Origin of the sequence: Dermabacter sp. HMSC08H10 (assembly GCF_001807585.1) — a bacterium.
In the GTDB taxonomy this organism is placed as follows: domain Bacteria; phylum Actinomycetota; class Actinomycetes; order Actinomycetales; family Dermabacteraceae; genus Dermabacter; species Dermabacter hominis.
On record NZ_KV789413.1, the window covers coordinates 1 to 57,091 of the forward strand.

General features: G+C 64.0%; 51 protein-coding genes, 1 tRNA gene and 1 pseudogene (1 of these 53 cut by a window edge). 17 read left to right on the forward strand and 36 right to left on the reverse strand.

All coding sequences use genetic code 11. The annotated features are described in order from the left end of the window. Nucleotides 1-60: 60 nt before the first annotated feature. The 3 genes from HMPREF3176_RS09920 to HMPREF3176_RS00210 all read right to left on the reverse strand — a co-directional run bounded on the left by HMPREF3176_RS09920 (nt 61) and on the right by HMPREF3176_RS00210 (nt 3,829). A complete protein-coding gene (locus HMPREF3176_RS09920) occupies nt 61-159 on the reverse strand; it encodes a 30S ribosomal protein bS22 (RefSeq protein ID WP_005504750.1) in 99 nt (32 codons plus the stop codon). 197 nt (nt 160-356) lie between these two features. After that, nucleotides 357-2,051, reverse strand: coding sequence for a GTPase family protein (locus HMPREF3176_RS00205; protein ID WP_070457281.1), 1,695 nt, complete (start codon nt 2,049-2,051; stop codon nt 357-359). Beyond that, nucleotides 2,051-3,829 (reverse strand): dynamin family protein, encoded by a 1,779-nt coding sequence (locus HMPREF3176_RS00210; RefSeq protein ID WP_070457283.1) that lies wholly within the window; start codon nt 3,827-3,829, stop codon nt 2,051-2,053. The genes HMPREF3176_RS00205 and HMPREF3176_RS00210 overlap by 1 nt, the downstream gene beginning before the upstream one ends. Before the next feature lie 145 nt (nt 3,830-3,974). On the opposite strand from HMPREF3176_RS00210, the gene HMPREF3176_RS00215 reads away from it, so the two are divergent. Together HMPREF3176_RS00215 and HMPREF3176_RS00220 are read left to right on the forward strand one after the other, a co-directional pair. Next, nucleotides 3,975-5,381 carry a TrkH family potassium uptake protein gene (locus HMPREF3176_RS00215; RefSeq protein ID WP_141742297.1) on the forward strand — a complete coding sequence of 469 codons (1,407 nt, stop codon included), beginning with the start codon at nt 3,975-3,977 and terminating at the stop codon, nt 5,379-5,381. A 19-nt stretch (nt 5,382-5,400) separates the two neighbouring features. Then, nucleotides 5,401-6,069 (forward strand): potassium channel family protein, encoded by a 669-nt coding sequence (locus HMPREF3176_RS00220; RefSeq protein ID WP_016663961.1) that lies wholly within the window; start codon nt 5,401-5,403, stop codon nt 6,067-6,069. 41 nt (nt 6,070-6,110) lie between these two features. Here the strand turns inward: HMPREF3176_RS00220 and proC are convergent, their stop codons facing one another. From proC to HMPREF3176_RS00235, 3 genes are read right to left on the reverse strand one after another with little or no spacing between them, the layout of a single operon-like run. Next, entirely contained in the window at nt 6,111-6,950 is an 840-nt protein-coding gene (proC, locus tag HMPREF3176_RS00225) for a pyrroline-5-carboxylate reductase (protein ID WP_168161924.1), read from the reverse strand. 15 nt (nt 6,951-6,965) lie between these two features. Beyond that, the gene (locus HMPREF3176_RS00230) at nt 6,966-7,145 is read right to left on the reverse strand and encodes a hypothetical protein (RefSeq protein WP_016663959.1); all 180 of its coding nucleotides are present in this window, start codon (nt 7,143-7,145) and stop codon (nt 6,966-6,968) included. Next, nucleotides 7,142-11,626 (reverse strand): hypothetical protein, encoded by a 4,485-nt coding sequence (locus HMPREF3176_RS00235; RefSeq protein ID WP_070457287.1) that lies wholly within the window; start codon nt 11,624-11,626, stop codon nt 7,142-7,144. The genes HMPREF3176_RS00230 and HMPREF3176_RS00235 overlap by 4 nt, the downstream gene beginning before the upstream one ends. Before the next feature lie 194 nt (nt 11,627-11,820). Here HMPREF3176_RS00235 and HMPREF3176_RS00240 point away from each other — a divergent pair, with 194 nt between their 5' ends. After that, nucleotides 11,821-12,036, forward strand: a complete 216-nt coding sequence (locus tag HMPREF3176_RS00240; RefSeq protein ID WP_061211058.1) for an antitoxin — start codon at nt 11,821-11,823, stop codon at nt 12,034-12,036. 306 nt (nt 12,037-12,342) lie between these two features. Here HMPREF3176_RS00240 and galE read toward each other — a convergent pair whose 3' ends face one another. Continuing rightward, nucleotides 12,343-13,356, reverse strand: coding sequence for a UDP-glucose 4-epimerase GalE (gene galE / locus HMPREF3176_RS00245; RefSeq protein WP_070457289.1), 1,014 nt, complete (start codon nt 13,354-13,356; stop codon nt 12,343-12,345). Between the two features lie 679 nt (nt 13,357-14,035). Between galE and HMPREF3176_RS10620 the strand changes: the two genes are divergently transcribed. Next, on the forward strand, nt 14,036-14,173 hold the full coding sequence (locus HMPREF3176_RS10620) for a transposase (protein ID WP_256365625.1): 138 nt from the start codon (nt 14,036-14,038) through the stop codon (nt 14,171-14,173). Nucleotides 14,174-14,298: 125 nt separating this feature from the next. On the opposite strand, the gene HMPREF3176_RS00250 is transcribed toward HMPREF3176_RS10620, so the two are convergent. Continuing rightward, the gene (locus HMPREF3176_RS00250; RefSeq protein ID WP_070457290.1) at nt 14,299-14,985 is read right to left on the reverse strand and encodes a copper resistance CopC family protein; all 687 of its coding nucleotides are present in this window, start codon (nt 14,983-14,985) and stop codon (nt 14,299-14,301) included. A gap of 26 nt (nt 14,986-15,011) precedes the next feature. Continuing rightward, the gene (locus HMPREF3176_RS00255) at nt 15,012-15,698 is read right to left on the reverse strand and encodes a molybdenum cofactor guanylyltransferase (protein WP_070457292.1); all 687 of its coding nucleotides are present in this window, start codon (nt 15,696-15,698) and stop codon (nt 15,012-15,014) included. Nucleotides 15,699-15,826: 128 nt separating this feature from the next. Between HMPREF3176_RS00255 and HMPREF3176_RS00260 the strand changes: the two genes are divergently transcribed. Then, nucleotides 15,827-15,899, forward strand: a tRNA-Arg gene (locus tag HMPREF3176_RS00260). A gap of 97 nt (nt 15,900-15,996) precedes the next feature. Here the strand turns inward: HMPREF3176_RS00260 and HMPREF3176_RS00265 are convergent. The 15 genes from HMPREF3176_RS00265 to sucC form a co-directional block, all read right to left on the reverse strand. Next, a complete protein-coding gene (locus HMPREF3176_RS00265) occupies nt 15,997-17,001 on the reverse strand; it encodes a Gfo/Idh/MocA family protein (protein WP_070457294.1) in 1,005 nt (334 codons plus the stop codon). Continuing rightward, complete coding sequence (locus tag HMPREF3176_RS00270) at nt 16,998-18,002, reverse strand: Gfo/Idh/MocA family protein (RefSeq protein ID WP_070457296.1); 1,005 nt, start codon at nt 18,000-18,002, stop codon at nt 16,998-17,000. Before HMPREF3176_RS00270 ends, HMPREF3176_RS00265 begins: the two co-directional genes overlap by 4 nt. 35 nt (nt 18,003-18,037) lie before the next feature. After that, nucleotides 18,038-18,937: a carbohydrate ABC transporter permease gene (locus tag HMPREF3176_RS00275; protein ID WP_070457297.1), complete on the reverse strand. Its 900-nt coding sequence runs from the start codon at nt 18,935-18,937 to the stop codon at nt 18,038-18,040. After that, complete coding sequence (locus tag HMPREF3176_RS00280; protein WP_141742298.1) at nt 18,930-19,901, reverse strand: carbohydrate ABC transporter permease; 972 nt, start codon at nt 19,899-19,901, stop codon at nt 18,930-18,932. Before HMPREF3176_RS00280 ends, HMPREF3176_RS00275 begins: the two co-directional genes overlap by 8 nt. Further along, the gene (locus HMPREF3176_RS00285) at nt 19,898-21,223 is read right to left on the reverse strand and encodes an ABC transporter substrate-binding protein (RefSeq protein ID WP_070457299.1); all 1,326 of its coding nucleotides are present in this window, start codon (nt 21,221-21,223) and stop codon (nt 19,898-19,900) included. Before HMPREF3176_RS00285 ends, HMPREF3176_RS00280 begins: the two co-directional genes overlap by 4 nt. 36 nt (nt 21,224-21,259) lie before the next feature. Next, the gene (locus HMPREF3176_RS00290; protein WP_070457301.1) at nt 21,260-22,471 is read right to left on the reverse strand and encodes an ROK family transcriptional regulator; all 1,212 of its coding nucleotides are present in this window, start codon (nt 22,469-22,471) and stop codon (nt 21,260-21,262) included. A 217-nt stretch (nt 22,472-22,688) separates the two neighbouring features. Next, the gene (locus HMPREF3176_RS00295; protein ID WP_070457303.1) at nt 22,689-23,570 is read right to left on the reverse strand and encodes a hypothetical protein; all 882 of its coding nucleotides are present in this window, start codon (nt 23,568-23,570) and stop codon (nt 22,689-22,691) included. 84 nt (nt 23,571-23,654) lie between these two features. Further along, a complete protein-coding gene (locus HMPREF3176_RS00300; RefSeq protein ID WP_083286140.1) occupies nt 23,655-24,539 on the reverse strand; it encodes a C40 family peptidase in 885 nt (294 codons plus the stop codon). Nucleotides 24,540-24,723: 184 nt separating this feature from the next. Then, on the reverse strand, nt 24,724-25,452 hold the full coding sequence (locus tag HMPREF3176_RS00305; protein WP_070457305.1) for a metal-dependent transcriptional regulator: 729 nt from the start codon (nt 25,450-25,452) through the stop codon (nt 24,724-24,726). A gap of 189 nt (nt 25,453-25,641) precedes the next feature. Further along, nucleotides 25,642-25,947: a hypothetical protein gene (locus HMPREF3176_RS00310; RefSeq protein WP_070457307.1), complete on the reverse strand. Its 306-nt coding sequence runs from the start codon at nt 25,945-25,947 to the stop codon at nt 25,642-25,644. A 50-nt stretch (nt 25,948-25,997) separates the two neighbouring features. Further along, nucleotides 25,998-26,678 carry a hypothetical protein gene (locus HMPREF3176_RS00315; protein ID WP_141742299.1) on the reverse strand — a complete coding sequence of 227 codons (681 nt, stop codon included), beginning with the start codon at nt 26,676-26,678 and terminating at the stop codon, nt 25,998-26,000. A gap of 132 nt (nt 26,679-26,810) precedes the next feature. Continuing rightward, on the reverse strand, nt 26,811-28,346 hold the full coding sequence (locus HMPREF3176_RS00320; protein ID WP_141742300.1) for a hypothetical protein: 1,536 nt from the start codon (nt 28,344-28,346) through the stop codon (nt 26,811-26,813). Between the two features lie 68 nt (nt 28,347-28,414). Beyond that, nucleotides 28,415-28,834: a hypothetical protein gene (locus HMPREF3176_RS00325; protein WP_141742301.1), complete on the reverse strand. Its 420-nt coding sequence runs from the start codon at nt 28,832-28,834 to the stop codon at nt 28,415-28,417. Nucleotides 28,835-28,967: 133 nt separating this feature from the next. Then, on the reverse strand, nt 28,968-29,843 hold the full coding sequence (gene sucD, locus HMPREF3176_RS00330) for a succinate--CoA ligase subunit alpha (RefSeq protein WP_070457315.1): 876 nt from the start codon (nt 29,841-29,843) through the stop codon (nt 28,968-28,970). Nucleotides 29,844-29,850: 7 nt separating this feature from the next. Further along, on the reverse strand, nt 29,851-31,020 hold the full coding sequence (gene sucC, locus HMPREF3176_RS00335) for an ADP-forming succinate--CoA ligase subunit beta (protein ID WP_070457317.1): 1,170 nt from the start codon (nt 31,018-31,020) through the stop codon (nt 29,851-29,853). Between the two features lie 120 nt (nt 31,021-31,140). On the opposite strand from sucC, the gene HMPREF3176_RS00340 reads away from it, so the two are divergent. From HMPREF3176_RS00340 to HMPREF3176_RS00375, 7 genes and pseudogenes are all read left to right on the forward strand, one after another. Next, nucleotides 31,141-31,428 (forward strand): hypothetical protein, encoded by a 288-nt coding sequence (locus HMPREF3176_RS00340; protein WP_070457319.1) that lies wholly within the window; start codon nt 31,141-31,143, stop codon nt 31,426-31,428. Next, on the forward strand, nt 31,428-31,931 hold the full coding sequence (locus HMPREF3176_RS00345) for a hypothetical protein (RefSeq protein ID WP_070457321.1): 504 nt from the start codon (nt 31,428-31,430) through the stop codon (nt 31,929-31,931). Before HMPREF3176_RS00340 ends, HMPREF3176_RS00345 begins: the two co-directional genes overlap by 1 nt. A gap of 78 nt (nt 31,932-32,009) precedes the next feature. Next, nucleotides 32,010-34,976 carry a multicopper oxidase domain-containing protein gene (locus HMPREF3176_RS00350; protein WP_070457323.1) on the forward strand — a complete coding sequence of 989 codons (2,967 nt, stop codon included), beginning with the start codon at nt 32,010-32,012 and terminating at the stop codon, nt 34,974-34,976. A gap of 123 nt (nt 34,977-35,099) precedes the next feature. Then, nucleotides 35,100-35,336 (forward strand): annotated as a pseudogene (locus HMPREF3176_RS09930) (helix-turn-helix domain-containing protein); the annotation flags it as partial. 674 nt (nt 35,337-36,010) lie between these two features. After that, nucleotides 36,011-36,520 carry a GNAT family N-acetyltransferase gene (locus tag HMPREF3176_RS00360; RefSeq protein ID WP_070457327.1) on the forward strand — a complete coding sequence of 170 codons (510 nt, stop codon included), beginning with the start codon at nt 36,011-36,013 and terminating at the stop codon, nt 36,518-36,520. 52 nt (nt 36,521-36,572) lie between these two features. Then, nucleotides 36,573-36,875, forward strand: a complete 303-nt coding sequence (locus tag HMPREF3176_RS00365; RefSeq protein WP_070457329.1) for an MFS transporter — start codon at nt 36,573-36,575, stop codon at nt 36,873-36,875. Between the two features lie 346 nt (nt 36,876-37,221). Further along, nucleotides 37,222-37,785, forward strand: a complete 564-nt coding sequence (locus HMPREF3176_RS00375) for a flavodoxin domain-containing protein (protein WP_061211039.1) — start codon at nt 37,222-37,224, stop codon at nt 37,783-37,785. 98 nt (nt 37,786-37,883) lie between these two features. Here the strand turns inward: HMPREF3176_RS00375 and pntB are convergent, their stop codons facing one another. The 4 genes from pntB to HMPREF3176_RS00395 all read right to left on the reverse strand — a co-directional run bounded on the left by pntB (nt 37,884) and on the right by HMPREF3176_RS00395 (nt 44,180). Continuing rightward, nucleotides 37,884-39,329 carry a Re/Si-specific NAD(P)(+) transhydrogenase subunit beta gene (pntB, locus tag HMPREF3176_RS00380; RefSeq protein WP_070457333.1) on the reverse strand — a complete coding sequence of 482 codons (1,446 nt, stop codon included), beginning with the start codon at nt 39,327-39,329 and terminating at the stop codon, nt 37,884-37,886. Nucleotides 39,330-39,332: 3 nt separating this feature from the next. Further along, complete coding sequence (locus HMPREF3176_RS00385; RefSeq protein WP_070457335.1) at nt 39,333-40,874, reverse strand: Re/Si-specific NAD(P)(+) transhydrogenase subunit alpha; 1,542 nt, start codon at nt 40,872-40,874, stop codon at nt 39,333-39,335. 157 nt (nt 40,875-41,031) lie between these two features. Beyond that, the gene (pcrA, locus tag HMPREF3176_RS00390; protein WP_070457337.1) at nt 41,032-43,713 is read right to left on the reverse strand and encodes a DNA helicase PcrA; all 2,682 of its coding nucleotides are present in this window, start codon (nt 43,711-43,713) and stop codon (nt 41,032-41,034) included. 128 nt (nt 43,714-43,841) lie between these two features. Continuing rightward, nucleotides 43,842-44,180 carry a hypothetical protein gene (locus tag HMPREF3176_RS00395; RefSeq protein ID WP_034372037.1) on the reverse strand — a complete coding sequence of 113 codons (339 nt, stop codon included), beginning with the start codon at nt 44,178-44,180 and terminating at the stop codon, nt 43,842-43,844. A 101-nt stretch (nt 44,181-44,281) separates the two neighbouring features. Between HMPREF3176_RS00395 and HMPREF3176_RS00400 the strand changes: the two genes are divergently transcribed. Further along, a complete protein-coding gene (locus tag HMPREF3176_RS00400) occupies nt 44,282-45,343 on the forward strand; it encodes a lysylphosphatidylglycerol synthase domain-containing protein (protein ID WP_070457339.1) in 1,062 nt (353 codons plus the stop codon). Here HMPREF3176_RS00400 and HMPREF3176_RS00405 read toward each other — a convergent pair. Then, a complete protein-coding gene (locus HMPREF3176_RS00405) occupies nt 45,340-46,335 on the reverse strand; it encodes an alpha/beta hydrolase (RefSeq protein ID WP_070457341.1) in 996 nt (331 codons plus the stop codon). The genes HMPREF3176_RS00400 and HMPREF3176_RS00405 overlap by 4 nt on opposite strands. A 201-nt stretch (nt 46,336-46,536) precedes the next feature. Between HMPREF3176_RS00405 and HMPREF3176_RS00410 the strand changes: the two genes are divergently transcribed. Beyond that, nucleotides 46,537-46,740, forward strand: a complete 204-nt coding sequence (locus HMPREF3176_RS00410) for a DUF3073 domain-containing protein (RefSeq protein ID WP_016663928.1) — start codon at nt 46,537-46,539, stop codon at nt 46,738-46,740. Between the two features lie 194 nt (nt 46,741-46,934). Here HMPREF3176_RS00410 and purM read toward each other — a convergent pair whose 3' ends face one another. The 6 genes from purM to HMPREF3176_RS00440 all read right to left on the reverse strand — a co-directional run bounded on the left by purM (nt 46,935) and on the right by HMPREF3176_RS00440 (nt 52,358). Then, on the reverse strand, nt 46,935-48,059 hold the full coding sequence (gene purM / locus HMPREF3176_RS00415) for a phosphoribosylformylglycinamidine cyclo-ligase (RefSeq protein WP_070457343.1): 1,125 nt from the start codon (nt 48,057-48,059) through the stop codon (nt 46,935-46,937). Then, the gene (gene purF / locus HMPREF3176_RS00420; protein WP_070457344.1) at nt 48,056-49,531 is read right to left on the reverse strand and encodes an amidophosphoribosyltransferase; all 1,476 of its coding nucleotides are present in this window, start codon (nt 49,529-49,531) and stop codon (nt 48,056-48,058) included. Before purF ends, purM begins: the two co-directional genes overlap by 4 nt. Before the next feature lie 144 nt (nt 49,532-49,675). Next, nucleotides 49,676-50,080 (reverse strand): hypothetical protein, encoded by a 405-nt coding sequence (locus HMPREF3176_RS00425; RefSeq protein WP_070457346.1) that lies wholly within the window; start codon nt 50,078-50,080, stop codon nt 49,676-49,678. 3 nt (nt 50,081-50,083) lie between these two features. Continuing rightward, a complete protein-coding gene (locus tag HMPREF3176_RS00430; protein WP_371327096.1) occupies nt 50,084-50,524 on the reverse strand; it encodes a sterol carrier family protein in 441 nt (146 codons plus the stop codon). Then, on the reverse strand, nt 50,496-51,827 hold the full coding sequence (locus HMPREF3176_RS00435; RefSeq protein WP_070457348.1) for an adenylosuccinate synthase: 1,332 nt from the start codon (nt 51,825-51,827) through the stop codon (nt 50,496-50,498). The genes HMPREF3176_RS00430 and HMPREF3176_RS00435 overlap by 29 nt, the downstream gene beginning before the upstream one ends. A gap of 81 nt (nt 51,828-51,908) precedes the next feature. Next, complete coding sequence (locus HMPREF3176_RS00440) at nt 51,909-52,358, reverse strand: DUF3151 domain-containing protein (protein WP_070457350.1); 450 nt, start codon at nt 52,356-52,358, stop codon at nt 51,909-51,911. Between the two features lie 87 nt (nt 52,359-52,445). Between HMPREF3176_RS00440 and HMPREF3176_RS00445 the strand changes: the two genes are divergently transcribed. Genes HMPREF3176_RS00445 through HMPREF3176_RS00455 form a run of 3 tightly spaced genes read left to right on the forward strand, consistent with a single transcriptional unit; the run spans nt 52,446 to nt 55,444 of the window. Then, a complete protein-coding gene (locus HMPREF3176_RS00445) occupies nt 52,446-54,248 on the forward strand; it encodes a phosphotransferase family protein (RefSeq protein WP_070457352.1) in 1,803 nt (600 codons plus the stop codon). Further along, on the forward strand, nt 54,248-54,694 hold the full coding sequence (dtd, locus tag HMPREF3176_RS00450; protein WP_070457354.1) for a D-aminoacyl-tRNA deacylase: 447 nt from the start codon (nt 54,248-54,250) through the stop codon (nt 54,692-54,694). The genes HMPREF3176_RS00445 and dtd overlap by 1 nt, the downstream gene beginning before the upstream one ends. A gap of 9 nt (nt 54,695-54,703) precedes the next feature. Beyond that, nucleotides 54,704-55,444: a phosphoglyceromutase gene (locus HMPREF3176_RS00455; protein WP_016663919.1), complete on the forward strand. Its 741-nt coding sequence runs from the start codon at nt 54,704-54,706 to the stop codon at nt 55,442-55,444. A 281-nt stretch (nt 55,445-55,725) separates the two neighbouring features. On the opposite strand, the gene HMPREF3176_RS00460 is transcribed toward HMPREF3176_RS00455, so the two are convergent. After that, nucleotides 55,726-57,091 carry the 3' portion of a helicase HerA-like domain-containing protein gene (locus HMPREF3176_RS00460; RefSeq protein ID WP_070457355.1) on the reverse strand. The gene runs 221 nt beyond the window's last position, so only the last 1,366 of its 1,587 coding nucleotides appear in the window; its start codon lies beyond the right edge, outside the window — the gene reads right to left on this strand; its stop codon occupies nt 55,726-55,728.

Consider the following 57,091-nt stretch of genomic DNA (forward strand, 5'->3'; position numbering starts at 1 on the left):
CCGCCCTCCGGATGGAGTGGCGGCGGCCTTCTGCACAAGCGGGCTTTGGCCCGCTGCGCCTTACTTCTTGTTGCGGCGCTGGTGGCGGGTCTTGCGGAGAAGCTTGCGGTGCTTCTTCTTCGACATGCGCTTGCGACGCTTCTTGATCACGGAACCCATGATTGCCTCTTTTCTTACAGTACGTGGTGGCGGCGGCACCGCCCAGGTGTCAGTGGCCGGCACGCGCCGAGCGCAGCCGGGGCGGCCACCCTCTCGCGGGGCAGCGGCCACAAACACAGACAATGAACTATTTTAGCGCTGCAGCCCAATGCGCTCAAAGGTCATCGGCGAAGCGTGAGGGGCTTCACGCGCACGTTTCACGCCGACGCCACGAGCGTGGAAAGGACAGCCTCAAGGCGCGCCGCCCGATCAAGCTCTCCCTGGGCACGCGCAACGACTGTGCGCTCCGCTGCGTCACGAAGCGAGGACCGCAACGCGCGGCGAGCCCGCCGCTTCCGGGAAGCCGCAACGAAAGAATTAAGAACCGCGGCAAGGGCCCCCAACACGATTCCGAGCCCAAGCCCCGCAATAATCATCGCCGTCGGTACGGGCACGGGAACCCACAATCCCTCGAGCATCGGCATGGGCGGTTTCGGCACCTGAAGGAAGTCGAAGCCAGCAAGGGCGAGAAGCCACACGAGGCCCGCTATTGCCATCAGGAACGAGAGCCACTGCACGATGTTGAGCGGGAGCCACGTCCACGACCTTTCAGCGCCGCGAAAGTCTGTATGGGTGAGGGCATAGTCGACCTCGTCGGGAAGGGCGTCTTTCTCCTCTTCGAGAGCGTCCGCGAGACGACCCGGCCACGGATTCGGTGCCTGACCGGCAAGAGACAGCGCGAACTCATCGACCGCACGACTCATCCGGGCACGTGCCCCGGGGGCATCGATCGAAAGTGAGGATCGTGCGATGAATTCGTCGTCCGAATCTCCCTTGCGGTGCTTGTTACTTCCCCGCCCGACGCGCATGCGCTCGAGCGGGTCAACCCTAAACGCGCCAATCCACCGCAGCGCCGGCCAGCCGGTATGGCGACCCGCGCGCGTGCGGTAGCTTTGCGCAACTGCTTCAGAGATTTTGTCCACCTGGGCCGCGGTAGCGCAGGCATCTTCGAGTCGGTCGAGCTCGACAGTTGGTACTTCTCGCGCGAGCTGAGGAATTTCGGCGGACTTACGCGAAACGGTCACCCCAGTCGCACGCGCGATGGCCTCCCCCTCGGCGCGAGCGTCCGCGAGCAGACGCTCGAGAACAGCGCGCTTCGACTCGACAACGGTGGCGATCTGAGCTCGCAAGTGAGGGAGCCCGGTGCCATCGACGGCACTCACGAGGCATACCTCTGTTTTCGCGAGACCGTCCTCGGCAAGCAGTGCCTTCATCGAGGAGCGCACCGCCGCACCGTCGGCCTTCGTGAGGCGATCGGCCTGGTTCACGACGACGATCGTGACCGCATCGTGGCGCGCGAAGCGGCTAATGAACTCCGTGTGTAGCACGGCGTCCGCATACTTTTCGGGATCCGTGACCCAGACGAGCACATCGACAGTGCCGGCGAGACGCTCGGCAATCTCGCGGTTAGCGCTCTCGACAGAATCGAAGTCGGGGAGGTCAACGAGGATGGCTCCCCGCGGGAGAGATCCGCGGCCCACCGTGTGCCGCTCGCGAATCTCGAGCCAGTCAAGGAGCGAAGCCGCTGAGCCGTCCACGTGTTCATCCGCAGGCTCGGGGAGGATCGCGAGAGCTTTCGAGGTCGTGGGGCGCCTGTGCGCAACGCGCGCGATGTCCTCACCGACGATCGCATTCACGAGCGAGGACTTCCCCGATCCCGTTGCCCCGAAGAGCCCGATCACGGTGTGCTCGCTCGAATGTTCGAGGCGCTCCGTGAGCCGCGCACACGCGGCACGCGCGCCCTCGAGCGTCGCATCGTCGAGGAGCGGCTCCGCCTCCGCAACCGCGCCGCTCAGGGCCTCCACGGCAGCGTCGAGACGGCCGCGGGCCTTCGTGACGGATCGAGTGCTCACTATTGCCCACCCCTTCGCGGAGCAGCGCAGGGGCCACCCAGATTCTCGATGAGTTGACGCACGGTCTCGGCATCGCTGTGAATCGCGCTCGATGCAGTCGCGATGGGGTGCGCAGCGAGTGCCGTGGCGAAGGCTGTTGCTTGCGTATCCACGACATTACCGATGCGCGAATCGAGCATTCCGCGTGCTTTCTTCGCGAGCCGCCTCACGGCCTCATCGCCAAAGATCGATTCGAGAAGTTTCTGCCCCACAAGCGCCGTCGCCGTTCCCGCGCCCACCTCGAGCCCGGTCGGCATGAAGGCGGTAGAGGCGAACACCACGACCATGAGCGCGATGCCCACGACGTTCACGCCGAGGGACAGCACTCGTGCCTGCGTACGGCGATCTGAACCCTCTGATTCGACGAGGTCAAGGACGTCCTTTTGCCACGCCCGTACCTGATCCTCAACGGTGCGGCGGAAGCCTTCGGGCACCTGCATAAGCGTGACGGCAAGGCCGGCGCTCGATTGCAACAGGGACGCGCCTGCCGCATGCGAGTTCCACGCACGCACGGTACGCGAGCGAGCGTTGGCGACCTGGTCGATGACGACGGTCACGAGGCCCGTCTCAATCGCGTTCTCGGCTGCGACCACCGGGCGCGTGCGTCCCGTAAGAGAAGCGGTGATGCGGTCGCGCGTGCGCGACACCCACCCCTGTACGCCCTTGAAAAATTCACCCGTACCAACGACGTCCTGCCAGCGCGCGAGAACTTCGCCGCGCAGCAGCGCACCGTCGCGAGTAAGGTTCGCGATCGAATCCTTCGCCGCATCGAATTCGGCGCGCGCGAGCGCCGCAAGCCGATCCCGTTCGTCTTCCTGCGCGGCGACCGCTTCGCCGAGTTCGTCGAGCGATTGCGCTGTCGCCACGAGCGCCCCGCGCAGGGTGCGCCGCGCGATCGCGCTGCGCGCCTCCTTGTCGCGTGCGAGCGCCCCCAGCCATGCCGAAAGCTCGCGCACCTCATCCGTTTCGAGGATCTCCCCCTCGCCGAGCTCCTGCTCGTGGATCGCAAGCAGTCGCTCCGTCATAACGCCGCGCTCCGCGAGCATCGCCCCCAGGTGCGACGTCAAATCTTCGGCAACCCCGTCCTTGTGCGGGATGCGATTCATGATGACGACCACGGTCACCTCGCGCTCCGCGGCTTGTGCGAGGGCGAGCCACGGCACCGCATCCGCGTACCGGTGCGCGGTTGTCACGAAAATCCAGAGATCTGCCGCGCGCAGTAGCTGGCCAGCAAGCTCGCGGTTTTCGCGGCTGACCGAATCGATATCGGGCGCGTCCAAAAGTGCGATCCCCTGGGGCACGCGCTCGCTTTCGACCAGGTGAAGGGCCGTGCCAAATCCAGCACCGCGTTCGCGCGCTTCGGGGCTTGACGCACTCATGTGCACGCGAGGAAGCGAGGGCAAGATTCGGTCCCCTTCGAACCACTGCGCATCAGAGGGGTTGTGCACGAGAACCGGTTGGCGCGTCGTCGGCCGCAAAGCCCCCGCGCGTGAAATGTTCTCCCCCACGAGGGCATTGACGAGCGTCGACTTACCGGAGCCGGTCGAGCCGCCCACCACCGCGAGAAGCGGCGCCTCGAGAGAGGCGAGCCTCGGCGCGAGGTGGTCCTCAATCTGCTGCGCAATATGCCCTGCCTTTTCGCGCGCCTCAGCCGCGCCGGCGATGTCAAAAGGGAGACTCGCCTCGCGCGCGCGTCGCGCGAGCGGCGACAGAAGGGGGGAATCGGCACGTGCATCCATGGCATAAGCCTACCGAACTGGGCCCGCAGTGGAGCGCGACAACCGTCGGACCCGAGCGGCCCACCGGTCCCCCACAAACATGCCCCGCGCCCTGAAAGGGAATAGAGTAAACGCGGCCCCACTTTTCGCACCGAAAGGAGGCTCCGTGGGAGCACCCCCCATCCCCCGCCAAAAGCCACGGCGCCGCCTCAACGCGATCACCTCTTTCATTTCTCGCCTCGTGCGCGAAGCGGCCCGCACCTCCCCCGCGCGCCTCGCACTTTTCGTGTTCACGGCAATGATCCTGCTGTTCACGATCATTCTGGAACTGCCCATTTCGAGCGTGTCCGGTCAGCGCACGCGCTTTGCTGACGCCCTCTTCACCGCCGTGAGCGCCATGTGCGTCACCGGCCTCGTCACCGTGCCCACGCAAACCCACTGGTCAACGTTCGGGCTCGTCGTGCTCATGGTCGCGATCAAGGTGGGTGGTCTCGGCGTTCTCACGCTCGCTTCTCTCCTCGGCCTGAGCGTCATGCGGCACATGGGGCTCGCACAACGCATCGTCACAGCGCGCGAAACCAAGGCCGCCAAGCTCAGCGAAGTCGGCGGCGTTCTCCGCACGATCGTCCTTACCTCAACGGGGTTCGAGATCGCGACATTTATCGCCCTCGTCCCCTTCCTCTTGCGCCACGAAACAAGCCTCAAGTACGCCCTCTTCAATTCGATCTTCTACGCGATCTCGGCATTCAATAACGCGGGGTTCATCCCGGAAGTTGGCGGCATTTCGCGCTACATGGCGGATCCGTGGTTTTCGATCCCGATCGCCACGTCCGTGTTCGTGGGCGCGCTCGGCTTCCCGGTCATCCTCGTGCTCGTACAAAACTGGCGCACGCCCGAGCACTGGAGTCTCCATGCGAAACTGACGATTTGGACCTCGAGCATCCTGCTGGTCGCGGGCACCGTCGGAGTTCTGCTTTCCGAATGGGACAACCCCGCCACCCTTGGTGGCCACGGCTTCGACACGAAGCTGCTGTCGTCAACATTCGCGAGCGTCATGACCCGCTCCGGCGGCTTCTCCACTCTCGATATCGGCGCGATGAACACCGACACGTGGCTCATCATGGATCTGCTCATGTTCATCGGCGGCGGCTCAGGGTCGACGGGTGGCGGCATCAAGGTCACCACGTTCGCCCTGCTCGTGCTCTCGATCATCGCGGAAGCACGGGGCGACCGCGACATTGAGATTTTCGGTCGAAGCATCCCGTACGACACGATTCGCCAGGCGATTGCCGTTCTCGTGATCAGCGTGCTGTTCGTTGCGATCGCGACGTGGACGTTGCTGCGCCTGACGGATTACCCGCTCGATCGCGTCCTGTTCGAGGTCCTGAGCGCGTACGGCACGGTTGGGCTCTCGACGGGGATCACGAGCGATCTCAGCCTTGCCGCGAAGTACGTCATCATCGTGTGCATGTACGTGGGGCGTATCGGCCCCATGACCCTTGGTGCGGCGCTCGCGCTGCGCAGCCGCCGGAGAGTCATTCACCTGCCCGAAGAACGGCCCGTCGTCGGCTGAGTCCGGTAGGCTGGAACACATGGCAAACTCCCGCTCCTTCGGCCGCAGCGTCCTGATCGTCGGCCTCGGTCGTTTCGGGGCGTCGATGGCCCTCAACCTTGAATCGCTCGGCACGAACGTGCTCGCGATCGATAAACGCGCTGATCTCGTCCAGGATTACTCGGGCAAGCTGACCCACGTGGTCGAGGCAGATGCCACCAATATTGAAGCGCTCAACCAGGTTGGCGCGTCCAGCTTTGACGTCGCCGTCGTTGGCGTCGGCACGTCGATTGAAGCGAGCGTGCTCATCACCGCGAATCTCGTGGACCTCGCGGGCCCCGTCATTTGGGCGAAGGCCATCTCTGTTGCCCACGGCAAGATTCTCGAGCGCATCGGCGCGCACCACGTCGTGTTCCCCGAGAAAGACGCGGGCCAGCGGGTCGCGCACCTCGTCAACGGTCGCCTCCTCGACTACATCGAGTTCGACGACGGGTGGGCAATCGTGAAGATGCATCCACCGCGCGAAATCCAGGGCTTTTCCCTTGGCGAATCAGACATTCGCACGAAGTACGGTGTCACGGTCGTTGGCGTGAAGTCTCCGGGCCGCGACTTCACCTACGCTGAGCCCGAAACGGTCGTCTCTTCGCACGACACGCTCATCGTTTCCGGCCACACCGAGCTGATCGAGCGTTTCTCTAACCGCCCGTAGCGCGGGTTTCCGGGTAAAGGGTTCCGACGCTTGCCTCGCCCCTAGCGCTCTTCCATTTTCCGCGACGCCTGTGCGGCCGCTCTCATGCCGCGTGCCATGAGCGCACGGATCCCGCCTTCTTCGAGCGCGGCGATGGCCTGCGCGGTCGCACCGCCCGGTGAGGTCACGGCGTAGCGCGCACTCGTGGGGGTTTCACCGGTCTCGTGCAGGAGGGTTGCGCTTCCGAGCATGGTGCCCACAACGAGGTCCGTGGCAACGGCCCTCGTGAAGCCTTGGGCGACGGCTTCGTCGATCATCGCCTCGACGATGAGGAAGAAGTACGCGCTTGCGCTCCCGGCAGCGCCAATCACGCCGTGAACCTGATGTTCGGGAATGTCGACGACGGTCGCGGACTGCGCGAAGAGGGCGTGCGCAAGCGCGCGCTCAGCCTCGCTCGCGTGGTCGGCGGGCATGAGGCCCACGACGCCGCGACCGACCGCGATAGGCGTGTTCGGCATCGCCCGCACGAGCGCCGTGTGCCCGTCGAAAGCATCGCCGAGCGTTGCGAGACTCGCTCCGGCGAGAAGCGACACAATGAGCGCGTCCTTCCGCACGTGCGGGGCAATCGCGGGGGCCATGTCGTCAAGGTGGTACGGCTTAAAGCCGAGCACGATCACGTCGGATTCGCGGGCGGCGGCTGCGAGGGTGTCGTCGGACCCGAAGCGCTCAAACGCACTCGTGGCGCCGATCTCCTGAGCGGCCACTTGCGTGGACGTCGCACCCGAGTTGAGAAGAACGAGTCTGTCGGCGCCGACGCCGGCCTTGCGGATGGCACGCGCGACCGCGCCGCCCATGTTGCCGGCGCCGATCACGGTGACGGTGAGGTCAGTAAGGTTCGCCATTGCACGCATCCTTCGCTATCGTGTGCGGCCCCAGTGCGGCGGCACGTCCCGCATGAGCCGCTCGTCGTTTGAGTCGTCGCCGCGATCGGCCGGTGCCCGCTTCGGGATCACGCGGTCCTTCGCTGGCTCGACCTCCATGGGCTTTCCCGTGATGGAGGAAACGACGAGCCTGCTGCGAGCCTTTTTCTCGCTCACCGAGCCTCTCCCTCGCTTTGTTTCGCGAGGTAGCGACGGATCGCGGCTGAAACTGACACGTCGAGCAGGACGCTGCGCTCGGTAAACGCCAGGAACTCGCGCACCTCCGTAGCGAGTTGTTCGGAGAATCGAGCCTGCCCGTCCGAGCAGATGTAGGCGACGACCTGATCGAAGTCGTCCGGTCCGTAGAAGCTCAACGGGTGACCGGCCGGGATCTTCGGCTTCGGCAAGCGATGGCGGGCAGCGCCCCGCCCGATCTTGATGTCCTGCTGCTCGAGGTAGTCGTGGTAGGCGCGCTCGACGCTCTTGATCACGCGTTCTGCTTCACCCTCGGGATCGATGAACAGGGCCCACGACCAGACGCGCTCCACGGTCCATCCCGCCGCTTCAAGACGCTCTGCGCTCAAGCGGTCGCGTTCACGCTGGTCCGTGATTTCGCGGTAGCGCGGGCCGTCTGTCGCGACGGCGACGAGGTAGCGCCCGGGAAGCTCGGGGTGGGCGATCGCAAGTTCGACGCGTTCGCTCGACAGGCCGTAATCAAGTTCGACCGTGTAACCCGCGCGCCACAGACGATCGGCGAGGTCGGCGACGAGCGCTTCGGAACTATCGGGGATGTCCGGTTCGGCGGGATGCTCAGGAGCGTCGGTAGCCTCGCCCTCGACCGCAGTTCCGGGTTCGCCTTCGGCATCAGGCTCGTCGCCCTCGCTGTCCTCGCCGGCGTCGACCGGTTCCGAGGGTTCGGTTTCGGCGGGGCTAGCGTCGGCACTCTCGTTCTGCTCGGCAGGTTCCGACGGCTCCTCGATCTCCACTGCATCCTCGTGATCAAGCACGTCTTGCGAGAATCCAGCCTCGAGGAATTCAAGTAAGAGCCGCAGGTCACGCGCACCCTCGGTGCGAAGCCTATCCACCTCGAGATCGCTGCTGCGCACGGCGCTTACGACGCTCGTATGGAAGCGGGCACGGGTCAAAACCGTGAGGAGGGCCCTGCGGCCGGCGTCCGTCGACAGCGGGCCGAAGCGGTGCAAGAGGCGATCGTGGGGCGTGAGACCGAAGCCGAGCGACACGATGACGTCGTCGCGCACGATCGCTGTTGCCGCCTGCGCGGGCACGACCGTGAAGAATTCTTCGCGCTCGGGGTTGAAGAAGTCGTGCAGATCGGGCAGGCGACTCACGGACCGCATGACCGAGTCCTGGACGGCCTTGGCATGCGTGGGTGTGAGGGTCAGGACCGCGAGTGAGCGCTCGGGGTTGTGGCGCGCGTGGTAGATCACGAGGTCGGTGACGCGGCGAAGCTCGGCGTCGGTCGACTCCACAAATTCCGCGCCCTGGCGCACGGGGCCCCTGCCATCCGGGACGTAGATGAAGGTGTCCTCGTCGATGTGCTCCGGGCTCGGCGGCGCGAGCAGTGCACCCCATCCCGCATCGAGCGCCTTCGCGCGGTTCTCGACGAAGCGTCGCACGCCCCCGGTCGCGGGATGCGTGTCCCGCACGAGCCGCAGCACGGGCGCGACTTCACTCGCTTCGTCAAGGAGGCGGGCCATGCCCGAGTGGTGGGCGCGAACATCGTCGCCATCAACGAAGTCGAACGGGTCGCCGACGATCACAGCCTGGCGCGCTCGCGACAGTGCCGGGATCGCCGCGGCCGTGGGAAGACGCGCGGCATCGGCGAGAATGACGAGATCGAAGTGGCGTCCGGCGGGAATCATTTGCGGCACCATGAACGGCGAAGCGAGCCACAGTGGCCGCGCACGGAACATGATGTCCTGATACTTCCCGGCGGTGTCGCGCACGCTCATCGTTCCCGGAGTATTGAGCTCGATGATCGCGCTGCGCGACGTTTCCGGGAAACGCTTCATGGTTTCCACGAGGAGCTCGTCCACGCGCTTGCGAACCCGGAAGCGACCGGCGTTGAGATTGTGCACGTCGAGGCGGCGATAGCGCTCGGCCACCTGGGAAAGCTTCGTGCCGTCGTACTGGGAAAGGGTCGGTTCAGCGCGCGCGATGAACTCGAGCACGCTCACCCACCACGCGAGGTTGAGCTCGGCGACGGCGAGGTCACTTGTGATTTCCGGGCCGCGAATATCGCGAAGGAGCGCCGCGAATCCCTCGAATTCAAGCTCACGCATGACCTTCGTGCGGCGAGGGAGAACATCGAGCACTTCGCTTCGCGCGTGGAGCTCTTTCATGCGTTCGTGAAGCGCGCCAAGTTCGGTGTTGTCGAAGTCGGTGCCCTGCTCGGTGCCCGCGAGAAGAACCTGCAGTTCATCGAGGCTCTTTTGCGCGCTACCCACGAGCGCCTCAACTTCACCGAGCGACTTCGGCACAACCGGGGTGAGGCCCGCGTCGGTCGCGATCGCTTCCCACTGGCGGTGGATGTCCTGAGCGGCCAGGAGGTGCGCGCGCAAGTTCTCCGTGTTTTCCGACGGTTGCAGCATCGATTTTGCGAGCTTCTTCCAGCGGCGACGCTCGCCAAAGCCCATGACCGTCCCGTGTTCCTCGCGGTAGGTTTTGTCGGAAACCGCTGCGAGAAGCATGTCGATTTTCTCGTTGAAAAGCTCCGGGCGCACGTGGCGGAAGAGGGAGCGCATGGCATCGAGAACGCGCACCGTGTGCCGAAGCTCCGCGAAGCTGCGGGCTTTTTCAAGGTTGCACGGCGCGCCGAGAGCCTCGGCGTGCTCTATGAGCTGCGGAAGTGAAGCCTCATCAAGCTCGGTCACGAGTTCGAGTGCGCGCTTGGCCTGGTGCTCGCTCGTGATCGAGGCCCCGTACCACGGGGTGTCCTCGGGAACCATGCCCAGCGCGCCCGATTCGACTGCCTCGCGCATGAGCCGCTCGTACCGTTCGCGATCCTTGAGGATCGCCACGGCGACGTTCGACGTGAGTCGCACGCCCGTGCGCGGCGCGGGGCGGCGGCGTGCAAGATCGGCCAGTTCATTGATCGCTTCGTGGGCGCTCACACCCCACGGTTCCTGCACGCGGTGCATCGCCTCCACGTGTCCCGTGAGCACGTCGCGCGCCTCTGCCAGCCCTTCGGGCTCAGCGAGAATGACGGGCGGCACGAACGAGCTTGCTTTCGCGAGCGAGAGCAGCATCGAGCGGCTCGCCTCGCGCTGGAGATGCGGGTCGGGGACGAGGCTGAGGAGGATGTCCTCGAGGCCCGCGGCCTCGATTTCTGACTGAAGCTCGGCGAGTCGACTCGAGCTTTGCGACACGAGAAGCACGCGTTTGCCGGCGGCGATCTGTTCAGCCGCGAACGCCACGACGGTGGGCGCGAGAGGGCGACCTGGCGCGCCGTGAACCACGAGCGCGGGGCGCCCCTGGAGGTTCTCGGCAATGAGGCGCGCATCGGCATCGGCGCTCGCGACCGACTCGGGCACCTCCTCTTCTGAAGAAGGCTCAACTGCGAGTTCATCGCGTGATTCTTCGTCACCCGCGAGCGCGCCGATGATCGGCAGGTCCGCGAGGTCTTCGGCCGGAACATCGAAGTCTTCGAGCATGGGGCCCGAGGTATCCACGAGGTTGCCAACGACAAGAGCGTGAGAGATGCGGAAACCGGGAAGCGGTTCCCCGAGCGAGCGGAACGCGTCGAGGACCGGCTGCGGATCGAAACCGTGGTGAGAGTCGGTGAGCTCGAGTAGCGCGCGGGCGTCGATGAGGACGCCTTCGTCGCGAAGGGCCCTCAGCACGAGGGGGTTGAGGTCGACAGCGGCGTCAAGGTCGATGTCGATGTCCTCGCGGGCGCCGCCACGCACGTGCAAATTGAGCGGACGCAAAAGGAGCGGCGCGTGCACTTGCTCACCCGAAAGATCCACCCACGTTGCCTCACCGATCGCGAGATGGCACGTCGTGAGACCGCGGTTTTCGGCGTGGGCGAGGGCACTCTCGCGGATCTGGAACGCGGCTTCGCGCGCACGCTCGAGGGAGGCTTCCTCGCGCACGAGTGAGGAGAGTCGTGTGGAGCCGCGGCTCGCGAATAGGTGGGCGAGCCCCTGCGGATGCGAGTTCGTGAGGTCGAGAAACGCACCCGAGCGCATGTCCGTGAGGAAGTCTTGGTCGCCGGCGAGTGACGCGAGAGCCGTGCGCCACGTCGCGAGCGATTCCTCGATCCGCTCCTCGCGGCTGGCTTCCGTCACGAGCACGCGCGAGAGGGCACCCTGCAGGTCGGTGACGTCATCATCGTCGTCGAACGCCGCGGGGGTGAACACGTGCGCGCCGGTATCCTCGACACTGCTTTCGGTGTACTCGTGCATCTCTTCGCGCGTCTCATGCGGGTCACGAATCTCGAGCGTGTGCTCCTCGGCCGCATGCGAGCCGCCGTCATTTTTTGCGTTTTCGGCCTCGCTAGCATCCCGGGCGCCCTCGGCGCTCGCCGATCGCCCCACCCACGCGTGACTTTCGCGCGCGCGTGAAGTCAGCGCGTCATCCTCGGCCTTCTTACTGCCCTGAGATTTCGCGCGTTTTGAACGTCCAAACCAACTCACCTTCCCACGGTATCCGAGCCGAGCCCCTGAGCCGCTGAGGCGGGCATGTGGCGCGCCGCTCCTTACCGCATTTTTACCCTCGCGCACTCTTCTCTGACGACGTTCACGAACCCTCCAGGTTTGTTCCCTAGCGTTTTCGTCGTAGCTTCCACACGGGAGGCTCACGCAGTTGAGACTCTAGGAAAGGACTTGACATGGGATTCGATGACGCACTGAACAAGGCCAAGGGCGCGTTCGAACAGAACGAAGACAAGGTCAAGGATTTCGCCAAGGAGCACGACGCTCAGGTTGACGGCGCGATTGACAAGGCGAGCGAGAAGGCTCAGGATATCGCTCCCGACCAGCTCGGCGACAAGATTGCTGACGGTGCCGACAAGGGCAAGGACGCTTTCGACAAGTTCCACGGCTGATCACCATTGACTCGTCGCTAGCGCCACGGCGTTAGCACTGAAGGGGCGTTTCCCGATTCCGGGAAGCGCCCCTTCTTCAATTCCATAGAGGTTGTGGGGGTTTTCAAGGTTCGTGGTGAATGGGAGCGTCGCGTCGCTGACGTAGAACGGCTCGTTACCCTGCTGTGATGGGTGTTGTCAAGACATCCACATCCCGGAGGGCCACGAGCCTGTGCACGAGAATAATGGTTCGCAGCGCGATGCTGCGAGCTCTCTCCACTCTGATCCCTCGCGCCCTCGCTTGGGCTTCACGTCAGAATCAACTACTCAGTCCGCCAAATCGGGGAGAATAAGCTTCCGACGCTCGAACCACTCCAGGGTACTCGCAATACCGTCCTCAAGAGATGACGATGCAGTCCAGTTCAAGAGCTCCGCCGCCTTCCTGGAACGAGTAAACGCCCCAGCGCTGTCGCCAGGACGGCGCGGAGCTTCAACGACACGCACGCTCTTCCCGACCACGCTCTCGAACGCGGCGACTAGCTCACGAACGGTAGTTCCTTCACCTGTGCCCAAGTTGATAACTTGATAGGCGGAGTCGGCTGCGATTTTTGCACCCTCCCTGACTGCAGCAACATGCGCTTCTGCGAGATCCCAAACATTGACATAATCCCTAATTCCCGAACCGTCACGAGTGGGATAATCAGTGCCCGTGATTTGGAATTCAGTATCGCCTCGGTGTGCTTCAATCAACTTGCCGAGGGCGTGCGAGGGTGAAGCTATTTGAAGCCCGGTTCTAAACTTAGGGTCAGAGCCGATGGGATTGAAGTAACGCAACGACAGTACGTTGAGGTCGCTCGCCGCAGCGATGTCTTGAAGCATTACCTCAAACATCGCCTTGCTTCTAGCGTATGGACTCGTAGGGGCCAGTTCTGAGCTCTCGTCTACCGAAAAGTCCTCGCTCACAGCGTAGATTGACGCCGAACTACTGAACACAAGCTGCGAACAGCCGTTCGCAATCAATCCGCGCACGAACGCCAGAGACTTGCTGATGTTCGCTTCGTAGTATCCCAGCGGGTCCGCAACCGAATCGGGAACCACTATCAGTGCTGCAAAATGAAGCACGACTGCGATGTCAGGATGCTCCTCATAGATCCGGTCTAGTAGGGCACGATCGTCTATATCACCCTCATAGAACGTCAAGCCCTCAACGAACTCACGCCGACCGGTGATGAGATTGTCCAGAACGACTACCTCGAAACCTTCGTCCCGAAGCCTAGAAGCAACCGTGCTTCCAATGTAGCCAGCTCCCCCTGAAATGAGCACTTTGACCGGGTGATTCATGAGCAACTCCTCAGATATTCACAATAGTGGTTCAGATCCAGTCAATATAAATTCGTCAGAAACTTCCCAGATAGCCTGCGCCACGATCTCGTGTCCAAGCACCATTCCTGACCATTGATTGACATCTCGAGCGATCCGTGAGGGATCGGTGTGTCGGTAATCCTCAACTGTCAAACGTGACGGCCCAGCAGCCTCTAGGCCCAATGTAGGAACAACCAACTCAGGACTAAGCAACAGGGATTGCTTCTACTCCTCGGGCAACTCCTCAACCTCCGCCACCTCGAATGAACATTGATCTATGTCAACGTTCGTGCCTGTCCCGCGCTTAAAAGACATACCGGACCAAGCTTCAGGAGTCATAATCTCCAGGCGCGAACTTGCCATAAACTTCGGTGACCGACACGACTACCGGTCCCCCAGCTAAAGCTACACCCGGCGCCTCCGGGCAATGTCCGAACAGCCCTCGACCAAGTTATCACGGCTGACTCCACTTACCGAGAGGGTCCGAGTCCGAAGCCTGTTGGGAAGTTCAATCCTCATCATTCGCAAAACCTTCCTCACAGGGCATCAATTCGCAACAGAACTCGCTCACTGCTTCGTGAGGTTCAAGCCCATGTTTTTCCACGAACGAGTTCCTCTGAACTCGTCTAAATAACTCGTTCGGATTGGACTTGCACTCATCTATTGGAGCAGCGCTGCGGTCGAGGCCGCGAACACCGGCACCAGGAACATCAAACGCACCGGCCGCGGATTCCGCAACCCAGAGAACTACCGGATGCGCATCCTGCTGACCAGCGCCGCAAAAACCGTAGCGTGAATACCCGCCCCAGCAGGATCATTCACCACAAATCGCGAAGAGCCGGTTATGGGGCTTCGGCGGAACCTCACGGATTTACCGCACCATTACCCCCACAACCCCTATGCAATCCAGTTATGAGTGCGTTAGTCCTCGTCGTCGTTCTTTCGCAGAAGCCAGATAGCCACGACGATCGCGAGCAACGCCACCACAATCACCGGGAGCCACAGCGCCCAGTTGAACGACTTCTTCTCATCGGTGACAACCTTGTCGGGTGTTTCGATCGACGTCGCAGTGGCCTCCGCGCTCGCCTTGTCGTTCTTGTCGCCCTTACCGGCCGCATCGCCGCTCTTACCGGAGTCACCGGACGCCGAACCGCCGCCGGTCCCTTCGCTGGCGCTCTCTTCCGTGGCGGAGCTTGCCGCCTCCTCGGACGGCTTGCTCGGGTCTTCCTTGACGGTGTAGGTGAGCGTGCCCGAAATCGGGTGGCCGTCGGAACTCACGACGCGCCATTCAAGGGTCATGTCGCCGGGAGCTGGGAGCTGGTCGAGCTCGACACGGACCTCGTGTCCATCGACCTGGGGCTCTCCCTCAAACAGAACCGTTCCGGCGGAATCCTTCGCGCGCACCTCGTTCCCGAGCTTGAGCGGCTCCGCGGAAAACTCGAGCGTAATGGTGCGGGCCTCCCCCTGGAGGATCTCGGCGCCATCCGCCGGCGTCGAACCCACGAGTCGATCGTGCGCGAGGGCGGGCGCCGCGAGCATCATCATCGCGGCAAGGGCCGCACACACGAGGGTAAAAAAGCGAGAAGCGGGGCGTGATAGCGCGTGCATGAAAGTCCTTTCGCAAACACCGGCAATCAGCGGCGCGAGCGAGCCTGCTCGAGCTGCTCGGGTGAATCAATATCGCTCAACGAGCGGGCCACTAGCTCCGGCGCTAGTCCGCTCGCGCCTGCAAGCGTACCAACGTCAAGCCACGCCGACTGAACGGGCTCGGGCGTAAGCTCGCCGAGAGCGCGATAGAGGGATTTCGCGCTCGCCCCAACGAGAGAGCCGCTCTCCCCCGCAACGTGCGAAAGAGCGTGCGCAAGAACCATGCGCGGCCACGCGGCGCACAAGAATTGCCGACGCCCGCCCGCATCAACGGCACCCGCAACCTTTCCAGGTGCTTCCGCGCACTCATGTAAGAGAGCGCCGAGCACGCGCGGCTCGAGCCATGGCATGTCTCCGCCGAGCACAAGCACCACCTCATCAGTGCTCCCAAGCCGCTCCAGCTCAGCCAGTCCACGCGCGAGACCCGCAACAGGGCCGGAAAAGGGCGGGTCCTCCCGCACGCACACCGCACCGATGCTCTGCACGTCCGTTCCCCGCTCCCCCACGAGGACGAGAGGCGCACCCTCGCCGAGCGCCGAACGCGCCGCCAACAGCGCGCTCGCGCGCATGGACCGATCCTCCACCTCGAGAGTGGGTTTATCGACGCCGCCCATGCGCGAACCACGGCCGCCGGCAAGCACGATCGCCGCACCTGTAACCTCAAAAGCTTCCATGTCTCCATCCTCCCACTCGCGCCGCCTCGCGTGACATCCGCTTCCGCGCACCGCTTGGAACTTTGAGGCTGCGGCGATCGCCGCTAGAGTGGAAGGGCTCGAAAGCGCGAAGCATGCGCTTTTCGATTGCCCTCGTAGCTCAGGGGATAGAGCACCGCTCTCCTAAAGCGGGTGTCGGACGTTCGAATCGTCTCGGGGGCACAACGAAAGCCCAGGTCATAAGGCCTGGGCCTCGCTGTTCGAATCTTCCGGTACGCAGCGGATACGAAGTAGCTTCTACCGCCAGGCGGCCGCCGCGTCAGCGCAGTGGCACGGGCCTTCCCGTGCGCACCGACTCCTGCGCAGCGTTCACGACCCGCACTGTGCGCGCGCCAACGGCGCCCGACGGTTCCCGCTCTTCTCCACTGCGCACGGCTTCGAGAAATGCCTCGAGCAGGAGCGAATCGAGGTTGAGTCCAAAGGGATGCCACTGGCCGGGGCCATCGACGCGTTGCGAGAACGCATCAACGTTGAGCTGGCCGCCAGTACCGGCCACATGGAGCTTGAGGCCACCCCACGTAGGGGCCTCGGCGGGCTGCGACCACGAGCAGTCGATCGTCGCAAGCAGCCCGTTCGCGTAGCGAAGTGTCACGAGGCCGCCGGTCTCGGCATCGCCGTCATTCGTGTGGCCGTACAGCACGCCGTTCGCGACCGCGTGCACGGAATCGGGTTCGCCGAAGAGTGAATCGAGAATTTCGGCGATGTGCACGACGTGATCGACGAGGGCCCCGCCACCGGCAGCTTCCGGGTCCGTGAACCAGTCGCGGCCCGCGGGCAGCTTGCCGTTGTTGGCGCCCGCGAGCGCGATGATCTCGCCGAGGCTGCCGTTGTCAACGGCTTGGCGCAGCGCGGCAACCTGGGGCGAAAAATGCACGGGGAAGGCCGTCATGAGCACGACTGAGGCGTTCGCGCAGGCGTCGACCATCTCCTCGGCGTCCTCGACGGTGGTCGCGAGCGGCTTCTCGCACAGGACGTGGATGCCACGACGCGCGGCCTCGAGCACAAGAGGTTTGTGACCGGCATTGTCGCTACAGACGACGACGGCGTCGGGAGCCTCGCCGTCGAACGCCGTCCATGCCTCGTCGATCGTCGCGACGGTGCGCTCGGCGGGAACGTCGCCGAAGCCGTCCGGATCCGCGAGGACCACCTCGACGTCGCCGCGAGCCTCAAGGAGACGCACGTACGAAGCAGCGTGGACGTGAGCGGCGCTCAGCACCGCGACGCGAAGGGCTCGACCTTCGAATGTGGAGTCGGTGGCGGTCACAGCACGATCCTTTCGCCGGTACGGATGGATTCGCGGGCGGCCTCGGCAACGGCGATGGCGCGGGTAGCGTCGGAACCGTTTACGCGCGGGGTGGGCCCGGGGTTTCCGACACTCGCCTGCTTCACGCAGTTCCAGAAGTCTTCAATCTCGGCCCCGTAGGGATCGCGCATCCCGGCGACGCTCGGGAGGTAGCTCTTGCTTTCGCTCGACGAAGCAACCGCGTCGAATTCGACCCCGGTGTTTTTCGCGGAGTCGTACGTGAGTTTGCCGCGGCTTCCCGCAACGTCGAACGAATAGTGGAAAACGGTTCCTTTCGCGCCCCACATACCGCGGCAGAACGAGAGTGCACCGCTTTCGTGCGTGAGGATCACGTGCGCGGCACGCACGCTCCGATCGCCGCTCGAAATGTTTTGAGCAGCGAACACGCTCCTCGCGGGCCCAGCAAGCCATAGCGCCTGGTCGATGTCGTGAATCATTTGATCCATGATGATCCCGCCGCTCACGGCTTCGTCGCCGAACCAGGGCTGCACGGGCATGGAGCCGGAACGCTCGAAACGGAGGACGGCGAGATCGCCGAGACGCCCCGCATCGACGGCGCGGCGAAGCGCTTCATACTGAGGGAAGAACCGCACGACGTGCGCGGGGAAAAGAATGCGGTTCGCCTCGCTCGCGTGCTGCACCATGCGCTCCGCCTCGCGTGAGGTCAGCGCAAGCGGCTTCTCACACAGCACGTGCGTGCCGTGGTCGAGGGCGGCGTGCACGTACTCGGGGTGCGAAGGGGTGGGCGTACACACGTCGATCACGTCGACGGCCTCGAGGAGGCTTTCGAACGAATCGTGAATCGTCACGGGCGCGAATTGCGCGGCAAATTCTTCTGCGCCTTGGCTGCTGAAAACGTGGATCGTAGCGCCGAGGGCCCGCCAGCCGCGGGCGTGGGAACGGGAAATACCTCCCGTTCCCACGATTCCCACGCGGGGGGACGGCTCAGAATGGAGAATCATTCGTTCATTCTTTCAAGGAACACTGAACCTAAGGTTTAGCGGAAGCTCGATAGGGCAAAGCCTTCAATGACCTTCTTTTGCATGATGGCGAATGCGAGGAACACCGGGGCCATGGCCATGAGGCTCGCCGCCATAATCATCGGGTAGTCGGGCCCCACGAGGTGGTCGCCCTGGAGCATCGCGAGGCCTACTGCCACCGGGTATTTCTCGGTCGAGTTGATGACGACGAGCGGCCACAGGAGACTGTTCCAGGCCGACAGCAGCGTGATCACGCCGAAGGAAAACAGCGCCGGTCGCGCGAGCGGAAGCATGATCTTCCAGAACATTTGCCACGGGTTGCAGCCATCGAGCTTCGCAGCGTCGACGAGTTCCTCGGGGATGCGGCGGAAGTACTGCATCATGAAGAACACGCCGAAGGCACTCACGAGGCCCGGGGCGAGGATCGCGAAGAAGTTGTCGAGAAGCCCCGCCGCGTCGACCATCTGGTACTGCGGGATGAGGAAGATTTGCCCGGGAACCATGAGAACCGTGAGCAGGAGGAAGAAGATGACATTGCGGCCGCGAAAGCGCATGCGCGCGAACGCGTATCCGGCGAGTGAACATGTCACGAGTTCCGCAAGGACCCTCAGGATCGCGTAACTGACGGTGACGGTCATCTGCTCGGTAAACGGGACGAACTCGAAGACGCGCGCGAAATTCTCCCACCGGAGTTTCTCGGGCCAGAGGTTCATCGGGATTTCGACGACCTCGGCGCGGGTGCTGAGCGCGAGCTTGATCTGCCACAGGAACGGGAACAGCATCGTGAGGGCGCCGATCGCGAGGATCAGGTGCGCGTCCCACGTGTGCCCGTGCAGGCCTTTGCTGCGCTTTTGCTTCTTCTTCCTCTTCGCCTTGGTGTCGTCGAAGGGAAGATCGGGAGCGAGGGAATCAGTCATAGTTCACCCACTTCTTCTGGACCCGGAACTGGACTACCGTGAGAATGCCGACGATCACGAGGATGAGCAGGGCGATCGCGGAGGCGTACCCCTTGTCGTCGCCCGGGAACGCTGCGCGGTAGAACAGGTACACGAGCGAGAGCGTCTTCTTCGTGACGGGGTTGGCATCGCCAAGAACCGCGAAAATGAGATCGAAGAGCTGGAAGCCGCCGATGATGCTCGTGACCGTGAGGAAGAAGATGCTCGGAGTAAGCAGTGGGATCGTGATCGAGAAGAACTGACGCCACGTTCCCGCGCCATCGAGCTGCGCGGCCTCGTACACTTCGGGCGGAATCGTTTTCAGGCCAGCCCCGAGCACGATGATCTTGAAACCGATGCTCATCCAGAGCCCCACGATCGCGACGACGATGAGGGCTACCCATTCGGTTGTGATCCACCGAGGGCCTTCGATACCGAAGAGCCGCAAGACGACGTTGACGATGCCGGCTTCGCTGTGGAAAATCATGCGCCACACCATCGAGATGGCCGTGGGCATCGCGATGTACGGCAGGAAGAACAGGGCGCGGTAGATCCCGGCACCCTTGAGGCCCGGGCGCTCGAGCAGCGCCGCGAAAAGTACGGAGATCGGAATCGCGAGCAGAATGATGACCGTGTAGATCACCGTGTTGAGGAAGGCGCGCGGTAGCTGCGGATCCTCGGCGAGGCGTTTGAAGTTATCGAGCCCCACGAAGTGGGCGGGCTCGAAGGTTGACCACGACGTGAGCGACATGCCGAAGCTCATGATCATCGGCACGAAATACATGAGGCCAATGCCGATCACGGTCGGGGCGATGAAGAGCCACGGCCAGATGCCGTCGCTCATGCTTCCGCGGCGCTTTTTCTTCCGCGGGGGCCGCTGGCCCGCCTCATGAATCTCTTCAGAGGCGGCGCCAGCGGCAGCGTTCGAAACGTCGAGCGAGCTCACTCGCCCTTCTCCTTCGCGAGCACCTCATTCATGGCCTTCGCGAGCTCGGTGCAGCCTTCCTCGGCGGTGAGTTCACCGGTGAAGACCTTCGTGAGGTACTCACCCTCGAGCTCCTGCCAGTCCGGGCAGTTCTTCGAGACGGGGAAGGACACACCGTTGTTCTCGGCCTGGTCGATGAACACCTGAAGGTTGAGCTCCGGGTGAGCGTTGACGTAGCCATCCTGAGTGCCGTTGAGGGCCGGGTTCGCGGCACCGGAATCGGCGCTGATCTTTGCGGCCTCTTCACCGGCGAGGAAAGCAACGAGAGCCTGCGCCGCCGGCATGTTCTTGGTGAATGCGGAGATGCAGTTGCCGATGCCGTGCACAGCGGTCTTCGGAATGTCGCCGCCGGGCAGCGTCGCGACGGTCACATCATCCTTGGTCGATGCCTTGAGCATCGCCGGCACGCGCCAGTTGCCCGACCACTGCATCGCGCATTTGCCGCTCTCGAACATGGCGTAGGCGGAGTTCTCGGCGAGGTAATCAAGGTCGGGGGATGCGCCGATCTCGATGAGGTCGCGCCAGAACTTCACGCCTTCGATCGTCTTCGGATCGTCGTACCCCGACTTCTTCTTGTCGTCGGAGATCACGTAGCCGCCCGTGATGGCGATCGAGTGGTAGTAGGACGCGGTGCGCGAGAACACCTCCGCGCAGCCCCACACATCGTCGGGCAGCTTCTCGCCGAGCTCGACGGCCTTTTCCTTGTAGGTGTCGAGCGTCCAAGTCTCATCGGGGTAGGCGACACCGGCCTGATCAAAGAGCTTTTTGTTGTACCAGATGGCGACGGTGTCGAAGTCTTTCGGCGCAGCGAAAGGTTCACCGTCGACGCTGTACATGGTGGCGAGCGCTTCCGGGTAGTTCTTCGGATCAAACAGACCCGCATCCTGGAGCCCCTTGAGCGAGGCGAGCTGGCCATTCTCGGCGTAGGAGCGGAAGTGCGGGCCCGTCATCCAGAACACGTCGGGAAGAGCTTTCGAGGACACCTGGGTGCGCAGCTTCCCGAAGTATTCCTTCCACGGGGTCATCTGGAGGCTGACCTTCACGTTCGGGTACTTCTCATTGAACGCTTTGATCATTTCCTCCAGCATGTCCTGCTGGTTGACGTCCCAAAACGCATAGGAAATGCTGCCCTCGATCTTTTCGGGGTCGTCGCCGATTTCGTTCTTCGTGCCCTCACTCGAGGTGCCTCCGGTACCGGAGCCTCCACAGCCAGCGGCGGCGGCTGCGAACGCAGCACCACCGGCGGCAAGAAGGGAACGGCGGGCGATGGTGGATGTCGACATGATGTGCTCCTTGAATAGTGGGGATAGGGGTAGGGGTCAGCTGGCGAGCGCGTGACTCGGGTGGTCAGCCTGCTCGGTTGCGGGGTCGTTTTCGGTCAGGGTCGTAGGGGCGGGCAGTTGCCAGTGTGCGAGCGCGGGTGCGCTCGGGTTCGTGAACGCGGTGTAGAGGGCTCCGACGGCTGTCGAATAGCGCCCGTGCGCCGAGCGCCTGATCCGCGGCAGGAAGGGGACGGTGAGGCGCTCCTTCAGGTAGGGGGCGAGGAAATCCGCGAGCGGTGCGGATGTCTCGCTCAGCGCGCCCGCGAGAACGAGAACCTCCGGGTCGAGGATCGCGACGAGGCGCGAAAGGGGGTCGGCGAGTGCTTTGAGATAGTCGTGCAGGCTCGCGAGGCATTCGGCATCCCCCGCGTGGGCCCGCTCGGCGGTCTGGAGGGGGCTTCTGCCACATGGCCACTGCCAGTCACCGCATACCGATCCGGGGGTCCATTGAGTTCCGACGGCTGTCGTCATTTCGCCGGCGACGCCGTTGGCACCTTCGAAGAGCTCGCCATTGAAGGTGACCGCGCTCGAGACACGGCGCCCGAGCCACACCGTCACCTGGGATGAGTCAACTGTGCCGGCCCCGAGCCGCGCCTCGCCGAGCGCTGCAGCTTTGACGTCGTTACTCACAAAAAGCGGAACGTTTATAAGGGATTCAATTTCGCGATGAAAATCCCAATCATTCAGGTACGGCAGAACACGCGAAAGCTTGACCTTCTCTGATTTGACGATACCGGGGACCGCGAGCCCGATGCCCGCAACGGAGGCGCCGTCACTCACGGTGCGCACGACGTCGTCGAGGTCTCGCAGGAAGGTGTCGCGCGAGGGTTCGCGCACGCGATCTGCCTCGTAGCGCGCAAGAATTCGGCCCGCGCGATCGGTGGCGATCGCCCGGATCGCGTGCTCGCCAATATCGACGCCCACCATCCTGTCGGTTGGAACGAAAGTGTATGTTCGCCCTGGTCGACCGGCTTTTCCTGTGGGACGCAGATCCGAGGTCACGATTTTTGCCGTCTCAAGAGAACGCAGAGCAGCGTCAATCGTGGGCCGCGAAAGATCGGTGCGGCTCGCGATAGCGCTTGCCGTCAGCGAGCGGTGGTCGCGCAGCAGGAGGAGGCACTGTTCTTCGGGGGAAACGTGAGGACCGGTTGCGCGCCGTTCGGGTTGAACCAAGCGCGATGCTGCACTCACATTTCGCGTGCGCGCCATGTGCGAACCTCCCCACCTAAGCGACTACCCCGTTCGGGACAGAAGTTTTTAAAGCCGCTTTAAATAAATCAATGCTGGGAGTTTTCAGCAAGGAAAGCAACGAAATGTCGGAACCTGTTCATCGACAATTAAGATTCGCGCCGGTCCCACACCGTTTCCAGTAGGTCAGCTCACTACCCACCGCTCGTGGCGGTAAGAGGCCCGAATGCGGGCGAGGCTACCAGCGCTCGGGATATCCGCCCTGCGTCGCGGGCAGAGCCTGGCGCTGCGCGGCCGACCGCCGCGCAGCAACGATCGACATGCCCGTGACGGCAGCGATGATGAGGCCGAGACCCGCGAGAGCGCACAGGACCGCCGGAACGAAAACGTCGTGGGCAGCAACGTCGAGAACGCGCTGGACCACGGGCCCGGCAATGGTCGAATCGGTCAGAGTCTCGGGCACCCATAGCGCGTGGCCGTAGAGCACGCCAATCCACGTCAGCGCCGTCACCAGTACGGCGACGCCTAGGAGCATGAGCGTGCGCAGTCGAACGCTCGACACGAGAAGCGCTCCTATGCCCGCAGCAATACCCACGACGGTAAGGAGGGTTGCGTTTACGGCGATGGCCTCAAGAATCTCGAACCAGCCGGCATCGAACGTACCGAGGTTGACGACGGTCGGTCCGACATCGGGGATGTCGAACGGGAGAATCGATTTCACGGGCGCGAGGAGCGCATCCCAGATTGGCGTGAGATCGGCGTGCACCGTCACGGTCGTGGCGCCGCTCGTGAGCTGGTCGTGGATGTCCCCCATCGTTCCCGACCACATCGTCCCGTAGGCCTCGGTGCCTGTGACGGCACCGACTTGGGACAAGAGCGTGTCCTGCACCCCTGCCCGTATGCTCTCGGGAATGGGCAGCCCCGCACCGACCTGGTTCATCGCCTCATTCGCGAGGGTCTTTTGCAGGTCGAGGTCGCGCGCGAGGGGGCTCGTGAGCGTCAAGAAGCCCTCGCGGTTCACGATGCGGTCGCGCACCCACGCGGCGGGTACGCTCACGGTTGTTGCCACGAACGAGACAAGCACCAGGAGCACGGCCCCGATTTCACGCACGATAGTCATAGGCTCACCTTACCGAACCGGCCATACCTCTTAAAAGGAAACGCCACCCCGGCACGATCCGGGGTGGCGTTCTCAAAGTCGTGATCAGTCAACGATACGGTAGAAGGACCAGTTCGCGTTCCAGAGCTTGCGGATGCTCGTGTTCTTTGCGCTGTTGCCCGCGTCGAGGATCATGCCGTTGCCGGCGTAGATGCCGACGTGGCCGGGGTAGTAGGCGAGATCGCCGGGGCGAGCCTCAGAGCGGGAGACGCGCTTGCCCATACGTGCCTGGGCGCCCGCGCTGTGCGGGAGGTGGATACCGTGCTGGCGGTACACCCACGACGTGAAGCCGGAGCAATCCCAGCCCGAGGGCGAGCTGCCACCGAACACGTAGCGAACGCCGATGCCTCGCTTAGCAGTCGAAAAGATCGAACCAGTAGCAGCAGACGAGCTCGAGGCCTCTTCGGTCTCGTTGTCGCGCTCCTCGCTCTTCTTTTCGCGCTTCTTGCGATCGGAGGTGTCCTCGGAGTTGTCGTTGTCCTCCGACTCGTCGTTTGCGCGCTCTTCGCGGCGGTCCGAGCGACGCTCTTCGGTCTCGTTGGTATCGCGCGAATCCTCTTCGCGGTTGTCGGATTCGTCTTCGTCACGGTCATTAAGAGCCTCGGGCTCTTCAACCTCAACCACGGGAGCTTTGGGCTTGAGGGTCGCGGCCGAAGCGGCGAACACACCGAAAGCTGAGTCGTCGTGCTTCTGAGCGACGGGGATGGTCACGGCCGGGGCGGTGACGGGGGCGATGACATTCGTCGACTCGGCAGCGGCATCGGCCTGAGTCGTGCCGTCAGCGAGTGCGCCGGTGGAGCCGGTGAGCACGAAGGTCGCAGCGAAAGCAACGCCAGCGGTGCCACGGGTAGCGCGCGCCACTGGGGTAACGGGGCGCATCTGGCGGCGATGGGTGTTCGCGAAACGATTCGACACGTGGGGACCTTCCATGTTCTCGACCTTACGGCTCCTGCCTAAGCGTTCGAGCTTCCCGGAGCAGGTATGAAAATCCAGGAGCTAGGGCGCGGCTCTTCCACAACCGAGTACGACTCTACGAAACAAAACGCCTCCGTCAGTGGGATCTGACGGAGGCTGTTCCAAGTCTTTGACAGTCCTTTACCTAGACAGAATCAGGTCACACTGGGTCGACCCCGATGTGGCCCGCATCGGAAGGAGTGAGCGAGATCGGTTCGCCCCCCTCGGTCTCGAGAACGATCGCATCCGCGTCGGAATAAACGCGCACGTCAGCACCGGGAACGACCCCGTGGGCCTCGAGATCCGCCAGGAATGACACGTCCGACTGAATCACCTCTCCGATCGACGCAACGCGCACGGTGCACGGCCCTGCGCTCAGGTCACAATCCACGAGTCTTTGACCCGCACTTTGCCGAACTCCCGAGCTGTTGACCCCCTCGGTTACACCGGGGTGGATGTCTTCGAGGCCGCACTCGAGTTCGGCAAGGCCCGGGATCGGATTCCCGTAAGGGTCGCGATACGGAGGGGTGAGGAGCGACGCGATCTTGCGTTCCACGTCGAGGCTCATCACGTGCTCCCAGCGGCACGCCTCTTCGTGCACTTTCGAGTACTCGAGGCCAATGACGTCGATGAGGTGGCGCTCGGCGAGGCGATGCTTGCGCATCACGCCCGTGGCGATCCGCTCTCCCTCGATACTCAAGTGAATCACGCGCTCATCGTCGAGGAAGAGCAAGCCATCGCGCTCCATGCGCGCAACCGTCTGCGAAACGGTGGGTCCAGACTGATGCAGTCGCTCCGCGATCCGCGCCCGCATCGGGGTAATCCCGAGTTCGAGCAGCTCGAACACCGTTTTCAAGTACATCTCTGTCGTATCGATCAGGTCAGTCACGATGCTCCTTCGAGTGGGGCGCACGGGGCGCGGAAAACATGGGGGCGCTGCTCGATTCTATAAGTGAGGTTCCGACGGCAGCCCGGCAAGCGTCGGACCCGACACTGACTTGCGCTCCCCCGCCACCGACATGCGCAGCGATCGCCCGCACGAATCCTGCCCCAACCGAGACGCACGATGCGTCCCGCACTACACGTCGTGTGTCACGATCCTCGCGAGTAGCGTGAGCACTCCTGCCGTCGAGGCAAAAAACGCCGCAATCGCCGCAACGGAACCGACGAACATGCCGGCTTTTTCCCCGTGCCGCACTGCGCGCACGAGAACCCACGCGGCTAGGGCAAGCCCCGCCACTGCGAGGCCGATGCCGACGCCTATAACAATCGCCCACTTGAGGAGCCCGAGTGCGCCGCCCACAATCGCGAGAAGTAGAGCGCCCATGCCAAGAGCGGGCGTAAGGGCCGTGGAGCGCGAACGGGCGGGGGCGTGCACGGTCACGGTGTCACCTGGCCTAGTGTCGCCTCCATTGGTTTCGTGCGCTATGCCATTCACGGCAAATGCCACTGCACGTTGTATTCCACTCCATTGTCATCCTCGTCGGTAAAAGTGAGAATCTTTTCGCCGTCTCCCACGAGTTCATCGGGGAAGCACACGAGACCCGATGCCATCTCCCCTTGCTTTAAGACTGCGGGTACGAGTTGACCTTTCACGATCACCTCGTAGGCCTGCACCCCCTCTTGTGTGCTGCTCTTGAACCAAAACTTCCTCGCGTTCGCATCACTCACGCCCCTCTTCGCGGTGATCTGAACGTTAATGCACTGTGAGGGGCCGGCGTCCGAGGGCTGTTCGGGGTGGAAGCTGTCGTCAAGGACAGTGACCTGGGCGGGGCCCGCATCGACGGGGGTACCGGGCGTTCCAGTCTGAAGAGGCGCGGGCGGTGGTGGCGGCGGGTATATTTCCTCGTCGCCCCCGCCCAGCGTGATGCCGTACTGGCGGCCGGTGGGGCTTGGCGAGGGCGCGGTCGTTGCTGCCGAGGGCGCCTCCTCACTACCCGCCTTAGCATTCGCCCCCTGGCCCGCAAGAGACACGTAGGCGAGGACGCCGAGAACCGCGATGATCGCAATGCTCAACGCCGCACTTGCGCCAATGAGGATCCCCGTGAGCGCGGTGTTACGCGTTGGCGGGGGTTGCGGCTGATTCATTCTAGGGCCGAGGGATGGTGCGCTCATGCGGCCATCATAGACGCCGGCCGGCCATAAAGGTATGACAGGTCACACCTCCGGTGCGAATAAAGACATCGCCCCGCACCACGCTCCTCGAAGGAGATGGCACGAGGCGAAATCGCATCGAGCAGAGGCGAACTACGACAGCATCGCGATGAGGCCAATGATGATGGACACGACGCCGATGATGATCGTGATAACCGAAACCACCGACGCGATGATGCCGAGCACCTTGCCACTTCCGCCCTTGAAGCCGCGCGCGGCGCCCCAAGCACCGAGCACGAGCCCCACGAGGCCGAGCGGGAGCGCAAGGGCATACACGAACATGAGCGGCACGAACGAGAGCCCGATACCGATCAGGGCCAGCACAAGACCAATGATGGCGAGCACAGTGCCGTTCTTCTTCGGTGCGCTTGCGGCGGTGGGCGCTTGCTGGTTGTAGCCCGCGGGGGTCGGGTAGCCGGTATTTGCGCTCGGTGCCGAGTAACCGCTTTGCACACCCGGGTTGCTCGGCTGGAACTGGTTCGCGCTCGAGTTCTGGGCGCTGTAGCCGCCCTGCGGCGCTGCCCCGTGATCGCCAGAGTTCATCGCACTGTAGCCACCCTCGGGGGCCTGCTGCTGACCATAACCCTGGGCGTAGCTAGGCTGCTGATTCTGCTGGCCGTAATCGTTGCCGTAGCTCTGCTGGCCATAGCTCTGCGCTTGGGGTGCGGATTCACTGCCGTACCCCTCGCTCACGGCGCTTGAAGTCTGGGCGCCGAAGCCCTGCGCCTCACCGGGCTGCTGGAAGGCCGACGCCTGCCCGGATCCCGCGGCGGTCGAGTCAAACTGCTGCGGCTCGTTCGCCGAAGGAGCCGACGGAGCCGACGGAGCCGAGTACGCGGGCGCTGCCGAGGTTGCCGACGCTGCGGATGCTGCCGTGCCGTACTGCGCGGCGCTGCTGTCCGTATTCGAGTAGCCGCTATCAGGCGCGCCACTCGGGGCGCCATAGGTCTGGTTCTGCTGCGACGAACCGTAGCTGGGCGCTCCGCTCGGCGCGCCATAGCTGGGTGCGCCATAGCTGGCCCCGCCGTAGCTCTGCGACTGGGACGCCGTGCCCTCGTGGCCCGGTGCGCCGTAGGCGCCAAACTGCGTGGATTGCTCGCTGTGTTGCTCGGTGGCGCTCGACTCACCGCCGTGCGACGGTGCGCCGTAGGAACCAAACTGCGTGGATTCTTCGCGCGGCTGTTCGGGCTCAACGCCCGCCGGCTCACCCTGCGCAGCCTCGACCTTTTCCGGCTGCGCCTGCTCACTCTGTGCGGACGCACCGTAGCTCGGAGCCGCGGAAGCCGCCTCTGCGGCGTTGCCGTAGTGGGCGGGCTGGTAGGTCGAGCCGTACGACGGCACGTCTTCGCTTGTGGCCGGAACCGCTTCAGATTCCTGCGCAGCTTCGGGGGCCTGAGGGGCCTCGGTGCTCTGCGAGGCGAACGGTCCAACCTCGTGCACAACGCCGCCCTCGGGCGTTGCGGGGGCGGATTCGTCGTGCGACGGCGCGAGGGCTTCCTGCGCCTGCCAGTTCGGTGCCGACTGCGACTCTCGCTGGGCGTTCTCGGCGCTCGGCGGATTCTCGGGGTTCTCGGGCTTTGGGTAGCCCTGGGGGTTGTTGACGGGATCGTTGCCGTAAGGAGTACTCATGCCTCCCATCCTAAAAGCGGCTTCCTTAGAAACCTTTGGCAACGCGTGGGGCGAGAAACCGTCGGCTCTCAGGCCTTCCCCACCGGCATGAGGAACATAAACGCGTACGGAGTCAGCCCGAAGAACACGAGCGGGAACGAGACTGCGATCGCGGCAAACGAGAGGAGGACGCTTCCGCCCTGTCGCTGCGAAAGACGGACGCTCAAAAACGCGAGCACGAGCGCGAGAGCCGCGAGGGGCAGTGTTCCAAGGCCAAAGCGCTCGAGAGGTTCGACGAACGAGCACACGACGCAGACAAGACCGAGAAAGCTCAGCACGAGCGAGAGCGTGGCGAGACCGAGCCCCGTGCCAAAGAGGTACTTGAGGAAAGCGCCGCTGCGAGAGGTGCGCGCGGGCGTGGAGTCCCAATTCGAAGCGCCCTCAAGCATCGAGGGGTTGAAGCGTGGGGCCCCGCTCGGCGTTTTCCTGGTGGGTCCTGATGTACTCATGCGGCAAGGCTACTGAGTGTGCCAGCGTCGTGGGGCGCGCAACTTGTCGCAATCTTGAGACAGCGAACGCGGTGCAGGACTCGCGAGCGAGCGACGTCGAGCTTCGCCTATCCGTGACGGGAGGGGATGCCCGCTAGAGGCCCTCTCGTACGAGCCTCGCGGTCTCACTCGGGCTCGTACCGACGCGCACACCTGCGGCCTCGAGCGCCACCTTCTTCGCGCGCGCCGTTCCGCTTGAGCCGCTCACAATAGCGCCCGCGTGCCCCATTGTTTTGCCTTCGGGGGCGGTGAAGCCAGCGATATAGCCGACGACGGGTTTCGTGACCTTCGCGCGGATGAATTCGGCGGCGCGCTCCTCGGCGTCTCCCCCGATTTCACCGATCATGACCATCAGTTCCGTTGCGGGGTCTGCTTCGAAGGCCTCGAGGGCATCGATATGGGTCGTGCCCACGACCGGGTCTCCGCCGATTCCGATCGCAGTCGTGAAGCCGATGTCGGAGAGTTCGTGCATCATCTGGTACGTGAGGGTGCCGGATTTAGAGACGAGCCCGATCGGGCCCGGGCCCGTAATGTGGTCGGGGATGATCCCCGCGTTGGACAGACTCGGCGAGACGATCCCCGGGCAGTTCGGCCCGATGATGCGCGTGCGTCCACTGCGCTGCGCGCGCGCATAAAACTCGACGGTGTCCAGAACAGGGATGCCCTCCGTGATGACGACGACGAGTGGCATACCCGCCTCGACCGCCTCGATCACGGCCCCCTTCGCAAACCTGGGCGGCACGAAAACCACGGAGACATTCGCGCCGGTTTCGCGCATCGCTTCGGCCACCGTGCCGAAAACCGGGGTCCGACGGTTGCCGAGGTCCACGTCGCTCCCGGCTTTCTTCGGGTTGACCCCACCCACGATCTGGGCGCCGGCGGCGCTCATGCGGCGCGCGTGCTTGAGGCCCTCGCTTCCGGTGATGCCCTGCACGATGATGCGGGAGTTGTCGTCAAGAAAAATCGCCATGATTGCCCTACTTTCCAGCGGCGAGCGCGGCGGCTTGCCTCGCGGCGTCGTCCATTGAATCCGCGATGTGCACGAGCGGGTGCTTCGCGCGGCGAAGAACCTCGCGCCCCTCCTCCACGGCGTTGCCGTCGAGTCGCACGACAATCGGCTTTGTTGCGCGGTCGCCGATTTTCTCGAGGGCGCCCACGATGCCGAGGGCGACTTGATCGCACGCGGTAATACCGCCAAACACGTTGATAAATACGCTTTTCACCTGAGAGTCGGCGAGGACCAACCCGAGCCCATCGGCCATGACGCTCGCCGATGCACCGCCGCCGATATCGAGGAAGTTCGCCGGATGAATCCCGCCGAAGTCGCGACCCGCGTAGGCGACAACGTCGAGCGACGACATCACGAGGCCCGCACCGTTGCCCACAACGCCGACTTCGCCATCGAGCTTCACGTAATTGAGGCCGAGACGCTGGGCCTCTTCCTCCAGGGGGTCCTTGCTGTCGGTTGAGGCGAGGGCGGCAAGATCGTCGTGACGAAACAGCGAGTTATCGTCGATCGACACTTTGCCGTCGAGGGCGAGGATCTCTCCCCCCGTGGTGGTCACGAGGGGGTTGACCTCGACGAGGGTCGCGTCTTCGTCGCGATAAACCTCCCAAAGCCGTTCGAGAACCGGGGCGATGACATCGATCTGCTTGGCATCGAAGCCCGCAGCTTCGAGAAGATCTCGCGAAGCTTTGACCGTGAGGCCCTCGAGCGGGTCGATTTCGTGGCGCGCGAGCGCCTCGGGCTTGTCTTTGGCGAGTTGCTCGATCTCGACGCCTCCCTCTTTCGAGCACAGCGCCGTGAGGCCGTGCGCCGAGCGGTCGAGAAGAATCGAAAAGTAGTGTTCCTCGGCGATCTCGGCGCCCTCGGTAACCAGGACGGAATGAACCGTGTGCCCCTTGATGTCCATACCGAGGATCGCGCGGGCTGCATCTTCGGCTTCCGCTGGAGTGCGAACGACCCGAACGCCGCCGGCCTTTCCGCGACCGCCGACCTTGACCTGGGCCTTCACGACCAGCACGGGAAAGTCGAGCGACTCCGCGGCCGTGCGCGCTTCCTGCGGGGTAGTCGCGAGACGGCCGTCGAGAACGGGAACGCCGTGGCGGGCGAATAGCTCGCGCGCGTGATGTTCGAGAAGGTCCACGGGGGTCCTTTCATGGCAGGCAATTGTCACTCCAGGTTAGGGGATCGCCCCGGCCAAGCGGCACAGCGGACACCCGCGCGCCCGTCACACCCGCCATACCGGGGCCGTTACGATGGAACAATGACGAGCCCCCGCCCCCAGCGTAGAACGCTCCGCCAGCGCATCATGGATCACCTTTTCTTTTCCGTCGTGCTCATGACGCTCTTTTTCGTGGTCCTCTCACTCATGGGGATCAAGGCGAAGTTCGCGAGCCTCGTGCTGTCGATCCTTTTGACGCTCGCGCTCAACGTGGGGCTTTCCTACTACTACGAATGGCGTCGCGACCGCGAGCGCGCCGCGATCCGCGAGGGCCGCGCGAATGTGCGCGACAGACGCGATGGCGATATCCGCATGAGGGATGAGAAGTAATGGCCAGTTGGAAGACCTACGCGAAGGCGGCCCGCAACACGGCGCGCAAGCAGGCTCCCGGCGCGAAGCGTGCCGTGCAACGGGAGGCCCGCGCCTACGCTCGCGGCGCGCAGAAAGTGTGGGACGCGAAGGCTGCCGATAACGTCCGGCGCGGCGCGGAAAGCGCGAAGAACTCCGCGAGCGAATCGGCAAAGACGATGCGCGCGGCCGCGAAGGTCGCGGGGCGTCGGTATCGCCGCGCGAATATGACGAAACGCCTGCTCGCGGCCCTGCGCGACACGTCCATCATCGCCCTCTCGCTCGGCGCGATCTGGTTTGTGTTCTCGAGGATCATCCCTATCCCGGTGACGTGGATGCTCATTCTCCTCGGGGTGATCGTGCTCTTGCGGATCATTGCCGCTCTCATGCAGGACACGTATGAAGAGACCGACCTGAACGACCCCGAGGGCATCGCCCGCGAAGATCTCCCAGAGGGCGCGAAGATCAAGAAATTTAAGTCCTGATCGAGTTCCCTTTTCGTCGATAGCATGAACGGGGCGCTTTTCGCGCCCCGTTTGTCGTCCCCGCACGGAAGGTCAGCCTTGCACTCGACCGAGAATCGCCCCGAAGGCTTCACCCGCCGCAGTTGGCACAGGAAGGCCACGAAACCCGTCTCCTATTGGATGATCGCGCTCGTGATCGCCGTCGCCGCGCACCCGTTCATCCCGCAGTTCCGGTGGCTTCTCGTGCACATGGTGACGCTGGGGCTCGTGACGACCTCGATCATGATTTGGGGCCAGCACTTCACGGAGGCGCTCCTTAAGACTCGCCTCGCCGAGGAATCCCGCCCGACGCAAGTGGGGCGCATTTGGGGCCTCACGGCGTCGATTGTGCTCACGATGGCGGGCATGCTCGCGAATCTCCCGCCCGTCACGGTGCTCGGTGCCGTCGGCGTGAGCGCCATGATCCTCTGGTATGCCTTTGCGCTTGGCGCGCAGCTCAAAGCAGCCCTCGCCCCGCGTTTCTCGTTCGTCGTGCGGGCCTACCTCATTGCCGCGTGCCTCCTCCCCTTCGGTGCAACGCTCGGCGCGATCCTCGCCTTCTCCCCCGGCGAACCGTGGCAGGGGCGTCTGCTCCTCGCTCATCAAGTCGTCAATATCCTCGGTTTCGTGGGCGTCACGGTCTCGGCAACGCTGCTCACGCTCTGGCCCACGGTCTTGCGCACGAAGCTCGATACGGCGAAAGCCTCGCGCGCCTCGCGTTTCCTCATCGTCATGGTGATCGGCACGCTCATCGCGATGCTCGGTGCGCTCGTCGACAACGTCCTCGTGGGGCTCGCGGGCCTCACCCTCTACATTCTCGGTCAGGTCGTCCTCGGCTCGCTCCTCGTGGCGCTTGCGCGACAATCGGCTCAGCAAACCCGTCGCGAGCCGCTCGCCCTCTTCCCCGTGCTCTCGATCGGCACGGCCGCGCTGTGGTTTCTCGGCACGTGCGTGGCGCTGTGGGGGCTGTGGTTCAGCTCGATCGGCAGTTCCGACGGTTCCCCGGTCACCTCGCCCCTCAACTTCTCGCTCACCGCGGCACGCCTCCACGATCTGAGCGTCCCCTTCGTCGCGGGCTTCCTCTTGCAACTTCTCCTGGGCGCGATGAGCTACCTTCTGCCGGCCTCGATGGGCGGCGGTCCGCGCGCTCTCAAGGCAGGCCTCGCCGTGATGAGCCGCTGGGCAGTTTTCCGCGTCGTTGCGCTCAATCTTGCACTTGGCATGTTCGCGTTCGCGAGCGTCACCGGCACGGTTGGCGAGGCGCTCTTTGGTGCTCTCACATTCGGCACCTTCGCGCCGAGCCAGTTCGGCTCGGTCACGCGCGTTCTCGTGTCGGCGGTGGCGTTTATCGTACTCGCGTCGTTCATCGTCCTCATGCTCCGCATGGTCAAGGTGAATCTGCGCGAGCGCCTCGAGTTCAAGGAACGCTCGGCGCAGCTTGGCATGCCCGGCGTGGGCGCACCGACCGCATCGATGCACGCAGCAGACGGTGCCACTTCGACATCCAAGTCCTCTGCCGTGAGTGCACCTCGTGCGGACGCGCGCGAAGCACAGCCCTCGCGCGAACCCGCGATGCTCGACCGGCGCCACCTCACGAGTGCACTCGCTGGCGTAGGGACCGTATTCTCCCTTGCCGCGGTCGGGCGCGCTTTCGACGGCACCCTTGCAGGCGCGACGGCCGTCGGAAACCCCGCCGGAGGGGCCGAGCACACGAACGGTGCGGGCCCCGCCATCGCCCCGACCGGTCGCACCACCCGACTTAAGGTCGAGGCGAATGCCGACATGCGCTTCGTTCCGAACACGCTCGAGGTGCCCGCGGGTGACCGACTCGAAATCGAGGTCCGCAACGTCGATCCCGCGAATACTCACGACCTCGTTCTCGCCACGGGCCCACACACGGCGCGCCTCCACCCAGGCGACACCGCCGTGCTCGAGGCCGGCGTCATCACGGAACCCGTCGAAGGCTGGTGTTCGATCGTCGGTCACCGCGCGATGGGCATGACCCTCACGATCACCCCAACCGGGGCGAGCACGAGCGAAACCGAGGGCGGCAACGCTGGCGCAGCAGGCGTCGGAACCGACCCCCTCACCCGAGTAAGCGCCGACCTCACCGCCGCGCCAGGTACCTCACGCACGCGGCGTGACCCGGTCGTGCCTGCAGTCCCCTCCCCCGGTACGCCGCAAAAACTCGCCTTCGACGTGACCGAGGCGAACCTCGAGATCGCGCCCGGCATCGCGATGGAATCGATGGTGTACAACGGCGAGGTCATGGGGCCCGTCGTCACCTCCCCCCTTGGCGGAAAAGTCGAATTAACCCTCACCAACAGCGGCGAGATGGGCCACTCGATCGACTTCCACGCCGGCACCGTCGCGCCGAGCACCTACATGCGCACGATCGCGCCCGGCGAGAGCCTCGTGTACCCCTTCACCACTGACTACGCGGGCGCGTGGCTCTACCACTGCTCGACCGCACCCATGACCATGCACCTGTCCGGCGGCATGTATGGAATCCTCATCGTCCCGCCACAGGGACTTGCACAGGCCGACCGCGAATACGTGCTCGTCCAATCCGAGCACTACCTCACCCCGGAGGCCAGCACCGGCGCGGATGGAAGCCCTGTTCAGGGGCCCGACGGTTGCGCGGTTCACGCCATCTCCTCGGAAAAAATCTTCGCCGAACGCCCCGACTTCACCGTGTTCAACGGACACGCGAACCAGTACGTGCACGCACCCCTCGAAGCGAAGGTCGGCGAGCGCGTGCGCATCTGGGTACTCGCCGCCGGGCCGAGTCGAGGGATTGCCTTCCACGTCGTCGGTACCGTTTTTGACACCGTCTTCAAGGAAGGCAAATACCTGCTGCAGCCCGACAACACCACCGGCGGCGGCTCGCAAGCTCTCGACCTCGGCAGCTGCCAGGGAGGTTTCGTCGAAATGGTGTTCCACGAGGAAGGCACCTACAAGGCCGTCAATCATCAGTTTGCGGACCTCGAACGCGGGGCGCTCGCACTCATCCACGTCACGGCCTAGGTGTAACCACCACACAGGTTAGGTACATCGGGCTGGTCAGAGACAGCTCTGGCTGGACACGGGCGAGGGCCTCTAGGTGAAGTGTGTTACTACCACACAAAGCACGACTCCCAAGAGGCACTCATGACCCACCGTAATGCCCCGTTGTCCGAAACCGGACGTTTGCGCCTGGCCTGCTGCATCGTCGAGGATGGCTGGCCCCTGCGTCGGGCCGCCGAACGCTTCAACGTCAGCGTCACCACGGCCCAACGCTGGGCACAGCGCTACCGCGCCCACGGGCCGGCCGGAATGCGTGATCACTCCAGCCGACCCCACCACCAGCCCCGACGGGTCTGCCGTCGCACGGAACGACGGGTGGTGGCGAACTCCCCGGCTGGCTGCACCACTACAATCACCACCGCGGACACACCGCGCTCAAAGGCAAATCACCCGCCGACCGCGTACCTAACCTTTCCGGCGATTACACCTAGACCTCAGTGCGGGGTTTGGCGAGATGTCGTCACAGGTTGCTGACGGGAGCGCCCTCGTGGCCTCGTCCTCATCCCAATCGGCGGACCGAGCAACCGTGGCTCCCGGCGGGTGGCGGCTGGAGTTCTCGTGTCAGCCAGAAGCGTTGTACGAGCGGCTCCGCGAGCATTTGCAGCGCTGGGGCAAGGCACATGACGCGAGAACGTTGCCCGTTGTCAAGCATGTGCGTGGCGACCTACCGGCCGCTACAGGGGGCGGTGATCGCCACCGTGTCGAGAACTGGAGCTTCGACGTCGCATCGGCTCAGCTGCGAAGGTCGAGCCCCACCGGGGCGGCCGACGAAACGCCCGTCGTCCACCTCTCGGTGGTGGAGGCTGATGCCCGGATTCCTTGGATCCGGCTCCTCGCCACCGAGATGGTATCCATATCCCCTCCGTCCCCCGACGGGTCGTGTTCTGCCGATATCGAAGTCTTGCTGCAGCGAGACCACGCAGCGATCAGCGTTGTTTCCTGCACCCACTTAGCCTCATGATGGATCTGTTCCCTTCGCCCTCACAGGAGAGAAAATGAGCCAAGGTTCACCCCTAGTGGTACGTGATCAGGTCAATCAAGACCTGGTATACATGCCTATGGACGCGGCAACCGCACGAGAGATTGCGGATGATTGGAAATACCCGCCTCCTTATGATTTCTATGACATGACGGCGGATCCCGGGGATTATCGTGAATTCGTTACTCCCCAGCTGTGGCCGGAATTCTTCCTTCAAGTGCGGCAGGCCGGTCAACTTATCGGTTTCCTTTCCGGAGCTTTTCCGGAAGGGGGCGATGGTTTGGAGATTGGGCTAGGGATGCGCCCCGACCTTACCGGCGCCGGTTTGGGGCGGAACTTCATGAGGTGCAATTTGGCGAGGATTCGCCAGGATTACCCAGGCGTGGAGATTCGCCTGTCGGTCGCGTCATTTAATCTGCGGGGCATCAAGGTGTATGAGGCCAGTGGGTTCAAAGTTATTCGCTACTTCAAGCAGGTGACCAATGGCGGGGAACACGACTTCGTCGAGATGAAGCTCGGCGGGTGAAGCATCACTCGATCCCATCCATGGCGGACCGTAAGCTAGGGAAGAGAGATGTATGACTACCACACCCAGAATTCCGAAAAGTGTGTTTTGGCGGGTAGCCGCAACCTCCGGCCTCGGAGAGCTCTCGCAGGGGGTGGCCGACGTTGCCCTGCCACTCATCGCGGTGGGCGCCCTTGACGCAACTGGATGGCAGGCGAGCGCCGTGACCGCGGCCGAGTCCGCGGGATTGGTCCTTTTCGGGCTCTTCGCGGGCGTAGTTGCCGATCGTCACAATCGAGTATCCGTCATCACGACCGCCAACCTGCTGCGCGCCGTAGCGTTCCTCGCGCTGCCGATAGGGGGCTCTTTCAAGTAGTGAGCATTCCTATGCTTATCGCTCTTGGAGTCATCGCGGGCGCGTGTGGCATCTTCGCCGACACCGCAGCTCAAGCGCTGACCCCCAGCATCGCATCAGAGGAAGAGCTGCTGGCACGCAACTCCCAGCTGCACGCCGTGGACTCGGCGACCCAAATCGGGGCCCCTGCGCTCGCAGGAGCGATGATCCAATGGTTAGGTGTAATCACCCGCCGACCGCGTACCTAACCTGTCCGGCGATTACACCTAGGCAGCTCTTAGTCCCTGCCGATTGGTGGGTGTGCGTGGCACGCTTAAGGCATCGACTTTTGGCGCCAGAAGCGTCGCGCACCGCGAAGGAGCACACCATGAAAGCCCTCATCCTCAACGCCTCGATCTACGGGCACTCCGGCCGATACGCCGAGATGATCGCGAGCGCCCTCACGGATGCGGGTTGGGACGTGCACACCCTCACCACCAAAGGATTCACCGTCGAAGCAGCAACAGAGACACTCGGAGGTGAACCCGACCTCGTCGTGTACGCGGGCGGCAACTATGCGGGCAAGCTCCACGACGTCAAGGCATTCGTGAGCGCCGCACAAGCTTTCAAAGGCGCCCGCCTCGCCCTACTCTCCGTTGCCTGGGCTGACCCGAGCCGCACCGAGGAGGTCGATAAAGTGCATCGCGCGAACCTCCCGAGCGACGTGTATGCGCGCACCGAACGCTTCCATGCGCGCGGCGGCCTCGCCCACTCCAAGGTGTCTTTCGCCCACAAGGCTGCCCTCACGGGCGTGCACGCCTTCATGAAGGCGACGCCCGCGAGCAAACGCCACGCGAACGACCAGGAAATGCTCGACACGTGGGGCACGGACACCGATTTCGTGAAGCGCGACAACATCGAGCCAATGCTCAAAGCACTCCTCGACTCCTGACTCCGGCCCGAGGCCCGGCGAACCAGATCTCCGCATAGAAGGGCCCCGCGCCCACCCACGGACGGGTACGCGCGGGGCCCTCGGTTGAGCGAGAGAGGCTAGAGCGCCTTCGAAATCGACTCGACTGACGCCTTCGCGTCGCCGAGCAGCATGTCCGTGTTCTCGTTGAAGAACAGCGGGTTCTGAACGCCCGCGTATCCGGCGCCCATCGACCGCTTGAACACGACGACACGCTTCGCGTCCCACACCTTCAGCACGGGCATGCCCGCGATCGGACTGCCCGGCTCCTCGGCAATCGGATTCACCGTGTCATTCGCGCCAATCACGAGCACGACATCAACGTCGCCGAAGTCGTCATTCACCTCGTCCATTTCCAGCACGATGTCGTAGGGAACTTTCGCCTCGGCGAGAAGCACGTTCATGTGCCCGGGCAAACGCCCCGCCACCGGGTGAATACCGAACGTGACGTCCACGCCATGCTCGCGGAGCTTCTTCGTCAGCTCCGCAACCGGGTACTGCGCCTGCGCCACAGCCATGCCGTAGCCGGGGGTGATCATGACCGTCGAGGCACCCTTGAGAAGCTCCGCCGTCTCTTCAGGCGTGATCTCGGTGTGCTGCCCGTAATCACGCTCGGCGGTAGATGAGCCACCGTCGGAACCAAACCCGCCGAGGATCACCGAAATGAACGAGCGGTTCATCGCCTTGCACATGATGTAGCTCAGGTACGCACCCGACGAGCCGACGAGCGCGCCCGTGATGATGAGCAGGTTGTTGCCGAGCATAAAGCCCGCGGCCGCCGCCGCCCAGCCCGAGTAACTGTTGAGCATCGAGACGACGACGGGCATGTCGCCACCGCCGATCGCCGCCACCAGGTGGAAGCCGAGGAAGAGCGCAAGGATCGTGAGCAGGAGAATCGAGGCCCAGCCGGCGAAGCCCTCGCCGCCGCTCGCCATGAACACGATCGTGAGAACAAGCGAGAGAACGAGGACGCCGAGGTTGATCCAGTTGCGACCCGGAAGCATAAGCGGCGCGCCTTTGATCTTCGCCGAAAGCTTGAGGTACGCAACGATCGAGCCCGTGAACGTCACGGCACCGATGAAAATGCCGAGCGCCACCTCGCCCAGATGGAAAGTCTCCATCGCGGGCGACACACCGTACGGATGAAGGAAGCTATTGAAGCCGATCAGCACCGCCGAAAGACCCACAAACGAGTGAAGCATGGCGATGAGCTCGGGCATGCCCGTCATCTCCACCTTCTTCGCGAGCGGAATGCCGACGCCGGCGCCAATCCCCATCGCGAGAATGATCAAGATGAGGGTGACGATCGGGCCGTTGAAATGCTCGGGATCCACGTGCGAGTTCGCGAGCGCACGCGCGATCGTGGCCACAAGCGCAATGCCCATACCGGCCGCACCAAAAATGTTGCCGCGCTTCGCGCTCTTTTGCGCGCTGAGCCCCACGAGCGCGAGGATGAAGAGAATGGCCGCGGCAATGTACGCGAGGGTCGTAAGCCTCAACGTCCAGTCAACCAGCTGCATGTCCATCGATCAGCCCTCCCTCGAAAACATGGAGAGCATGCGGTGCGTGACCGTGAACCCGCCAAAAATGTTGATGCTCGCGATCACGATCGCAATGAACGACAGGATCGCCACTGCAATATTCGCGCTGCCCACCTGCAAAATCGCGCCCACGAGAATGATCCCGGAAATCGCGTTCGTCTCGCTCATGAGCGGCGTGTGCAGCGAATGCGTGACCGACGTGATCACGTAGTAGCCCACCACGATCGCGAGCATGAGCACCATGTACTGCTCCGCCACCTGGAAGGGGCTCGCAAGCACAAGCGCCACACCGAGAATCCCGCCGATGATCGCCGCGATAGTCCCCGCGTGGGACTTCTTCGCTTCGGGCGCTTCGGCGGGAGCCGGTGCCGCTTCGGGTGCAGGTGCAGGCGCCGCCGACACCTTCACGGGAGGCGGTGGCCACAGCACATCCGCCTGGCCATCGTGCGCGAACGTTACCGTGATGCCACGAACGATCGTGTCCTCGAAATCGAGCATCATCACGCCATTCTTCTGAGGCGTCACGAGCTTCATGAGGTTCACGATGTTCTGCCCGTACAGCTGGCTCGCCTGACCGGGGAGCCGGCCCGCGAGGTCGGTGTGGCCCACGATCGTCACGCCATTCTCGGTCTGGTAGACCTCGCCAGGCTTTGTGAGCTCACAATTGCCGCCGTTCGCGGCAGCCATATCCACGATCACCGAGCCGGGCTTCATGTTCTGTACATCAGCGGCGGTGAGGAGCACCGGCGCCTTGCGGCCCGGGATGTTCGCGGTCGTAATGACGATGTCCGCTTCGGCCGACTGCCGCGAATACAGCTGAGCGGCGGCCTTCGCCTGGTCCGCCGTCATCTCCTTCGCGTAGCCATCCTCAGACTTCTCCGTCTTCGCCTCGATCGGGACGAACTCCGCACCCATCGACTCAACCTGCTCGGCAGCCTCGGGGCGAAGATCGGTAGCCTTCACGATCGCGCCCATCGAATTCGCCGTTCCGATAGCCGCGAGACCCGCAACGCCAGCCCCGATCACGTACACGTTCGCGGGCGGCACCTTGCCGGCCGCCGTGACCTGGCCCGTAAAGAGGCGCCCAAAGTTGCTCGCCGCCTCAATCACCGCGCGATAGCCGGCGATGTTCGCCATCGAACTGAGCACGTCCATCGACTGTGCGCGCGAAATACGCGGCACTGCATCCATCGCGAGAGCCGTGAGTCGATGCTCTTTGAGCTCGTCGATGAGCTCCGGGTTACGGCCCGGAGCCATGCGAGAAATGAGCACGGCACCGGGGAGCATCCTCTCGCGCATCTCGCGCGGGGGCGTATCGAGCGTCGTCACGATATCGGACTGCCACACCTCCTCCCCCACGATCTCGGCGCCGGCTTCGGCGTAGGCGGCATCGAGGTATGAGGCACGCTCCCCAGCACCGCGCTCAACCGCGACGTCGTAGCCAAGCTTCCGGAGCTTGCGTACGGTGTCGGGCGTGGCGGCGACGAGCGGCTGATCCTCGAGTGTTTCTCTCGGGATTCCGATTCGCAATGTCACTCCTTAGTGCGAGATGCCCATGTGCGCATGGGACCTGCTACGAATCTACCGCGTGCCTGCGAGACGTACAGCCCGAAACTCACGTGGGTCGAGAAAAACTGCGTCTCGAGCCCGAGAGACGGATGCCCGGACGGTCGCCGGCCCCACTCGCTCAGAGCTTCGTGATCGGCGCGTAGCGCACCAGGAGGCGCTTTGTCCCGTGCGGCTCCCGGAACTGGACCTCGACCTGGAGCTTCTCCCCCGCCCCGGACGCGGAGACGACGGTACCCATGCCGAAGCTATCGTGCGTCACGCGGTCGCCAACCTCGAGGTTCGGGATTTCGCTCGCCGTCTTCGCCTTCTTGCCTGAACCGAAACTCGGCCTCGACACGTCGCGGCGGCCGCCACCGACGCCTACGCCGGTGACAGATGGGCCACGCCTGCTCGAAGTACCCCAACCGTCGGAACCGCCGAAGCCGCCACCAAAGCCACCGCCGAAATCGGCGTACGCACGCGCGTTGCCTGCGCGCGCTACGTGCACGAGGGCCTCGGGGATTTCTTCAAGGAACCGGGATGCGGGGAAGAACTGCGGAGTTCCCCAGGCGGCGCGCACGCTCGCCCGTGTGATGAACAGCCGCTCGCGCGCTCGGGTAATCCCCACGTAGGCGAGGCGGCGCTCCTCCTCAAGTTCTTTCGGGTCAGCGAGGGTCCGCTGGTGCGGGAAGGTGCCGTCTTCCATGCCCGTGAGGAACACGATCGGGAACTCGAGACCCTTCGCGGTATGGAGGGTCATGAGGGTCACGAACTGATCCTCGCCCTCGGGGATTTGATCGGAGTCGGCGACCAGTGAGACCTTTTCGAGGAACTGATCGACGAGCGAACCACTTGGTGCCTCGGGGCCGCCCGGCTCGTCCTCGAACTCGGAGGCCGCGGCTTCCGCAGCCGCGAGATCCGCCTCGAAGTCAGCGGCGACACTCACGAGCTCCGCGAGGTTCTCGAGGCGGGATTCATCCTGGGGATCATCGCTGCTCTGGAGGGAGGCGTAATACCCGCTCTCGCTCAGGATCTCTTCGAGAACGTCGCTCGGGCCCTCGCCCTTTTCGACCTTTTCGCGCACGCGCGACATGAGTGACACGAACTTCTCAATCGCGCCCAAGGAGCGCGTCGCAATGCCGGGGGCTTCGCTCGCACGCTCGAGCGCCTCACCGAAGCTGATCCGCTCCTGCTCCGCGAGCACTGACACGGCGGCCTCAGCCCTCTCGCCGATTCCGCGCTTAGGCGTATTGAGGATGCGGCGCAGATTGATTTCATCGGCGGGGTTCGTCAGCACCCGAAGATACGCGATCGCGTCCTTAATTTCCCGCCGCTCGTAAAAGCGCGTTCCGCCCACAACCTTGTACGGGAGGCCCACGCGAATGAGCTGATCCTCAAGCGCGCGGGACTGGGCATTCGCCCGATAAAACACGGCGATGTCACCCGCCTTCGCCCCCTCATCGATAAGAGCGTCGATCTGGCGGGTGATGTACCGCGCCTCGCCCTGCTCATCGTCGGCCACATACAGCGTGATCTGCTGGCCGTCGCCCTGGTCGGTCCACAGCTTCTTAGGCCGCCTGCCCTGGTTTTCCTTGATGACCGCGTTCGCGGCGCTGAGGATCGTTTGGGTCGAGCGATAGTTTTGCTCAAGCACGATCGTGCGGGCGCTCGGGAAATCCTGCTCGAACTCGATGATGTTGCGGATCGTCGCGCCGCGGAACGCATAGATCGACTGGTCCGAGTCGCCCACGACCGTGAGGTCCGCATGAGGGTCATCGCCGACGAGCTCGCGCACGAGCCTGTATTGCGCGGTATTCGTGTCCTGATACTCATCCACGAGCACGTGCCGGAACCGACGGCGATAGCCTTCGCGAATCCCCGGATTCTCGGCGAGCAGGCGCACAGTCAGTGCGATCAAGTCGTCGAAGTCCACGGCGTTCGCCGTGCGCAGCCGCTCCTGGTATTGGGTGTAGATCTGCGCGATCGTCCGCTCGGCGGGGTTCTTCGCGTTCTCCGCCTGGGCAGCGTATTCCTCGGGCGTCACGAGCTCGTTCTTGAGCGAGGAGATTTTTGCCTGGAACGCTCGGGGCGAGTGCCTTTTCGAGTCGAGCCCCATGTCCTTGGCGATGTTCGTGATGAGCCGCTTGGAGTCTGCCGAGTCGTAGATCGAGAACGTGGACTTGAGCCCGGCTGCAGCTGCATCTCGCCGCAAAATACGCACGCACGCCGAGTGGAAGGTCGACACCCACATGTACCGGGCCGCGGGCCCAATGAGCGCCTCAACCCTCTCCTTCATCTCGGAGGCGGCCTTGTTCGTGAAGGTGATCGCGAGAATTTCGCCCGGAAGAGCCTCTCCACTTCGCAAAAGGTGAGCGATGCGGCGGGTCAGCACGCGGGTCTTGCCAGAGCCTGCCCCGGCAACGATCAACAGCGGGGAGCCGCGATGTTCGACCGCATCGCGCTGGGGCGGGTTGAGCCCCTCGACGATCTCCTCGAGAGCAGCCTCATCACGCCCACCCCAGGCCGCAAAGTTCTCGTGACGCACGGGCTCGAGCTCATCCGGAACCGGCTCAAAGCTCGCCCCCGCCCCGGGATAGGGCGATTCCGACACCTGCTCATCAAACGCGGTTTCCCAATCCTCGGGTGGGGCATCCTCGGAAAAATCCCATTCGTCGGGAGGCGGGCAAGCGTCGGACTCCCCTCGCGCGCCTTCGCTCTGTGCGCGCGCACCCGTGCCACCCTCGCCTTTGCTTCCCTTTCCGGCCCCGCCGAGCGCGCGGAAGGATTCGGGAAGTGGAAAATCGTCAAAAAGCGAGGACATAGAGGCACCTTCAGGTACGGATAGGGCGGATAGTTAACGGATGCGTGGGCGCGCATGCACAGGTTCATGCGCTGCGGGCCTACCCCGTGTAGCGGCTTGCCCGTGCACGGGGGCGCTTACACGCGCTCTCACATGAACAGCGCAACCGCGATATTCACGACGATGCCCGTAGGAATCGCGAACCAGACCGGCGCGGGCGTTGCTTCGCGCTTCTTGATCGCGATGAACGCACACACCGCAACGATGACCGACAGCACAAGCTTGATACCGATCACCATGTGGTTGATACCCATGTCTGCGGCGATCCCAATGAGGGCGGCGATCAGGCCAAACACGGGTGCGGCGGCGGCCATGTGCGCCATGCCGGGAAGAGGCTGGCGGTTCTTGGCAGCGGCGATCCACATGCCGAAGGCGCCGGCCCAGCAAAGGATGTGGAGGAAAACAAAAATCATCATGAACGTATGCATGACTCCACTCTACGAAAGGGGTGAGACATTTAAACTCAGGGGCCCCGACGGGGTCGCTCGCATCACGTCGAGACCGCGCGTTTCTGCGAGAATGGTCCGCGATGAACGACTCCTCCAGCCCTACGCCCCTCACACGCGAGCAAAAACTTACGCGCGCCCTGCTCGCCGTCGGCTCCATTGCCCTCGCAGCAATTCTGATCGTGTGGCTCATCCCCCGCGCTCTCGACACATCGTGGACACACATTTTCGCGTCCTTCACCGGGATCAGCGCGTGGTGGGTCCTCGCGCTCCTCGCTGTTGCGCTTGTCGTCCTCGCGATCGACTCAATCGGTTTTTCCGCCTGCTTTCGCGGCGTGAGCCTCAGGGCCAGCGCCGAAACGAATGCTGTTGCCCAAGCCGTCACCGTCGCAATCCCGATGGGATCGACCATCTCCCTCGGCCTTATCTACGCTCGACTCAAACGCGCGGGGGCGAGCGCGAAAACGATCGCCTCGGGCACCCTCCTGGCTTCGATCGCCGACATCCTCGCGCAGATCCTCCTGCCGATCCTCGCCGTTACCCTCCTCGCTCTCGCCCCGCTCGACATTCCGCTATGGGTCCGCATCGCCCTCGTCGTTGCCGCCGCGCTCGGCCTCGCCCTCACGAGCACGGCGCTCGGGCTGGCCTCGAGCGAAACACTGCTGCGCACACTCCTCGAACGCGTGCAAACGATCACCGACGCCTTCCACGAGGGCTACGGCGGGCGAAGCCGCGACATCGTCACACCCGCCCTCGCCACGCGCAACATGGCGATCGCCGACGCTCAGGGTTCACGCGCCTTGATCCTCGGCGCCCCCACCGTTGCGCGCATAGTGCAGGGCCTCGCGTTCATTGCCTGGTGCACGTTCGGCTACGGCTTCACCATCAGCCCGCTCCTCCTCTTCGGCATCTATGCCCTCAGCCGCTTACTCGCCCTCATCCCTCTCACGCCGGGAGGCATCGGCGTGATCGACGTCGGCGTCGCGTGGGCCCTCGTGCAATGCGGCGCACCAAACGCCGCGGCCGTATCTTGCGCGCTCACCTTCACCCTCAGCCAGGTCCTCACCCCGGTCGTCGCCGGTGCGCTCGCCATCCCCGTAAGCGTCCACGCCTCTCGCGCGGACATCGCGCGGCGCAGCTCCTAAAGCCCGCGGCTATCCATGTACGCTGCAAGCTCAAGGAAGAACAGCTTGCGCGGTGCCTCGAGCGCGAGCGCCATGTCGTGCGTCGCTCCCGGGATTCGGGCAACGGTGAGATCAGGGCCCGCATGGCGGGCGTTCCTCACCTGATCCTCGACGTTCAAAATCGCATCGCTCGTGTAGGCACGGCGCGTGAAAAACGGTTCGAGAGCGGATCGCGTCGAGGCCGTCATGAAAATAGGCTCGCGAATACTGAGCCCACCCGCGAGCTGATTCTGAGCCCGCGCAACGGCAGCGAGTGTGCACGCCGGCATCGGGAACGACTCGAACGGCTTGTACGGCACATGCCAATTCCACTGACCCCCAAAGTGTGCGTGAAGCGTGCGGGCATAAAAATCGGGCGTGCCCGGAATTACCGAGCTTAGGGGCCGCGTGCGCGCGAGCGCCTCGAGCATAGGAAGGAGGGCTCGCCGCACGAGCGGCCCACCGTGCAGCTCGAGCCAAGGCGAGTTAAGCAGAAGCGCCGACGCTTGCCCCGGGTTTCTCGCCGCCCAGGTGACCGTCGTGATCCCGCCCGTCGAGTGCGCATAGATGACCGGTTTCTTCGGGGCAAGACCACGCTCGCGGGCGGCCGTGCTCGCCATGTCGATCGTGCGGCCGATCTCCTCTGCGTAGTCGCTCAGATCGCCAATCGCGGTCGCCACATCTCCCTCACGCAGCGAACGACCGTTTCGGCGCAGGTCGATCGCCCAAAAATCGTACCCGCGGTCGTTAAAGAAGTGTGCGACGTGCGGGTGGAAGAAGTAGTCGCTCCAGCCGTGGAGGTACAACGCGATGGCGCCGGTCGCCCGCTCTTTCGGTGCGGGCCGCGCGATCGTCGTGAATCCCCACGGCCCGAGTGCATCCTCGCCGCCGTCGTGGTGAGTGATGTCGAAACCGTGCGCGACGAGCGCCGAATCGTCAACGTGCGGATAGGTGCGGTCGTGTTCGGCGGGCATGACTGGGGCTTTCTTTCGTCGTTATTCGCACTCGGTAGCAGGGGTTTTTCCCCGGTGACGGAGCCGCCGTCGGGTGTGACGTGGCCCCGCGCGGGCCTGCTTCTACTTTAAGTCCCAGGCGCCGCAGTGTAACCTAGAGTCCGAAACTTACTCTCCAGGGCGAAAGACGCCCGCATGTTCGACGCACAGGGGGTCGTACCTATGGGTCGTGGCCGTCAGAAAGCCAAGCAGGCCAAGATTGCTCGGGACCTCAAGTACTACAGCCCGCCTACGGATCTCAACGCTCTTCAGCGTGAGCTGAGCGGGAAGAAGAATGAGTCCGCTTCGTGGGACGAAGACGACCGCTACGAAGACAAGTGGGCAAGCGAGTACGACGACTGGGCCGACGAGGACGAGGAGTCCTGACCGCCCCTTCATTGTGAACTGACGCCGCCAAACGAAGGTAATTCGCGAGAACTACAGCCGTTTGGGGGCGTCATTTTTATGCGGTGAAGCCCGCCCCCGGTCCCCGCCGCCTCGAATTGCATAGGGTTTGTGGGGGTTTTGGGCGCGAACCAAACCCCCGCAGCGCCTATGCAATTCAGATTTTTGGGGGACGGTTACGCAGTGACGAGGACGGGGCCGCCGTGCGCCCCCTTCGCCCCCTGCACGAGCACATCGTTTTCGCCGCGCGGCTGCGCAAGCTCCTCGCGTCGGGTGACCTCGCCGATCACTCGCGAGCGTACGCCCTCGGCCTCGAAATGCCGCACAATCGCGTCGGCGCTTTCTTCGCTCACGACCGCGACCATGCCAATACCCATGTTGAGAGTCGCCTCGAGGTCCGCGAGCGGCACATTTCCCCACTCGCCGATCGCACGGAACACCGCACCGGGCTCCCAAGAGCCACGGCGAACGTGAGCGCCGCAATCGGTGGGAATCACACGGGCAAGATTCGCGGCAAGGCCACCGCCCGTCACGTGGGAAAGTGCGTGGAGGTTTCCGACGCCCGCTTTCTCGAGTACGCGCAGGATCTGTGCGCTGTAGATGTGGGTCGGGGTAAGGAGTTCCTCGCCGAGGGTTGTGCCGAAATCGTCGATGTGTTGGTCGAGGCTCAGCCCTGCGTGGTCGACGACGGCGCGCACGAGGGAATAGCCGTTGGAGTGCAGGCCGCTGGAGTCCATGCCGATGAGAACGTCGCCGGCTTTCACACGCTCGGCGCCGAGCATTTGGGAGGCTTCGACGACGCCGACGGCTGCGCCCGCCACGTCGTAATCGTGCTCGCCCATGAGGCCGGGGTGCTCGGCCGTTTCGCCACCCACGAGTGCGGTTTCGGCAAGGATGCAGCCCTCGGCGATGCCGCGCACGATGTTGGCGATCCGCTCCGGGTGAACCTTCCCGCACGCGATGTAATCGGTCATGGCGAGCGGTTTCGCACCGCTCACGACGATGTCGTCGACGACCATGGCCACGAGGTCGTGACCGATCGTGTCGTGCACATCGAGCGCCTGGGCGATCGCGATTTTCGTCCCCACGCCGTCGGTGCTCGAGGCGAGCAAGGGCCGCTCGTAGTTTTTGAGGGCACTCACGTCGATGAGACCGGCGAAGCCACCAACACCGTCCACGACGCTCGCGCCGTGGGTCTTTTTAACGGCGGCCTTCATGAGTTCGACGGCGCGGTCCCCCGCGTGCGTGTCGACGCCGGCAGCGGCGTAGGTGAGGCCCTCGCCTTTCGGTGCGTTAGTCATTTCTGGATCTCCTTGTCGGCCATGCCAAGCAGTTCGCGGCCCTCAGAATCGGGAGCGGGCAGTGGGATGGGATATTCCCCGGTGAAGCATGCAGAGCACAGCTGGTTCGGCTGTTGCGCGGTCGCGCGCACCATGCCGTCAAAACTGATGTACCCGAGGGAGTCAGCTCCGATCGAGCGGCAGATCTCTTCGGTATCAAGACCGTTGGCAATGAGTTGGGCGCGATCCGCAAAGTCGATGCCGTAATAGCAGGGCCACTTCACAGGCGGTGAGCTGATCCGTACGTGCACCTCACTTGCGCCCGCCTCGCGGAGCATGCGAACCACGGCTCGCTGCGTGTTGCCGCGCACGATTGAATCGTCGATGACGACGAGGCGCTTGCCCTCGATAACTTCGCGAAGTGGGTTGAGCTTGAGGCGTATACCGAGCTGGCGAAGTGTTTGCGTGGGCTGGATGAACGTGCGACCCACGTAGGCGTTCTTGACCATGCCCTGCCCGTAGGGGATGCCGGATTCTTGGGCGTACCCGATCGCGGCGGGTGTGCCCGATTCGGGCGTGGGGATCACGAGGTCAGCGTCGACGGGGTGTTCGCGCGCAAGCTCGCGCCCCATCTCGATGCGCGACTCGTTCACGCTCCGCCCATTGAGGTTCGTGTCAGGGCGCGAGAGGTAGACGTACTCGAATACGCAGCTCTTGCGCGCGGGTTCGAGGACTTGCTCGCAGCGCAAGCCGTCTTCGTCAATCGCGATGAGCTCGCCGGGCGCTACTTCGCGCACGAAGGTCGCGCCGCAAATGTCGAGGGCGGCGGTCTCGGAGGCCACAACCCACCCGTTCGACAGTCTGCCGAGCACGAGCGGGCGGATGCCTTGCGGGTCGCGCGCCGCGTACAGGGTCTTTTCATTCATGAGCACGAAGCAGTAGGCACCGCGGATACGGCCCATGAGGTCTTTGAGGTTCTCCTCGAGGCTTCCGTCGTGATTGAGAAGGGCCGTCACGATCGCCGTGTCGGTCGTGTTGCCCTGTTTGAGCTCACCGATTTTCGCGCTGCCCTGGCGCTCGTGGAGAAGCTCGAGGAGCTCGAGGGTGTTCACGAGGTTGCCATTGTGGGCGAGGGCGATCGTGCCATCGGGGCGAGGGCCGAGCGTCGGCTGGGCGTTCACCCAGTGGCTTGCCCCGGTCGTGGAATAGCGCGTGTGGCCCACGGCCATGTGACCCTGGAGGGTCTTGAGATTGCCTTCGTCGAACACTTGCGAGACGAGACCCATGTCTTTGTAGACGAGGATCTGTTCGCCGTTTGAGGTCGCGATGCCCGCCGACTCCTGGCCGCGGTGCTGAAGCGCGTAGAGCCCGAAGTAGGTGAGGGTGGCGACGTCTTCTCCTGGCGCGAACACGCCAAAAACGCCGCATTCGTCTTTCGGTTGGCGATCGTCGGGAAGGAGGTCGTGGGTAAGTCGTCCGTCTGCGGGTAGCACTAATCCAGTCTAATACGGCACACGCCCCTCGTGAATTGCAGAGGACTGTGGGGGCTTTGCCACGAGGCCCGACCAATTGCATAGACGTTGCGGGGGTTTGATCTGCTTCCGAAACCCCCACAACCCCTATGCAATTCAGGTTATCTATTTCGCGCGCGTGCGCTCGAGGAGCCAATCGATGATCACGGCGAGAAGGGCGAGGGCACCCCCGATAAAGAGAACCCCGTAGAGCGCGGCGATCACGAGCGGCGCAACATCGAAAACACCCCGGAACATGCCCCACACGAGCCCGGAAAGGGCTCCGAGCACGAGGGCGAGCACGACCCACCCACCGAGATTCATGCGGCGTTCACGCCTCACGAAGAGCGCTGTTGGCATCGGCGTCGCGTGAGGATCCGCGCCCGCGGCACCCGCATCGTCGGAGTCGACCTCAGCTGGCGCAGCGGCCTCAATATTCGCCTGGCTATCGTCCTGTCCACGATGCTCGACGTGTGCGTCGGAGGCATCGGCGGGGAGGGAGCCGGCTTCGGGCGTGTTCTCGCTCGTCACGTGTTAATTCTCCTCGGTCGTAGTGGGGCGGGCGGGCGCTTCTTCAGCGGCGATTCTCCGGGCGATCGGCACGGGCAGAATTTCAGAGAGGTCGCTGCGTTCGCCGGATGCGCTCACACCGCCGCCTTTCGCGCGGCCCTCTGCCCACGTCAGCTCACCCGTCGCAAGGCGCATCCAGGTTGCTGCATCCATCTCCACGACTGCGGGCGGGGTTCCGCGCGTGTGGCTCGTGCCCTCTATGATCTGCACGGCGCCGAACGGTGGAACGCGCAGTTCGACGGCGCCGCCCGGGTATTCCTCGGCGAGCGCCTGGAGGGTGAATCGCACCGCGAGCGCGAGGGTAGGTCTCGCCGTGTCTTTGCCGTTCTCGCACCACGAACGGATCGCGGCCGTGCCGTCGGAGATCGGGATCGGCTTACGCGCCGGCACCGTCGGACCCTTCACCCGCGAGGCGTTCCTCGCCGGGAATGAGCGAGTGCACCGCGATCGTGTCATCGCGGTCCGGGCCAACACCGATCGCCGAAATGCGGCAGCCGGCAAGTTCCTCGAGTCGGCGCACGTAGTTTTGTGCCTCGATCGGAAGCTGCTCGAACGTGCGAGCCTTCGAGATGTCTTCGCTCCACCCGGGCATCGTCTCGTACACGGGCTTCGCGTGGTGGAACTCAGTTTGCGTCATGGGCATGTCTCGATGGATTTCGCCATCGATCTCGTAGGCGGTGCAGATCGGCACCTCGTCGAGACCCGTGAGAATGTCGAGCTTCGTGAGCACGAGATCGGTGAAACCGTTGATGCGCACGGCGTGGCGAATCATGAGGGCGTCGTACCAGCCGCAACGGCGCGGTCGCCCCGTATTGACGCCCACTTCGTGGCCCTTCTGCTGAAGGTATTCGCCCCATTTATCGAAGAGTTCCGTGGGGAACGGGCCAGCGCCCACGCGCGTCGTGTACGCCTTGACGATGCCGATCGCGCGGTCGATGCGCGTCGGGCCGATACCGGAACCCGTGCACGCGCCACCCGCGGTGGGGTTCGAGCTCGTCACGAACGGGTACGTGCCGTGGTCCACGTCGAGGTAGGTCGCTTGGCCGCCCTCCATGAGCACGAGTTCCCCCCGGTCGAGCGCCGAGTTCAGCATCTCGGTCGTGTCCACGACCATGGGGCGGATCCGCTCCGCGTACTGGAGAAGGCCTGCCACGATCTCCTCAACCTCTACGGCCCGACGGTTGTAGAGCTTCACGAGCACGCCATTCTTCTGGCGAAGCGAGCCTTCAACCTTTTGCCGCAGGATCGACTCGTCGAACAGGTCCTGCACGCGGATGCCGAGGCGCCCCACCTTGTCCATGTAGGCGGGCCCGATGCCGCGGCCGGTCGTGCCGATTGCGCGCTTGCCGAGGAAGCGCTCGGTGACGCGGTCCATCGTTTGGTGGAAGGGGGCGACGATGTGCGCGTTCGCGGAAATGCGCAAGTGCGAGGTGTCGACGCCGCGTGATTCAAGAGTGTCGATTTCCTCGAAGAGCGCATCGAGGTTCACGACCACGCCGTTGCCGATCACGGGCGTCGCATTCGGCGACAGAATCCCCGCGGGGAGGAGTTTAAGCTCGAACTTTTCACCGTGGACGACGACCGTGTGGCCCGCATTGTTGCCGCCGTTGGGCTTGACAACGTAGTCGACGCGATCGCCGAGAAGATCGGTTGCCTTTCCCTTTCCTTCATCGCCCCACTGGGCTCCAACGATCACGATCGCGGGCATGACATCTCCTTGTGCGCGGCGTCCTGGTGCGCGCGGTAACGAAACAGCAAAGGCCTATTTTACGCGGGGTGACTGCCGACGTTAAGGGGCGAGCGTTATGGCGTCGCTCAGGCTCGGGTCGGATTCGGCGATGAAATCCCTCAGGCGTTCTACCTCGCCGGTCTCGCCGATCGCTTCTGCGGCACGCGCAAGGTGCAGGAGGCACAGAAGAAAACCGCGGTTTGGTTCGTGGGAGGCGGAGACTTCACCCTGGCCTCGCCAGCCGGCGCGGCGCAGCGCGTCGAGACCGCGGTGGTAGCCAACGCGCGCGAATGCGTAGGCCTCGATCGTGTCGCCGTCGGCACTTGACTCCTGGGCGAGGAGCGCCCAGGCGAGCGGGGAGGTGGGGTGGTCAGCAGCGACCTTCTTCGGGTCGTCACCTTCGCGGTCGCGAACGGGGCGATCGAGCTCGTCGGGCAGGAAGGTCGGCTTCGGGCCAAGCAGGTTGCCGCCAAGCTCGGGGCGAGGGCGGGAGGTCGTGTTTTCACTCATACCCCCACCCTACAAAGTGTCTGTGCCATACACCCTGCGTACACGGCTGTTCAGAAGGGCCCGGCCACAACCTGCAACAATGGGGGCATGACAGAGACCCTTGACGGTTCCGAGCTTCTCACGGGGCCCCAGGCCGGAGGTGTGCTCGAGGCGGCCGTCACCAACGCGGGCGGCGAGCTCGTCGAATGGACGCTCGACCACGTCGACCACCGCCCTTCGCGCTCCACGAAAGCAATGTTCCGCACGAAGGTGCGCTGGGTGGAGCTTGACGGCGCCGAGGCTGAACCTCGCGATGAGCTCTTCGGCGTGAGCGCCCACATCGGTGAGCAGGAAAAGAACGTGCTCGCCCCCGAGCAGTCCCTCGTGATGACCGACGGCGACATGAACGTGCGCGTGTGGCGCTACCCCCACGACCCGTGGCTGCCGATGCTCCCGCAGGTGTGCTACCCGGATGTTCTCCACGAAACCCTCGGCCGTCTCGGTGTTGCCACGGGCTTTGCGGAGGGCACCCCCGTGCCGGTTGAGGTTGTGAGCTACCGCCCCGGTCGCCGCGCCGTGCTCAAGGCCACCCTCGCCGACCGCAACGTGTTCCTCAAGGTGTTCCAGCCGCACACGACCTCGAGCGTCGTCAACCTCCACCACAGCCTGCTCGAGGCAGGCGTTCCGGTCCCCGCCGTTCTCGGCTCGACGGACGGCCTCGTCGTGCTCGCCGAGTTGCCCGGCACGGTTCTCGCGAAGGCGGTGATCGAAGAGGGCGAGCGCGCGTGCCACGCCGAGGATCTCGTCGCGATGCTCGACCGCCTCCCCGCTTCCCTGATGGATCAGCCCGTGCGCCCGCCGTGGACCGATTCCGCCGAGTTTTACGCTGGCGTTGTCGCCTCGAGCCTCCCCTCCCTCAAAGACCGCCTCGATGTCCTCGTGTACCGCATCGAGCTGGGCCTCGCCGACGTCGAGCGTCGCATTGGCCTCGAGCCCACCGAAGTCGTCCACGGCGACTTTTACGAGGCGCAAGTGTTCGTGGACAATTCCCGCGTCGTTGGCGTCCTCGACATTGACGGGGTTGGTCCGGGTCGCCGCGCCGACGACCTCGCGTGCCTGTGCGCCCACCTCTCCGTGCTTGGCGACTACGCGAATCAGGGTCGCCTGACGCTCGACATTCACGAACGGGTCGCGGAAGCGATTCGCACGTGGTATCCCGTTTTCGCGAACCGCGTTGATCCGCAAGAACTCGCATTGCGCGCCGCCGGCGTGGTTCTTTCCCTCGCAACGGGCCCGCACCGCCAGCAGGAACCGGATTGGGAGCGCGCCACGGAAGCGATGGTTCGCGTTGCCGAAACGTGGGTGCAGGTCGCCGAGTACGGGCCGCACTACGTGGGGCCCATGCCGGGCGGGCTCATTTCCGGATCCGACGCCACCCGGCCCCGCACGGATGCCACGACGAATGCCGAGGCGACGAGTGCTCCGGCGGGCGACGCCGATGGCGCGCCAGCCGAACAACCGGCACAGGCCCCCTCGCCGTCGCCGATCATCGTGCCGTCCGTTCCGAGCGCCGACACCTCGTTCGCCCACGGCGCCGCCCACTTCGAGCAGGATCCGACGATTCCGCTCCCGCCGATTCCCGAGCTGTCCGGTCAGCAAATGGAACTCGCGCTCGGCGGCGCCAACGAACAGCCCCACGAACACTTCGGGCGCGCGGGCATCACGATGTCCCCGCCCACCCCCGTCTACGTGCCGGGAATGCGGCGACGCCCTCACGTGCGCCCCGCACGCCACGCGTTCCTGAAGTCGATGGAGGCGGCGCAACCGTCGGAACCCGTGCGGCGTAATACTCACCGCGCCGACGCTGCCGAGGATCCTCCAGCGAAGGCCAACGAGGAAGGAGAGAGCTGATGCGCGCGATCGTTCAGAAGGTGAATGGAGCGAAAGTCGAGGTGCTCGACGCTCACGACAGCCCCCGACGCACAACAGGCGAGTTCGAGGGCGAGGGACTCGTCGTCCTGCTGGGTATCACGCACGACGACGGCGAGAGCGCGGTCGAGACGATGGCGCGGAAGATCTGCGAGCTACGCATCCTCGACGATGAAAAATCCGCGCTCGATCAGAACGCGCCCGTCATGATCATTTCCCAGTTCACGCTGTACGCGGACGTGCGCAAGGGGCGCCGCCCGAGCTGGAATAAAGCCGCCCCCGGGCCCGTTGCGGAGCCACTCGTGCAGCAGGTCATTGACAGGGTGCGCGAGCGTGGCCTCACCGTGCACGAGGGCGAATTCGGCGCACACATGCAGCTCAGTATCACGAACGATGGTCCCATGACGATACTCATCGAGACCGAGTAGGGTGGATGTATGACATACACACTGGTACTGCTCCGCCACGGCGAGAGCGAATGGAATCAAAAGAACCTGTTCACCGGTTGGGTCGACGTTCCTCTTTCGGAGAAGGGCCGCGGCGAAGCCACTCATGGCGGCGAACTCATCAAGGAATCGGGCATCCTTCCCGACGTTGTGCACACGTCGCTCCTGCGCCGCGCCATCATGACCGCGAACCTCGCGCTTGATGCCGCTGATCGCCACTGGATCCCCGTGAAGCGCGATTGGCGCCTCAACGAGCGCCACTACGGCGCGCTCCAGGGCCTCGACAAGGCCGAGACCCGCGACAAATATGGCGACGAGCAGTTCATGCTGTGGCGCCGCTCGTTCGACGTTCCGCCGCCCGCCATCGAGGAAGGCAGCGAATTCAGCCAGGACGGCGACCCCCGCTACGAGGGCACCGAGGTTCCGAAGGCCGAGTGCCTCAAGGACGTCATTGCGCGCTTCCTCCCCTACTGGGAAGAGGGAATCAAGCCTGACCTCGCCGCCGGCAAGACCGTTCTCGTGGCTGCGCACGGCAACTCGCTTCGCGCCCTCGTGAAGTACCTCGACGACATCTCTGACGAAGACATCGTCGGCCTCAACATCCCGACCGGCCAGCCGCTCGTCTACGAGCTCGACGAGAACTTCAAGCCTGTCACCAAGGGCGGCCGCTACCTCGATGAGGAGGCCGCGCGTAAGGCGGCAGAGGCCGTCGCCAACCAGGGCAAGAAGTAAACTCTCGGATTGCATAGGGGTTGTGGGGGTTTCGGGCTCACGCCCGCCCCGTAACCTCTCGAGTTCCGACGGTTGCCTACACACGAGGCCCCGGAGATCCTCTCGGATCCCGGGGCCTTCGCTTCCCCCCCTTTTCGAATTGCATAGGAGTTGTGGGGGTTTAGTGCCGATTCAGCGCTGCCGATTCAGCGCGGGTAAGGCGCGAGCGCCGAGGCTTCCGGGACGTCCCATAGCGCCGGCGCCGCCGATACGTTCGTAGGCACCAGCGCTCCAGTCGCCCATTATCGGCGACGCTTGCGAGTCGTCCCGAACAGCGAACGCGTAATCTCACGCCCGAGCACCGTCCCCGCCGAACGAAAGAAACTCTTGACCGCGCTATTGCCCGCGATCTTCTCCACCAATCCAGGCTCTTCCTTCGCGGGCTTCGCCTTCGCAGCGGGGGCTGCGCCTGCACCGGGCTTTTCAGTTCCGACGGCTGCCGGGGAAACGTCGGACTCCCCCTGCCCGACCTGGCCGCCCTCCGCACGCGCCTTGAGGATCTCGTACGCGCTTTCGCGATCCACAACAGTGCTGTACTGGACCGCGATCTGGCTGGACGCGATAATCCGATCGATCTCAGCTTCAGGCGCGGGCTCCATCGAGGATTCGGGAGCGCGCATCGCGGCGTAGGCCACGGGGCTCGGCGCGCCCTTCTCGTTCATGACGGTGACGACCGCTTCGCCCGTGCCGAGGGAGGTCAAGAGCTTTTCGAGGTCGTACTCGGTTGTGGGGTAGGTGGCGACTGCTTTCTTGATGGCCTTTGCGTCATCGGGCGTGAAGGCGCGCAAAGCATGCTGGACGCGGTTGCCGAGCTGCGCGAGAACGTCGGCGGGAATGTCCTTAGGCGATTGGGTAATGAAGAATACGCCGACGCCCTTGGAGCGAATAAGCCTCACGGTTTGGATGACTTGGTCGATAAAGGCACTGGATGCGCCCTTGAAAAGCAGATGCGCCTCGTCGAGGAAGAACACGAGTTTCGGCTGGGGAAGATCGCCCACTTCCGGCAGCACCTGGTAGAGCTCAGCGAGCATCCACATCATGAAGGTTGAAAACACTTCCGGCCGCTCGGCAACGCCGGGAAGTTCGAGACACGAGATGATCCCGCGACCGTCGGAATCTTTCCGGAGGAAATGCTCGACGTTGAAAGCCGGCTCTCCAAAAAACACGTCTGCACCGGAGTTTTCGAACTGGGTGAGGTTGCGCAGAATAACGCCGGCGGTCGCGGTGGAAATACCGCCGATGCTCTTGAGCTCATCCTTGCCATCGGTCGTGAGGTACTGGATGAGGGCGCGCAGATCCTTGAGGTCGAGGAGGGCGAGGCCGCTCTGGTCAGCGTAGTGAAAGATAAGCGAAAGGGAGGATTCTTGAGTCTCGTTGAGACCCAGCACCTTCGAGAGGAGAACCGGCCCGAATTCGGTAACCGTCGTGCGAATCGGCACGCCCTTACCGTGTCCACCCAGTGAGAAGAATTCGGTGGTGCCAGCGCGAGATACCCACTCTTGGGCGCGAGCCTTCGCACGTTCGGTGAGTTTTTCCGACGCCTGCCCGGGAACAGCGATGCCGGAAAGGTCGCCCTTCATATCCGCGACGAAAACGGAGGTACCGGCG

Coding starts and splice junctions, on each gene's coding strand:
- HMPREF3176_RS09920 (WP_005504750.1), bottom strand. CDS start 159: ATGGGTTCCGTGATCAAGAAGCGTCGCAAGCGCATGTCGAAGAAGAAG.
- HMPREF3176_RS00210 (WP_070457283.1), bottom strand. CDS start 3,829: ATGGATGCACGTGCCGATTCCCCCCTTCTGTCGCCGCTCGCGCGACGC.
- HMPREF3176_RS00220 (WP_016663961.1), top strand. CDS start 5,401: ATGGCAAACTCCCGCTCCTTCGGCCGCAGCGTCCTGATCGTCGGCCTC.
- proC (WP_168161924.1), bottom strand. CDS start 6,950: ATGGCGAACCTTACTGACCTCACCGTCACCGTGATCGGCGCCGGCAAC.
- HMPREF3176_RS00240 (WP_061211058.1), top strand. CDS start 11,821: ATGGGATTCGATGACGCACTGAACAAGGCCAAGGGCGCGTTCGAACAG.
- galE (WP_070457289.1), bottom strand. CDS start 13,356: ATGAATCACCCGGTCAAAGTGCTCATTTCAGGGGGAGCTGGCTACATT.
- HMPREF3176_RS00250 (WP_070457290.1), bottom strand. CDS start 14,985: ATGCACGCGCTATCACGCCCCGCTTCTCGCTTTTTTACCCTCGTGTGT.
- HMPREF3176_RS00255 (WP_070457292.1), bottom strand. CDS start 15,698: ATGGAAGCTTTTGAGGTTACAGGTGCGGCGATCGTGCTTGCCGGCGGC.
- HMPREF3176_RS00270 (WP_070457296.1), bottom strand. CDS start 18,002: ATGATTCTCCATTCTGAGCCGTCCCCCCGCGTGGGAATCGTGGGAACG.
- HMPREF3176_RS00275 (WP_070457297.1), bottom strand. CDS start 18,937: ATGACTGATTCCCTCGCTCCCGATCTTCCCTTCGACGACACCAAGGCG.
- HMPREF3176_RS00285 (WP_070457299.1), bottom strand. CDS start 21,223: ATGTCGACATCCACCATCGCCCGCCGTTCCCTTCTTGCCGCCGGTGGT.
- HMPREF3176_RS00290 (WP_070457301.1), bottom strand. CDS start 22,471: ATGGCGCGCACGCGAAATGTGAGTGCAGCATCGCGCTTGGTTCAACCC.
- HMPREF3176_RS00295 (WP_070457303.1), bottom strand. CDS start 23,570: ATGACTATCGTGCGTGAAATCGGGGCCGTGCTCCTGGTGCTTGTCTCG.
- HMPREF3176_RS00300 (WP_083286140.1), bottom strand. CDS start 24,539: ATGGAAGGTCCCCACGTGTCGAATCGTTTCGCGAACACCCATCGCCGC.
- HMPREF3176_RS00315 (WP_141742299.1), bottom strand. CDS start 26,678: ATGAGCGCACCATCCCTCGGCCCTAGAATGAATCAGCCGCAACCCCCG.
- HMPREF3176_RS00320 (WP_141742300.1), bottom strand. CDS start 28,346: ATGAGTACTCCTTACGGCAACGATCCCGTCAACAACCCCCAGGGCTAC.
- HMPREF3176_RS00325 (WP_141742301.1), bottom strand. CDS start 28,834: ATGAGTACATCAGGACCCACCAGGAAAACGCCGAGCGGGGCCCCACGC.
- sucD (WP_070457315.1), bottom strand. CDS start 29,843: ATGGCGATTTTTCTTGACGACAACTCCCGCATCATCGTGCAGGGCATC.
- HMPREF3176_RS00340 (WP_070457319.1), top strand. CDS start 31,141: ATGACGAGCCCCCGCCCCCAGCGTAGAACGCTCCGCCAGCGCATCATG.
- HMPREF3176_RS00345 (WP_070457321.1), top strand. CDS start 31,428: ATGGCCAGTTGGAAGACCTACGCGAAGGCGGCCCGCAACACGGCGCGC.
- HMPREF3176_RS00360 (WP_070457327.1), top strand. CDS start 36,011: ATGAGCCAAGGTTCACCCCTAGTGGTACGTGATCAGGTCAATCAAGAC.
- HMPREF3176_RS00365 (WP_070457329.1), top strand. CDS start 36,573: ATGACTACCACACCCAGAATTCCGAAAAGTGTGTTTTGGCGGGTAGCC.
- HMPREF3176_RS00375 (WP_061211039.1), top strand. CDS start 37,222: ATGAAAGCCCTCATCCTCAACGCCTCGATCTACGGGCACTCCGGCCGA.
- pntB (WP_070457333.1), bottom strand. CDS start 39,329: ATGGACATGCAGCTGGTTGACTGGACGTTGAGGCTTACGACCCTCGCG.
- pcrA (WP_070457337.1), bottom strand. CDS start 43,713: ATGTCCTCGCTTTTTGACGATTTTCCACTTCCCGAATCCTTCCGCGCG.
- HMPREF3176_RS00395 (WP_034372037.1), bottom strand. CDS start 44,180: ATGCATACGTTCATGATGATTTTTGTTTTCCTCCACATCCTTTGCTGG.
- HMPREF3176_RS00400 (WP_070457339.1), top strand. CDS start 44,282: ATGAACGACTCCTCCAGCCCTACGCCCCTCACACGCGAGCAAAAACTT.
- HMPREF3176_RS00405 (WP_070457341.1), bottom strand. CDS start 46,335: ATGCCCGCCGAACACGACCGCACCTATCCGCACGTTGACGATTCGGCG.
- HMPREF3176_RS00410 (WP_016663928.1), top strand. CDS start 46,537: ATGGGTCGTGGCCGTCAGAAAGCCAAGCAGGCCAAGATTGCTCGGGAC.
- purM (WP_070457343.1), bottom strand. CDS start 48,059: ATGACTAACGCACCGAAAGGCGAGGGCCTCACCTACGCCGCTGCCGGC.
- HMPREF3176_RS00435 (WP_070457348.1), bottom strand. CDS start 51,827: ATGCCCGCGATCGTGATCGTTGGAGCCCAGTGGGGCGATGAAGGAAAG.
- HMPREF3176_RS00440 (WP_070457350.1), bottom strand. CDS start 52,358: ATGAGTGAAAACACGACCTCCCGCCCTCGCCCCGAGCTTGGCGGCAAC.
- HMPREF3176_RS00445 (WP_070457352.1), top strand. CDS start 52,446: ATGACAGAGACCCTTGACGGTTCCGAGCTTCTCACGGGGCCCCAGGCC.
- dtd (WP_070457354.1), top strand. CDS start 54,248: ATGCGCGCGATCGTTCAGAAGGTGAATGGAGCGAAAGTCGAGGTGCTC.
- HMPREF3176_RS00455 (WP_016663919.1), top strand. CDS start 54,704: ATGACATACACACTGGTACTGCTCCGCCACGGCGAGAGCGAATGGAAT.